The following is a 55,855-nucleotide window of genomic DNA, read 5'->3' as shown; positions in this document are numbered from 1 at the left end:
TACAGATAAGCAAGGGCTCGGTGGTGGCAATGATCGGGCCGTCAGGATCCGGCAAATCGACCTTGCTGCGCTGCATAAATCTGCTGACGATACCGGACGCCGGCGTGGTCGATGTCGGCGGCCAGTCGATCATATTTGACGGCAAAAACACGACGCTGCCGAAAGCGCGGGACCTGGCAAAATTCCGTTCCAGGACCGGCATGGTTTTTCAGCACTTCAACCTGTTCCCGCACATGACCGTCCAGCAGAATGTGATGGAAGGCATGGTCACGGTGTTGAAAACACCGAAGCAAGAGGCGCGCGCCGTCGCCGACGCGCTGCTGCAACGGGTTGGCTTGAGCGACCGTGCAGAGGCTTATCCGAGCATGCTGTCGGGAGGACAAAAGCAACGGGTCGCGATTGCCAGGGCATTGGCCATGAAACCGGCGGTAATGCTGTTCGACGAAGCCACTTCGGCGCTGGATCCGGAACTGGTGGGCGAAGTGCTGAACGTCATACGCTCGCTGGCGGCGGAAGGCATGACCATGATCCTGGTTACGCATGAAATAGCCTTTGCAAGAGAGGTGGCCGACCAGGTGATTTTCATGCGCGACGGTGTGGTGGTCGAATCCGGGCCGCCCGCAATTGTCATCGACAATCCGCAGAAAGAAGCTACCCGCAGCTTCCTGTCGCGCTTCAAAAACAGTGTGCAATAGATTGGGCAATCGACTGGGCAATAGCGCCGCTCCTCTTCCGAATCAGAAGGAAACAGCTTGAATTCAAAAACCAGCCCGCCCGCTGCTTTGCGCGTGGTAGTCATCGGTGCGGGTATTGTCGGCGCCGCCTGCGCCATCGAATTGCTGCGCGACGGCCACGCCGTCACGCTGCTTGACCCGGGCCAGCCAGGCGGCGCACAAGCCGCCAGCTACGGCAACGCGGCATGGCTAAGCCCGGCTTCGGTGGTGCCGGTTTCCATGCCAGGTTTGTGGAAAAAAATACCCAAGTATCTGTTCGATAAAAACAGTCCGCTGACGATCCGCTGGAGCGCACTGCCATCGCTATTTCCCTGGCTGATCAGGTTCATCTGGGCCGGCGCCAGCGTGGCCCGCGTCGAAGCCACCGCGCGTGCGCTATCGGCTCTGCTCCACGATGCACCCGCCCGGCACCGCGGATTGGCGCAAGAAGCCGGTGTCGCGGATCTGATCGTGAGCAGCGGGCTGCTGTACGCCTATCCTGACCGCGCCGCCTTCGAGACGGAGGCGCTGGCCTGGCGTTTACGCCGCGACAATGGGGTGAGCTGGAAGGAGCTGGACGCACCAGCAATCCACGCATTGGTCCCCGAACTTGACCGAAAATATCAATTCGCCATTCTGCTAGAGCAAGGTGCGCACTGTGCCGATCCGGGAGCCTATGTGGCAGCGCTGGTGCGCCATGCGCTTGAGCAGGGAGCCATTCTGCAGCGTGCCAAGGCTAGCGGATTCGATTTGCAAAACGGCCGCCTGCGCGCCGTCCTTACCGACAACGGCGAACTGTCCTGCGACCGCGCCGTCATCGCCGCCGGTATTCATTCCAAGTCCTTGGCGAAATCAGCCGGCGACAAGATCATCATGGAAAGCGAACGCGGCTATCACGTCGTCATAGAAAACCCGCCAGTCAAACTGGCGGTGCCGGTGATGCCAGCCGACGCCAAAACCGGCAATACATCGACCTTAGCCGGTCTGCGCATCGCCGGACAAGTGGAGCTGACCAGAATGCAGACGGCGCCGGACTGGAGCCGGGCCGAGACACTTTTACGGCACGCCGTGGCAACCTATCCGGCGCTCGCGTCGATCATCAAAACAGCAGTCATCCAGCGTTGGATGGGGCACAGGCCGTCAACCACCGACGGCCGCCCGGTGCTTGGGCCTGCGTCCGGCTGCCAGGATGTGATTCATGCTTTTGGACATGGACATATCGGCTTGGCCTCGGGGCCTGTTTCTGGCCGGCTGGTCGCCGATTTCATCTCTGGCCGGCCCACAGTAATCGATCCAGCGCCCTATTCGGCAAAGCGGTTCCGGTGACTTCAGACTAAGCTTGCATCACTCTCGGGAGACAGCATGATCATTCGCGGCGGACGCGCCATATATGGAGAAAGTGTCGGCATTCTTGTGTTGGACACGAAATTTCCGAGAATCCCCGGTGATGTCGGCAACGCCACCACATTTGACTTTCCAGTGCGATATAAGGTCGTGCCTGGAGCCAGGCCAGAACAAATCGTGGCGGCCCCTGACCGGGCGCGCGCGCTGCTGCCGTCGTTCATTGAAGCCGCCAGGGAATTGGAAAACGACGGCGTCCGCGCCATCACCACTACCTGCGGCTTCCTTACCGTAGTCCAGGACGAAATTGCCGAGGCTGTGACGGTTCCCGTCATTACCTCAAGCCTGTTCCTGCTGCCGATGCTGCGCCGCATGCTCGGACCGATGCGCAGCATCGGCATAGTCACCGCCGATGCGCAAAGCTTGTCGGCCGATCATCTGCAAGCTGCTGGCGTCGAACCCGGCTGGCGGCTGCTGGTGCGGGGCATGGAGTCGTTCCCGTCTTTCAGAACCATTCTGGGCACAAGCAACGATCCCGATTACGCCCTTGATGTGGACCAGACCAGACGCGAAGTGGTAGACGTGTGCCAGGCTATGCTGGCTGAAGCGCCCGATTTGGGAGCGTTCCTGTTTGAATGCACCAATTTGCAACCGTACGCAACGGCGGTGCAAGCCGCGACCGGGCTTCCCATCTTCGGCATCTATCACGTCGTCAATCTGCTGCACTCCGCAGTGGTGTCGCCCGACTTCACGCGTGGCTATCTATGACGTATGACCTATGACCCGGCCGGCACCCGATCCCTGGAAAAATCTTCCAGCAAACCGGTATACGGTTTAGGTAAAGGAAACGCCAGGTCGCGCCGCTTGCCGGTCTTAAGGCCAAGCTGCACCAGGCTCTCCGCCAGCTTTACCGCAGCCGTCACGCCGTCGACCACGGCGATGCCAAGCTCGCTTTCAATCTTTTTACAAAGATCCGTCATGCCGGCGCAGCCAAGCACGATACTGTCGACCTTGTCTTGCTGCATCGCCTGGCGGCATTCCGCCAGGATGATGCGGTAGGCGTCCGAACCGGGTTGTTCCAGATCCAGCACATTCAATTCACAGGCGCGTACCTTGCGGCAGAAACGCCGCATGCCATACATCTCGGCCAGATGCCAGGCGATGCCGCAAGTCCGTTCAAGCGTGGTGACCACGCTGAAACTATTGCCGATCAGGCTCGCTGCGTGCATCGCCGCTTCGGCAATACCGATCACCGGCCCACGCGCAGCTTCGCGTGCGGCATACAAGCCGGGATCGCCAAAACAAGCAATCACGTAGGCATCGACGCTGCTGGCTTCGCCTGTCCTGATTTCGTCAAGGATTCCCGGCACGCTGAGCGCTTCGTCGTAATGGCTTTCGATCGACGCCGGCCCCATGCTCGGGCTGACCGCCACGATTTCGGTACCGGCGGCGGCAACCCGGCGCGCGCAATCACCGATTTTCTCGGTCATGCTCCAGGTTGTGTTGGGATTGATGATTTTAATTTTCAAAATTAGACCTCCGCGCCTTCTTTAGTATTCGGATTGATGACTTTATTTTCAAATTGGACGCCCGCCCCTTTTGCCGCCGCCCCCTGCTTGATGCTGATAGCCGAGTAAATCGCCAGGCCGCAAGCCATGCCGATGAACCAGCTGAAATTGGCCAGGTTGCTGAGTGATGGCAGCAATACGCACAGCATCGGAATCAAGGCTGACGGAATCAGCGCCATGATGGCTCTCGGGTTATAACCGTTGCGATACCAATAGGCGCCGTTGCGGTCCATGGTGAACAGATCGTCGACGTTCACTTGCTGCTTTCTTACAAGGTAAAAATCCGCAATCAAGATGCCGAACAATGGGCCGATGAAAGAGCCCAGAATATCCAGCGTATAGTGAATCATCTGCGGACTATGGAACAGATTCCAGGGCGTGATGAAAATCGACCCGACTGCGGCGATCAGGCCGCCCATGCGCCAGCTGATCAATTTCGGCGCCACATTGGAAAAGTCGAAAGCCGGCGAAACGAAATTGGCGACGATATTGATGCCCACCGTAGCAATCATGAAAGTCAGGCCGCCCAGCACCACCGCAAAGGTATTGTCGATATGGCTGACCATTTCAACCGGATCGGTGATCAACTTGCCATACAGCGGCAAGGTGGCGGCGATGCAGACCACGGTCAATAATGAAAAACCGAGGAAATTGACCGGCAAGCCCCAGAAATTCCCCCGCTTCACAGCCTTGTAATCCTTGCAATAACGCGTGAAATCGCCAAAATTGAGCATCGGTCCAGAAAAATAAGAGACCACCAGCGCAATCGCATTGAGCATGATCGGAATCACCGCCGCGCCGCTATATTTGATGCCACCCAGATTCAGATCGATATTGCTCCAGCCGGCTTTGTGGATCAGCCAGGCGGCCAGCAAGAACATCACTACGTATACCGCCGGGCCGGCCCAGTCGATAAATTTACGGATCGCATCCATGCCGGTCCAGAAGACGATTGCCTGCAATACCCACATCACCGCAAAAGCAGCCCAACCAAGGTAAGACAGGCCGGCAAAGCCGTATTGCATGACGTCGGCATAGATTGCCGTCTCAGGGAAAAATTTGAGCACGATCAACAGAAAGGCGCTGGACGCAAGATATGTCTGGATGCCGTACCAGGCCACCGCAATCAGCCCGCGGATAAGCGCGGGAATGTTTGCCCCAAGCACACCAAAAGTGCTGCGGCAAATGACCGGATAGGGAACACTTGTCACCTGGCTGGGCTTGGCTACCAGGTTGGCGAAGAACTGCACGATCAAGATCCCGATCAGCAGCGCCGCCAATACTTGCCAGCTGCTCAAGCCCAGCGCGAACAAGCTCCCGGCAGTGATATAGCCGCCCACGCTATGGACGTCGGACATCCAGAACGCGAAAATATTGTAGCTGTTCCAGCTTTGCTTTCTCAGCGGCGCCAGATCTTCATTGGTCAGCCTGTCGTCATACGAAGGCTTGATAATTGCATTGTGCTTCTCCATCGTGTCTCCTCAAATGACTGCCATGATGTACAGGATCAAGAATTGTGTGTTCAATACAGACAAATAATGTGCACAATATTTATGCACGTGCTTTGCAATGTAGCACTCTTTTGAAATAGTTGGTAAAAAATACATGTTGCGACGCACAGCGAAAATGGCGGCCGTGCAGAATGAGTGGTTAGGATTTATACTGCAGAAATACTTTAAAAATATCCTGCGACCATGCGTAAATTGTGCACAATATTGATTCCAGCTCATTTTGAAATGCCGCCCAAGCAAACGATGGGAGCCCTGGCATGAGGGCCACTCCCAAGATCTGGCAAGATGAATTGAGCAACGATGAAATCGACGCTCGCATCCACCTGTCCATCATCAACGCCATCCTTGATCATCAATTACCGCCAGGAACACGCCTGGTCGAAGCGCCGCTATGCGAAGCTTTCGGCGTCACGCGCGGCACTTTAAGACGGGTTTTCGTGAAACTGGCGCATGAGCGCGTGATTGATTTGCAGCCGAATCGCGGCGCCGTGATCGCCATGTACGATGGCAAGGAAGCACGCGAAGTATTCGAAGCGCGCATCATCCTCGAAGCCGGCTCGATTAAAAGCCTGGCCGGCAAACGCAAGGCTTTGCCGGAACTGCGCGAACTGGTAAGGGAAGAACATGCGCTGCGCGAACAAGGCAACTGGGGGGATTGGATCCGCCTTTCCGGCGAGTTCCACATGAAGCTCAGCGAAGCCAATCAAAACACTATCGTCAGCGCCTATCTGCGCACCTTGATTGCGCGCACTTCCTTGTTGATAGGCTTGTATGAAAAGCCAAAGCGCAATAGCTGCTCGGCCGACGAGCACAGCGCGATACTCGATGCGATCGAACAAGGAGATGCCGAACGCGCTGCCAGATTAATGGAGCACCACCTCGGCGAATATGCCTCCGAGCTGCTGACCGAGACTAGCCAGCGCAAGGAAGTCGATTTCGCCAAACTGTTTTCACCGGTGCGCGTGGCTTGAAATCCTTTCGAGTCTAGCCTGCCGAGACTAAGCTTCCGAATCTGAGCCTCCGAACCTCAGCGTCACTTATCGCTGTTGGCGCCATCGTCGAGACTTCTCAAGAACTGCATTTTCTCGGCAATCTTGGATTCCACGCCACGCGGCACCGGCTGGTACCAGCCGGGATCGCCGATACCATCCGGCAAATAGGTTTCGCCGGCGGCATAGGCATGCGGCTCGTCGTGCGCGTAACGATACTCATGGCCGTAGCCAAGCTCCTTCATCAGCCTGGTCGGCGCATTTCTCAGATGCACCGGCACTTCTCTCGACTTATCTTTTTTGACAAACGCCATGGCTTGATTGAAGGCGTTGTACCCGGCATTGCTCTTGGCCGCCACCGCCAGATAAATCACCGCCTGCCCTAGCGCCAGCTCACCTTCCGGCGAACCCAGCCGTTCGTAAGTGGCGGCGGCGTCGGTCGCGATCTGCATCGCGCGCGGGTCGGCCAGGCCGATGTCTTCCCAAGCCATGCGGACAATCCGCCGCGACAGATATTTGGGATCGGCGCCGCCGTCCAGCATGCGGCACAACCAATACAGCGCACCGTCCGGGCTGGAGCCGCGCACCGATTTGTGCAGGGCTGAAATCTGATCGTAAAAATTGTCGCCGCCTTTATCAAAGCGGCGCGCATTCAAGGTCAGTGCATTTTCCAGGAACTCTGCGGTCACCTGCGTCACGCCGGAAGCCTTGATGGCGCTGCCGCTTTGCTCCAGCAAGTTGAGCAACCTGCGGGCGTCGCCATCGGCATAACCGATCAACGTATCGACAGCGGCATCGTCAAACTGCAGATGCGACAAGACTCGCTCTTGCGCCCGCGCCAGCAACTGCTTCAGCTCATCCTCGCTGAGCGCCTGCAGCACATACACTTGCGCCCGTGACAGCAAAGCCGAGTTGACTTCAAACGAGGGATTTTCGGTGGTGGCGCCAATAAAAGTCACCAGGCCCGATTCTGCATATGGCAGCAAGGCGTCTTGCTGCGATTTGTTGAAGCGGTGGATTTCGTCGACGAACAAGATCGTATGCTTGCCTTGCGCCAGATATTGCTGCGCCTGCTCCATCGCCGCCCGGATATCCTTGACGCCGGAAAACACTGCCGACAGCGGGATGAATTCGCAATCGAAGGCGTTCGCCGTCAGACGCGCCAGCGTGGTCTTGCCGACGCCCGGCGGCCCCCACAGGATCATGGAATGCGGCTTGCCTGATTCAAACGCCAGCCGCAACGGCTTGCCCGCTCCCAGCAAATGGCTCTGCCCAATCACCTCATCCAGGGTGGCCGGACGCAGGGCTTCGGCTAGTGGCGGAGTGGGTTCTACTTTGAAGAGATCGGACATAGGGATGGTTCGGTGAATAGGGTCTTGGTTTGAAAAATGAGAAACGATAAACCGTCTTAACTAAGTAAGAATGCATAAGTTATGGCGGCGGTTTTCTGCGCAAAGACGGCGTTTGTGAGAGAATCCCTGTCGATTTCGACCAGCACACTCACCGCCAGACCATGCCCTTTGTCGTCACCGATTCCTGCATCCGCTGCAAATACACCGACTGCGTCGAGGTTTGCCCTATGGACTGTTTCAGGCAAGGGCCGAATTTCCTGGTGATCGTTCCGGAAAACTGCATCGACTGCTCGATGTGCGTGCCGGAATGCCCGGTCGGCGCGATCTACAACGAAATCGATCTGCCCGACGAGCAGCGCCATTTCATCGAAATCAACGCCCGTCTGGCCGCTCACCCGGACTGGAAACCGATCACCCGCTCACAAGCGCCGTTGCCGGATCATGAAACCTGGCGCGAAGTCGCCAACAAGCTGGAATTTCTGAAGCTGGCCTGAGCGCTCAGTCGTTCAATAATCGCTCAATTGCTGAAAACATCCGCGCCCTTGGGCACGACAAATTTAAACTGCCCGGCCGACAGCGGCGGATTCTTGACGAAGTTCTTGAATGTCAGCAACGATACCTGGCCAAACGAGTCGCGCAATTCCATCGCCTGCGGTAAACCGTCTTTCAATCCGATGCCGATATGGTCGAAGGTAGTGTCCTTGGCTTTTGGCGTCGCTTCCAGCCACTCCATGCCATCTTTGGACTGGCCTTCTTTCAGGATGAAGTTTTTTTCCAGGTCATTGCTGCCGAACAAAATCGCCGCTGGCGACGAACCGAGCGCATTACCCAGGCTCTTGGTGGTGACCTGGTTCAAATCCTTGTCGTAGATATACAACTTGTCGCCGTCGGCTTGCAAGATCTGCTCGTACGGCTTCTGATAGGTCCAGATGAATTTACCGGGCCGCGCAAAAATAAAAATGCCGCTGGAGGTGCTGGACACCTTCGGCGTCTTGCTGGCGGCGTCGATTTTAACCAGCTGCTGGTAGAACTCGCCCTTGGCCGATTGCGTGCTGCTGACAAATGACTTGAACTGTTCCAGCGCACTGGCATGCGCCAGCGACAAGGCCATGCTCAATGACAGACCGACAATCAAACGCCCCGATTTAAATTTTGCAAACATATTGCTCCTGTTGCTGCCGATCACGCTGGCGGTAATTTTCTTTTGCATATTTCTACTCCGTATTACTGTTCCCCGCCGGTACCAGGATTTCCCGGTTGCCGTTGGATTGCATGGTTGAGACCAGTCCACTGGTTTCCATTTGCTCCAGCAAACGCGCCGCACGGTTATAGCCGATGCGCAGATGACGCTGCACCAGCGAAATTGAAGCGCGCCGGTTCTTCAGCACCACCGCCACCGCCTGGTCATACAATTCGTCACCTTCGGTGCCGCCGGTGGCTGCGCCGCCACCAGCTGCGCCATCGGCGCCATCTTCCAGCACGCCGCCTTCGAGTATTCCTTCGATGTAATTCGGTTCGCCTTGCTCCTTCAGGTAATCGACCACACGATGCACTTCTTCATCCGAAACAAAAGCGCCATGCACCCGGATCGGCAAGCCGGTGCCGGGCGGCATGTACAACATATCGCCCATGCCGAGCAGCGCTTCCGCTCCCATCTGATCGAGAATCGTGCGCGAATCGATTTTGCTGCTGACCTGGAACGCAATCCGGGTCGGCACGTTGGCCTTGATCAGGCCGGTAATCACGTCTACAGATGGGCGCTGCGTCGCCAGAATCAAGTGGATGCCGGCCGCGCGCGCCTTTTGCGCGATACGCGCGATCAGTTCTTCCACCTTCTTGCCAACTACCATCATCAGATCGGCCAGTTCGTCGATGATGACGACGATGGTCGGCAGCTTTTCCAACGGTTCCGGCGCATCCGGCGTCAGGCTGAACGGATTCGGGATCTTCTCTTCGCGCTTGTCGGCTTCGGTGATCTTCTGGTTATAGCCGGTCAGGTTGCGCACACCCATCTTCGACATCAGCTTGTAGCGGCGTTCCATCTCGTTGACCGCCCAGTTCAACGCATGGCCGGCCTGGCGCATATCGGTCACCACCGGCGCCAGCAGATGCGGAATACCCTCGTAGATCGACAGCTCCAGCATCTTCGGATCGATCAGGATCAGGCGCACCTGGTTCGGATCGGATTTGTAAAGCAAGGACAGGATGGTGGCGTTAATCCCCACCGATTTACCGGAACCGGTAGTACCGGCCACCAGCAAGTGCGGCATCTTGGCCAGATCGGCTACCACCGGATGGCCGGCGATGTCCTTGCCGAGCGCGATGGTGAGGCTGGAGACGCCGTCGTTATACACCTTGGAGCCGAGAATTTCGGTCAAGCGTACGATTTGACGTTTAGGATTCGGCAACTCCAGGCCCATATACATTTTGCCGGGAATCACTTCAACCACACGGATCGAGGTCAGCGACAGCGAACGCGCCAGGTCGCGCGCCAGGCCGACAATCTGGCTGCCCTTGACGCCGGTCGCCGGTTCGATTTCATAACGGGTAATCACCGGCCCCGGATAAGCCGCTACCACTTTGACCTGCACCCCGAAATCGGAAAGTTTTTTCTCGATCAGGCGGCTGGTGAATTCCAGCGTCTCGACGCTCACGGTTTGCTGCTGCGGCGGCGCTTCGTCCAGCAGCGACAGCGGCGGCAGGTTAGTGTCCGGCAGATCGGTGAACAAGGTGCTTTGCCGCTCTTTCTCTACCCGCTCCGATTTCGGCACCGCAACGATTTGCGGCTCGATCCTGATCGGCGACGCCACCACGATCTTGGCGCGCTCCTGTACCACAACTTCTTCACGCTTGACGGCTGCCACCTGTCCTACTTTGCGGTCTTCGCGGGCGACATAGAAATTCTTCAGCCACAGCGCGGCGTTTTCGATGCCGGCGCCAATGCGCTCCGCCACGGTCAGCCACGACACATGGAAAAACAAGCTGATGCCCAGCGCAAACAACAGCAACAGAAATAGCGTAGAACCAGTGAAGCCAAGCGCGGTTTGCGCGCCGCTGCCGATCAACTGGCCGAGGACGCCGCCGGGCGCGCGCGGCAATTGCATGTGCAGCGAGGACATGCGCGTGTATTCGATGCCCATGCTGCCGATCAGGATCAAGACAAAACCTGCGCCACGGATCAAACCTTCCTGATGATGCTCCGGCTCGGCCGCCTGCGCCACCAGGAAACGCTGCGAAATGCGCCGGTAGCCATGCCACAAGGTGCGCAGCAGCAGCGCACACCACCACCATGCAGAAGCGCCGAACACAAACAGCATCAGATCGGACAGCCAGGCACCGATGCGACCGCCCCAATTATGCAGATGCGGCACCACATTGGCGTGCGACCAGCCCGGATCGGATTTCGAGTAACTGGCGAAAATGATGATCAGATAGGCTGTGATGACCGCATAGATGATCCAGCGCGCTTCATACAAGAGCCGGACCAGGCGGCTCGGCAACGGCTGTGCCTCTTGCGGTTTGGTGTTGCGGGTATAGGCTTGGCTTGTTCTAGTCATAAATCCGGTTAATGTCACTTCGTTATTACTTTACTGGGTGGCCAGAATACATTCACATGTTGAAATTATGCACCCAATACCTATATGTATAACCAGTGTTTGATGTTTCCATTTGAAACATGAGCAAAAACCAGGCGTGGCGGGCACGGATTTTTGATGCGCCGCACACCAGCAATCCCTTGCTCGACTATAATCTTACCGAGTTTTTGAGCGCAATTTGATGATCTTGACAATATTTATCCGCCACAAGCGTCCATAAATCCGCATTCATCAGTATTCCACAAGCAGTTGCTTGATATCTGTTACCTAAGGCAAACAATGACCACTACCAAACCTGCCAAGCACGCCCATGTCTTGATTCTCGGCTCCGGCCCCGCCGGTTACGCCGCCGCTGTCTACGCCGCCCGCGCCAACCTGAAGCCGGTGCTGATTACCGGCGTCGAGCAAGGCGGCCAGCTGATGACCACTACCGATGTCGAAAACTGGCCCGGCGACCCGCACGGCGTGCAAGGCCCGGAACTGATGCAACGCCTGCTCAAACACGCAGAAGAATTCAACACAGAAATCATTTTCGACCATATCCACACCACCAAGTTATCGGAAAAACCATTTCGCCTGATCGGCGATTCCGGCGAATACACTTGCGACGCCCTGATCATCGCCACCGGCGCCTCGGCCCAATACCTCGGCCTGCCGTCGGAAGAAGCCTTCATGGGCAAAGGCGTCTCCGCCTGCGCCACTTGCGACGGTTTCTTCTATCGCGGCCAGGAAGTCGCCGTGGTCGGCGGCGGCAATACCGCGGTCGAAGAAGCGCTGTATTTGTCCAACATCGCCACCAAAGTCACCCTGATCCATCGCCGCGAAAAATTCCGCGCCGAACCGATCCTGGTGGACCGCCTCAACGCCAAGGTGGCTGAGGGCAAGATCGTCATCAAATACAATCACACGCTGGACGAAGTCACCGGTGACGACAGCGGCGTCACCGGCATCAACATCAAGTCGACCGCCGACGGCAGCATCACGCCGATCAAGCTGCACGGCGTTTTCATCGCCATCGGCCACAAACCGAACACCGGCATTTTCGATGGCCAGCTGGAAATGCATAACGGCTACATCAAGACCAAGACCGGCCTCGAAGGCATGGCCACCGCCACCAGCGTGCCAGGCGTATTCGCTGCCGGCGACGTCCAGGATCACATCTATCGCCAGGCCATCACCAGCGCCGGCACCGGCTGCATGGCGGCACTGGATGCGCAACGCTTCCTGGAAGACTAAAGCGTTACACTGTTAATCGGGCTCGGAAGCTTTCTATCTTTCCGATTCCGATTAACAACCCTGCAAAACTCGTAGACGCACACATCATGGCCGGCCCGATCAAGGATTTCAACGCTCTCAAGTCTCTGCGCAAAGAACTCAAAACGCAGGACGAAGCACGCCAGGCCGCCGCAGCCGAACGCCAGCGCCGCGAGCAGGAAACGGAGCGCGACGCCGATATCTTTCGCAGCAGCATCGGTAACGTCAAGCCGCTCAGCGTGCCGCCCAAATTCACTCCCAACGCACCACGTCCGCTGCCGATCGCACGCCAGCATCTGGCGGATGAGCAAGCAGCGCTGCACGAATCGCTGTCGGACGATTTCACCATCGAAACCCTGCTCGATAGCGACGAGGCGCTCAGCTTCGCCCGCAACGGCATCGGCCCCGATGTCATGCGCAAACTGCGGCGCGGCCACTGGACCATTCAGCAGCAACTCGACCTGCATGGCTTGCGGCGCGAAGAAGCACGCGAGGCCCTGGCCGAATTCCTGCGCCTGGCCGCCAAACGCGGCTGGCGCTGCGTGCGCATCATTCACGGCAAGGGACTGGGCTCGGTCAACAAGGAACCGGTGCTGAAATCCAAAGTCCGCAACTGGCTGGTGCAGAAGGAAGAAGTGCTGGCCTTCTGCCAGGCCACCGCTGCCGAAGGCGGTTCCGGCGCCTTGCTGGTGCTGTTGAAGGGCCAGAGCGGTTCATAAAGGCCAGCTAGCTCCTGCTAAAACAAACCCAACTGACCTGACAGCCGATCCTTTTCCGGTTGCACATACGGCCGCCGGAAACGGCTCGCATCCAAAGTCGCGAACGAACCGCGCTGTCCCATGCCAAACCTGACCAAAGCTTTTTCAAAACGCTGCCGCAACAGATCCGCCCACACGCCCTCGCCGCGCATGCGGGTGGCAAAATCGGCGTCGTAATCGGCGCCGCCGCGCATCTCGCGGATGCGGTTCATCACCCGTTTGGCCCGCTCGGGGAAATGCGCGTTGAGCCAGTTCTGAAATAATGGATTCACTTCCCACGGCAAGCGCAATACGATGTAACTGGCGCGCACCGCACCGGCCTCGGCCGCCGCTTCTATCACGTGTTCCAGATCGGGTTCGGTGATAAACGGAATCATGGGCGCGATGCTGACGCTGACCGGGATGCCCGCCTGCGCCAGCGTGCGGATGGTGCGCAAACGCCGCGCCGGCGCTGCCGCGCGCGGCTCCAGGGTACGAGCGATGGCAGCGTCAAGTGTGGTGATGGTGACCGCTACCACCGCCTGCCGTTTGGCCGCCATGCTGGCCAGCAGATCGATATCGCGCTCGATCAGCGACGACTTGGTAATCAAGGCCAGCGGATGTTCGCAATCGTGCAACACCTGCAAGATGCGCCGGGTCAGCTTCAATTCCCGCTCGCAAGGCTGATAGGCGTCGGTGTTGATGCCCAGCGCAATCGGCTCAGGAAGATAGGAAGGTTTGGCCAGTTCCCTCATCAATACTTCAGGTGCATTGACCTTGGCAAAAATCCGGCTCTCGAAATCCAGCCCGGGCGACAAACCCAGATAGCTATGCGATGGCCGGGCGAAGCAATAAATGCAGCCGTGCTCGCAGCCGCGATAGGGGTTCAATGAGACGTTGAATGGGAGATCCGGCGACGCGTTGCGGCTCAAGATGGTTTTTGCCTGCTCCTCGGTGACGATAGTTGGCAGCGCAACTACCTCGTCACCCTCTTCCTGAGCCCAGCCATCGTCAAAATTCTCACGCTGATCGTTCTCATAGCGGCCTTGCATATTGTTGGTCGCGCCCCGGCCTTTACGCGCCATGCCGGCGGGCTGGAAGTTGATCACCTGGGGCGGACGTTTTGTTTGATAATCTGACATGGCTGCACTTAATACTGTATGTTTATACAGTATATTAGCGCAAATAACACCGATTGCAACAGCGATCATTCAGCCACTGCGAGACTTTTTTCCCAGTGGCGCAGCAGTTACTTGCCGGCGACAATAATGGCGGACGTATCCACGCTCTTCACGCCTTTCACTTTTGCAGCGATATCCTTCACGTGATCGACCGCATCCTGGTTTGCCAAAGCGCCGCTCAACACCACTACACCGTGGCTTGTCTTTACGCTTACATCAAGACCTTTGGTGAGACTGCTGGCCATAATCTCGGATTTCACCTTGGTGGTAATCCAGCTATCGGATACGGTTCGCGTGGTCTGCGCAACGGCCTTGTTGGTTTTAGCTTCCGCGGCACTGCTGGTTGCCGTGCTCAGGTTATTGTCGACACTCTTGACGCCGTCGACCGACTTGGCTTGCATCTCCGCCACCGATCTGGCGTGTGAACTGCTCGTGCTACCGTTGAGCGTAACCACACCGTTGGTAGTGGTTACGCTGACGTCGGATTTCCGGAGGCTGTCTTCACCCATCAGCTTGGCTTTCACGCCGGCGGTAATCGCGGTGTCGGTGATTGCGGCGCCGACGCCGTCGCTATGTGCTTGCGGCATGGATGCATCGCTGGAGGCGGCCAGCGCAGCGCCCATGCCCATGCTCAAACTCGCGCCAAATGCAGCAAAAAACGCGGTAGCCATCAGTGCGTTGCGAATCGATGCTTTATTGAAATTGAAGGTATCCATGTGTTTTCTCCGGTTTGTTGTGTGTGCGACTCGCTTTGCAAAATGCAAATCAAATGCAGATCGGCGATCTGAAAAGTTGATATCCGTAGCAGTGATTTTGCTGTCGAGCAGAGCCGATGTCGGTTCGGTGCCGCACTTATGTGCGTTGGCATACAGTCAGGTTCGAGCAATCCGCGCAGACTCGATACGGAATCCATGCCTTAGCAATCCGCCGATACACTTAGCCAGCGTGTTCGGCTGCGTCCATCCATGTCGGCGAAGTAACTAAGGCAGGCAACGATAGTCGCATTGAATGTGCAGGAGGTGTCGCCATCGATCAATCAATCATCTGGTACCTGATCGTTGGCGTCTTGCTGTTGTCGATGGCTTTGATGGCCTCGCTGCTGGATCGCTTGCCGGTCAGCCCGGCGATGTTTTATCTGCCCATAGGTTACATCCTGGGGCCGGCGGTAAGCGGCCTGATCAATGTCGCGCCCGACCAGCACGCCGAACTACTGACAGCGTTGGCCAAGATGGCGTTGCTGCTGTCCTTGTTCACTGTCGGCCTGAAATTACGCATGCCATTCCGCGCCAGGATCTGGCGCCTGCCGCTGCGCCTGGGCGTGCTGGCGATGCTGGTCACGATTCCGCTGCTGACGCTGGCCGGCATGTTCATGCTTGGCCTTCCGCCAGGCGCCGCAATTCTGCTGGGCGGGATCCTGGCGCCCACCGATCCGGTGCTGGCGTCCGATGTACAGCTAAAGGATGTTGGCGATCGCGATCGCATCCGCTATAGCCTCACCGGCGAGGGCGGCTTGAATGACGGTACCGCCTTTCCGTTTGTCATGCTCGGCCTGGCCTTGCTCGGCGTGCCTTCTGCCGCCGCTTACATCGATACTTATGCAGTGCTGCAGGTAGCCTGGGGCGTCAGCGCCGGGCTGGTCGGCGGCTGGCTCATGGGATGGCTGCTAGGACGCACGGTGGTTGGCTTGCGGCGGCGTTTCCGGCTGGCGCTGGGGATGGAAGAATTTCTCGGCATCGGCTTGATCGCGCTCGCCTATGGCGTTACCGAGACCATCCATGGCATTGGCTTTCTGGCGGTGTTCGCCGCCGGCGTGGCGATGCGCCGCATCGAATCGACCAATAGCGGCCAGCAAGAACTGGACGTGGCCCAGTACCAGACAGTGGTGGATAGCGTGCCAGTGAGCGGCAAAGAAGAAATTGCCACCCATCCGGCCAAAGCCTCGGCATACATGACGGAAACCGTACTCGGCTTTAATCAGCAACTGGAACAGTTCGCTGAATTTGTGATGGTGACGCTCGCCGGCATCCTGCTATCGCATGTCGGATTTTCCGCGGCAGGCGTGTTGCTGGCTCTGCTGCTGTTTTTTGTGATCCGGCCGCTCTCGGTTGCGCTGGCGCTGATACGGGCCGACGTCACGCCTCTGCAGCGGCGCTTGATGGCGTGGTTTGGCATCAAGGGGATCGGCTCGCTGTATTACCTGGTGTTTGCGTTGCAATATCCTTGGCTGGCGCCTGCCGGCTTTCACTCGGCGGCGTTGGCGCCGCGCCTCACTTCGCTGGTGCTGACGGTGGTGGCGATGTCGATTGTGCTGCATGGAATTTCCTCGACACCGCTGATGGAAATGTATCAGCGCCGACGGCGCCGCTAAGTTTCTATCGATAGGAACAGGATAAGCCTGGCGCCGCGGTCAGTCATCCATGACATCGAAGGACCGCGGCCAAGATAGAGAATGGCGGAAGGAAGGGAGAAAACAGTAGCGATCAGTGCGCTACAAAAACTGCATCAGACAGTATCAGGCAGTATTAACTCGCGCATTAAACCGCATCAGGCCCGGTTTCGCCGGTGCGGATGCGAATCACCTGTTCGATATTGCGCACGAAAATCTTGCCGTCGCCGATCTTGCCGGTGCGTGCTGCCTTGATGATGGCGTCCACTGCACGCTCGGTCAGGGCATCGTCGATCACCAGTTCGACTTTCACTTTCGGCAGAAAATCGACCACGTATTCAGCGCCGCGATACAGCTCGGTATGACCTTTCTGGCGGCCAAAACCCTTTACTTCAGTCACGGTCAGGCCAGTGACGCCCACTTCGGCGAGGGCTTCGCGTACTTCGTCCAGCTTGAAGGGTTTGATAACGGCGGTAATTTGTTTCATGACAACTCCTTTAGGCATTAAACATAAATCTTTGCGGCGCTGCATCCGGAAAGGCCGTACAGCTTAGTGAAAGCACAATCCAGAGAGTATATGAAAATCTCTATTTGTCTATCACGGTAAAACAATATGTGCCTCTAAACGCATAACATCGCACATTTTTTTCGACGCATTTTCCTATTTCGATCAGGCCAACGCTCAGTCGGGAATATTCGCCAGATCATTCAGCCACACAGTCGCTTCCGAATCGCTAGGCGCGCGCCAATCGCCACGCGGCGACAAGGAACCGCCGCTGCCGACTTTGGGCGCGTTCGGCACACAGGAGCGTTTGAACTGGCTGGTCCTGAAAAAGCGATCGAGGAAGATGGCCAGATTGCGCTTGATCGCCGCCAGATCGTACTGGTTGCGGGCCACCTCGGCGTTGTGCGGCCAGTTGCCTTTAGTCTTGTCTTGCCAGGCCGAGAACGCCAGGAAAGCGACTTTCGACGGCGCGAAGCCATAGCGCAGGATGTAGTACAGATTAAAATCCTGCAATTCATACGGCCCGATGACGTTTTCCGTGATCTGCCCGGGCTGGCTGCCGGCCCCGGCCTTTCCGGGCACCAACTCCGGGCTGATCTCGGTGTTCAGCACGTTCAGCAGCACGTCGGAACCGAGGTAGCCGATGGCGCCGGTCTCGGCCACCCAGCGCACCAGGTGGCTGATCAAGGTTTTCGGCACGCTGGCGTTGACGTTATAGTGCGACATGTGATCGCCCACGCCATAAGTGCACCAGCCCAGGGCCAGCTCGCTCAGATCGCCGGTGCCGATGACAATTGCATGATTGAAATTTGCCAGCCGGAACAGATGGTTGGTGCGTTCGCCGGCCTGGACGTTTTCAAAAGTGATGTCGAACTGTTCCTGGCCGGCGGCGTAAGGATGGCCAAGGTCTTTCAACATCTGCAGGCAACTCGGACGGATGTCGATTTCCGCCGCCTTGCAGCCGACTACCTGCATCAATTGCCTGGCCTGCTGCAGAGTACGATCGCTGGTGGCGAAACCGGGCATGGTGTACGCCAGGATATTTGAACGCGGCAGCTTCAAGCGGTCCATCGCTTTAGCGCACACCAGCAAGGCATGGGTAGAATCGAGGCCACCCGAGACGCCGATCACTACCTTGCTTATCTTGCTGGCGGACAAGCGCTGCACCAGCGCCTGCACCTGGATGTTGTAGACCTCGGTGCAGCGTTCATCGCGGCGTTTGGGATCGGCCGGAACATAAGGGAAGCGTTCGACCGTTCTTGCCAGCGGCAACGCCTTATCCAAGGGCAAGTTCAGTTCGAAACGGACCACCTCGAATCTGGCGACCTCATCGGCATGACGCCGCACCGATTGCCCGAAAGTAGTCTGGCGCATCCGCTCCCGCGACAGCCGCTCCAGGTCGACATCGCCAAAGATCAGATGCGAACTGTCCAGGAAGCGCTCGGACTCCGCCAGCAGCTCACCGTTTTCGTAAATCAAGCCCTGGCCGTCCCAAGCCAGATCGGTGGACGATTCGCCCTTGCCGGCCGAGGTATACAAATACGCCGACAGGCAGCGCGCGGATTGCTGCGCCACCAGTTGATGGCGGTAGCCGGCTTTTCCCACCACCACATTCGAAGCGGAAAGATTGACCAGCACACTGGCGCCGGCCAGTGCGGCAAATGACGACGGCGGAATCGGCACCCATACGTCTTCGCAAATTTCGACATGGAATCTCAGGAGCGGCAGGTTGCTCACCTCGAACAGCAATCCAGTGCCGAATGGGACGCTGGCGCCCAACAACTGGATCTGGCTGATTGCAGTATTTTCAGCGGCGCTGAATTGGCGCATTTCGTAAAACTCGCCGTAGTTTGGCAGATAACTCTTCGGCACCACGCCCTGGATCCGGCCGCCGGCAATCACTACGGCGCAATTGAACAACTGATGCTCGACCCGTAACGGCAAGCCGACGATCAAGGCCGGCGACAGTTGGGCCGAAGCCGCCACCACTGTCGCCAATGCTGCTTCGCAGGCATCCAGCAAAGCGCGCTGATGAAACAGGTCGTCGCAAGTGTAGGCGGACAAACCCAGCTCCGGAAACGCCACCAGCACGGCGCCTTGCTGCTCTGCCTGCCTGGCCAGCGCGATGGTTTCGGCGGCGTTAAAGGCCGGGTCGGCGATCCGGCAATTCGGGATGGCGACGGCGACGCGCGCGAAATCATGGGAATAAAGGTTCAGAAACGTATTAGTTGTCATCGTGGTTGCCATCATTCTTCCTGCGCTCTACGGATGAGTGCAATTATCGCACGCTAATGGCTTGCCCCTAAGAGCGAACGGCAGAGCGCGGACGACGGTGCTAAACTCCTCTCTTTCGCCATCCACATTCACGGCTAGCCAAGTCCTTGATTAATAAGACGACAACCCAGACGACAAGCAAGGCCACCACGCGTATCGTTTCATCCTTGAACGAAATCGGCCAGGCAGCGTGGGACGAACTGCTAGGCTTGCAAGCCGACGCCAATCCGTTCCTCTCATTTGCCTTTCTGCATGCCTTGCATGAAAGCGGCAGCGCTGCCGAAAAAACAGGCTGGCAACCGCAATATCTGACTCTGTGGGACCAGGCTGACGACCAGCCGCGACTGATCGCGGCCCTGCCCTTGTATGTCAAGTTTCATTCCTACGGCGAATACGTGTTCGACTGGGCCTGGGCCGACGCCTACGAGCGCAACGGCCTGGAATATTATCCAAAACTGCTGTCGGCGATTCCCTTTACACCGGTCACCGGCGGCCGTCTGCTGGCGCGCGACGAGCCGGCGCGGGCGGCGCTGATCGATGTATTGAAATCATTGCGTAAAGATACGCAGACATCTTCCACCCACATCCTGTATCCGCCCGCGGCCCAAGCCAGCGCCTTGCAACAAGCCGGCTTCATGCTGCGCAGCGGCGTCCAGTTCCACTGGCTGAATCCGGGTTATCGCGATTTCACGGAATTTCTCGATACGCTGGAACGCAAGAAACGCAAGAATATCCTCGCCGAACGGCGCAAGGTAGCCGACGCCGGCGTGCGCTTGCGCCGGGTGCGCGGACAAGATGCGAGCGAGGCGGACTGGAGATTTTTCAATCGCTGTTATGCGCAAACCTATGCGGCGCACCGCTCCACGCCCTATCTGAACCTGGATTTTTTCCTCAGGATCGGCGCCAGCATGCCGCAGAATATCCTGCTGATCGTGGCCGAACGCGACGGCCGGCCGATTGCCTCATCGCTGTTGATCTATACCGATCAAACCCTGTACGGCCGTTATTGGGGCGCACTGGAATTCGTGCCTTGCCTGCATTTTGAAACAGCTTATTACCAGCCGCTGGAGTTCTGTATCGAACAAAAGATCGCCTGCTTTGAAGGCGGCGCCCAGGGCGAACACAAGATGGCGCGCGGCTTTTTGCCGCAAAAAACCTGGTCGGCGCATTGGCTGGCGCATCCCGCCTTCGCCGATGCGGTAGCCGATTTCCTGGAGCGCGAGGCGGACGGCATCGATAGTTATATGGATGAATTGAATGATCGCAATCCGTTTCGATCGGCGCCGTTTTAGCGCGCCCTTGTCAGACAGCCGGCAGTCACGCAAGCTGCCGGCATCGCCGATGATCAAGATCGGGCTGGAAAGTTTGCCGCCGCCCTTTTTTTGGTCAGGAAGACCAACGCTGCCGCAACTATCGATGCTGCAGCCAGGCCATACAACCCGCCCTGAATCGACCCGGTTTTTTGCTCCAGATAGCCAAAGGTTGCTGGCGCAACGAAGCCGCCTAAATTTCCCAATGAATTGATCAGTGCGATAACGCCGGCCGCGATCCGGGCGTCCAGATAGCCTTGAGGAATGGGCCAAAAAAGCGAGGAAGCGGCCTTGAATCCTATCGCTGCAAAGCAGATCGCCACAAACGCAAATACAGGGCCGCTGGTGGTTGACATGAACATCCCGCAGGCCGCGACAATCAGGGCTACGGCCACCCACATCTGCTGATGCTTGAAGCGCGCCGCCAGAGAGGCGAAAATGTACATTGCAACGATAGAGATCAGCCAAGGTATGGAGTTGAACAAGCCGATCTGAAAATCGCTGAAATGCCCCATTTTCTTGATGATGCTTGGAAGCCAGAACGTCGCGCCATAGATGGTAAGTTGGATCGCAAAATAGATGAAACAGAAAAGCGCGATGCGGCCATCTTTGAGCAATGACAGTGAACTCACATGCTTTGGCCGGCTGGCTTCACGTTCTTTTTGTTCGGCATCGATAACGTCCGCCAACACCTTGCGCTCGGAGTCGGTCAGCCATTTCGCGTCACGTGGATGGGAATCAAGTCTAAACCAGACTACCAGGCACAAGACAATCGATGCCAGGCCTTCGATAATAAACATCCATTGCCAGCCGTGAAATCCGCCGCCTTCGATCTGTAGCAGTGCGCCGGAAAGCGGGCCGGAAATCACCGACGCCAAAGCCGACCCGCTCAGAAAAATCGCCATTGCTTTCCCACGTTCACCGTTCGGCAGCCACTGGGTAAAGTAATACACTACGCCTGGAAAGAAGCCGGCTTCTGCAACTCCCAGCAACAGGCGCATTACATAGAACGATGTTTCACCGCTAATGAACGCCATTCCCGTAGCCACGACGCCCCATGTGAACATGATGCGAGTCAGCCAGGCCTTGGCGCCAAAACGCTGTTGCAAGATATTCGAAGGCACTTCAAATACCGCATAGGCCACAAAAAACAGGCCGGCTCCGAGTCCGAATGCCGCAGCGCCTATGCCAAGGTCGGTTTGTAAATGGGAACGGACGAAGCCGATATTGACGCGATCTATGTAGTTTGCGATGAACATGACGACGAATAAAGGCAATATCCGCCATTTCACTTTGCTGATCGCAACCTCCAATTCGCTTCGGACATTCCTATTAGTTGCGACATCACCTTCAGCGTCAGCTGATAGAAGTGTACTCATGTTGCTGTCTCCTTGGATTCGATTTGCCGGAACTGTTATTTTTTTAGCGGACCATGCAAGGCATTTTGTTATTGAATTTCCAGCCTGGAATGAGATATTGCATCGCTATCGCATCGTCTCGCGCACCTAGTCCCATGTTTCGATAGAGCTGATGCGCTGCTTCTATCTCAACCATATCGATCTCGATTCCCAAGCCAGGTTTTTTGGGAACCTGAACCAGCCCACCTTCTATCTTCAAGGGCTCTTTTGTCAGTCGCTGCCCGTCTTGCCAGATCCAGTGGGTGTCTATCGCGGTGATTTTTCCCGGTGCGGCCGCAGCGACATGGGTAAACATCGCCAGAGAAATATCGAAGTGGTTATTCGAGTGAGAACCCCATGTCAAATCCCATTCGTTGCACATTTGCGCTACGCGCACAGAACCTTGCATAGTCCAGAAATGCGGGTCGGCCAAGGGAATATCGACCGACTGCAATTGAATCGCATGGCGCATCTCGCGCCAGTCGGTGGCGATCATATTTGTCGCCGTCAGCAGACCGGTGGCGCGACGGAATTCCGCCATTACTTCGCGACCGGAATAGCCGTTTTCCGCTCCGCACGGATCTTCCGCATAGGCCAGCACGTCGCGCTTGTCACGGCATAGGCGGATCGCATCCTTAAGCAACCAGCCGCCATTGGGATCCAGCGTAATGCGAGCTTCGGGGAACTGCTCCGAGAGAGCAGTCACGGCTTCCATTTCGTCGTCGCCGCGCAATACGCCGCCTTTGAGCTTGAAGTCGTTGAAACCGTATCGCTCATAGGCGGCGCGTGCTAAGCGGACAATAGCCTCAGGGGTCATGGCCGCCTCATGACGCAGACGTAGCCAGTCATCAGCTTCGTCGCCGGCTGAGGCATACGGCAAGTCCGTGTTTTTACGATCACCGATGTAGAACAGGTAACCCAGCATTTCTACTGCGTCGCGCTGCTGCCCCTCGCCCAGTAGCGCTGCTACAGGCACCTGCAAGAACTTACCCAGCAGATCAAGCAGCGCTGCTTCCAGTGCCGTGACAGCGTGTACTGCAATACGCAAATCGAAGGTTTGCAAACCGCGGCCGCCGGCATCCCTGCCCTGGAAGGCTTGGCGCGCCTGGTTAAGGATATTGTTGTAATCGCCGATAGACTGGCCGACCACCAACTGTCGCGCATCGACCAATGCCTGCCTGATTTTCTCGCCCCCAGGCACTTCGCCAACGCCCGTATTACCAGAACTGTCGGTAAGAATGACGATGTTGCGGGTAAAGTAAGGTCCGTGAGCGCCGCTCAGGTTAAGCAGCATGCTGTCTCGGCCCGCGACGGGTATTACCTGCAAGGAAACGATGCGAGGTGTTTCATTGACAGCTAGAGGATTGCTTATGTTCGACATGCTTGTCTCCAGTTCCAAACGTTGGTGTTAATCCTGGCGCTGAACTTAGCGCCTATTCGAGATATTTAAGTAGGTATGCCGGTAAAATTAGATGTCGGTCATCGTACAACCAAAAATATCGCCTCGCAAGATTTGTTTGAAAATACTCTTCAAAAAAAAAAGATAAAGCAGTGCTTCTTATTTCGAGACCACTATCCGTATCGAATGATCGGCATGGATGCTTGACTTGCAGCGCTATCTGACTGCGTTGAGAGTTATCATCTCATGTTGTCTGTTGTCATATAAGTTGCTTATTTAGCCTGACATCGGTAACGGCGGTACTGGCACTTGCTGTATCAGCCCGATCCAAATACCATTGTCGGCCACGACATCCGAGCCACCCGATGCACAAACATCCGTTTCGATCAGCTTCGTCTTAGCGGCCCGACTCCACATAAAGAACCTCCATGCAACCCACCCATATCTTGCTAGCCTTGTTGACTGTCACGATCTGGGGTTTGAATTTTGTAGTGATCAAGATCGGCCTGGCAGGTTTGCCGCCGCTGCTGTTTTCGGCGCTGCGTTTCGTGTTTGCTGCGCTGCCGCTGGTCTTTTTCATCAAGCGGCCGGCGATTCCCTGGCGCTTGCTGATCGGCTTCGGCCTGTTCCAGTTCGCGCTGCAGTTTTCCTTGCTGTTCTCCGGCATGCAATTAGGGCTAGGGGCCGGCCTGGCGTCGCTGGTGATTCAGTTGCAGGCATTTTTCACGATCGGCTTGGCGGTGCTGCTGCTGGGCGAACGGCCGCTGGTGACGCAATTATTGGGAGCACTGGTGGCGCTGGCCGGCATGCTGCTGGTCGCCACCCATCTGGAAGCGAAGGCCACCGTTGTCGGTTTTCTGCTGGTCATCGGCGCTGGCCTCAGTTGGGCCAGCGCGAATATCGTCACCAAGAAAATGGGCAAGCTGAATCCGTTGGCGCTGATGGCCTGGGGTTCGCTGATGGCGGCGCCGCCTTTGCTGCTGGCTTCGGCCGTGCTCGAAGGACCGGCTGCCTGGCACACTGCCTTCACGCACTTCGGCTGGGTCTCGGCAGCCGCAGTGTTTTATCAGTCCTATCCGAATACCATTATCGGCTACGGCATCTGGACCATCCTGATGCGCAAATATCCGGCCGCCACGGTCGCGCCGTTCTCGCTGCTGGTGCCGCTGGTGGGCATGTTGAGCGCCGCCATCCTGCTGGGTGAATCGCTGCAATGGTGGAAAATCGTCGCCGGCGCGTTGGTGCTGGGCGGCCTCGCCTTGAATCAATTCGGCGTCCGCCTGTTGCGGGCGTTGAAGGCCAGGGCATGAGGCGGCTCAGAGCGGCCGCTTCAAACGCTGCGATTTAATCCCTGCTCCACCGCCTCAAGAAACAGCCTGACCTTGGACGAGAGGTAACGGTTCGGTAAATAGATGCCGTACAGGCGGCGGCGCGGCAAGGGCGCGTATTGCGGCAGCAATTTGATCAGCTTCTTTTGCGCCAGGTCGGCGCCTATCATGTAATCCGGCAGCAAACCTATGCCCATCCCGCGCAGCACGCATTCACGCAGCCAGACGCTGTTATTGCAGTTGACGTGCGGATCGATCCTGATTTCATGGCGTTGCGGCTGCTTGCCGCCGAGTTCCTCGAATTGCCAGACATCCTTGGCCGACATCACATTGTCGGCCAGGCAGTCATAGGCCGGCAATTCGGCCAATGTCTGCGGCTGGCGGCGCGTGGCGAAATACTCGGCGCTGCCAACCACGCTCCAGTCGATCTGATACAGCAAACGTGCGTGGACGTTTTCCGGCGGCGTGGTGGCGATGCGCAACGCCACATCGATGCCGCGCTCGGCCAGATCGAGGAACTGGTCGGACAGCGTCAGCTCCAGTTTGATATCCGGATGCTGCTGCATGAAATTGCAAACGATATCCGGCAGGCAGACGTTGGAAAAATTGGCCGGCCCTGTCACCCGCAATATGCCTTGCGGCGAATCCTGGCGGCGCAACACCTCCTGTTCCGCCTCCGCCACGTCCGACAAGATGGCCTTGCAACGCCGGTAAAACACCTCGCCGGCCTCGGTCAGGCTGAGGCTGCGCGTGGTCCGCTGCAACAAGCGCACCCGCAACTCACGCTCCAGCGCGCTGATCTGTTTGCTGATGTGCGAATTCGACACTTGCAGCCGCGCTGCTGCAATCGAAAAGCTGCCGTGATCCGCCACCGCGGCAAACGCCACCATTCTTTGCAAATCGATCATATTTTTTATAGGGAAACAATGATTTTATAAAAGCTGCTTTAATCATCACATAGAAACAATAAACTTGCTTCATCCTTCTTTATCCTTCCCTTGCGGAGCACTCCGACATGCAACCCACCGACATTTTGCTGGCAATACTGACTGTCTCCCTCTGGGGTTTCAATTTCGTCGTGATCAAGATCGGCTTGCAAGGTTTGCCGCCCATCCTGTTTTGCGCCCTGCGTTTTGTCTTTGCCGCGCTACCCTTGGTATTTTTCATCAAACGGCCGGCGATTCCGTGGCGCTTGCTGATTGCGTATGGCGGTTTGCAGTTCGCCGGCCAGTTTTCTTTGCTGTTCTATGGCATCAAACTCGGATTTGCACCGGGCCTGGCGTCGCTGGTGATGCAGTTGCAGGTCTTCTTCACGGTCGGGCTGGCCGTCCTCATCCTGGGCGAACGTCCGCGCGCCGCACAGATTTTCGGCGCCGTGATTGCGTTTGCCGGCATGGGCCTGGTGGCCGCGCATCTGGACGGCGCAGCAACTGTCGCCGGCTTCGTGCTGGTGGTCGGTGCCGGCCTCAGCTGGGCTGCCGCCAATATCGTCACCAAGAAAATCGGCAAGGTCAATCCGCTGGCGCTGGTGGTGTGGGGTTCGCTGCTAGCGGCTCCTGGTTTGCTGCTGGCTTCGCTGCTGCTCGAAGGCCCCGCCGCCTGGCAGGATGCGGCCAGCCGTTTCAACTGGGTCTCGGGTGGCGCTGTGTTGTTCCAGTCTTACCCGACCACCATCCTCGGTTTCGCCATCTGGTCGACCCTGATGCGTAAATATCCGGCCGCCACCGTCGCCCCGTTCTCGCTGCTGGTGCCGGTAGCCGGCATGCTGAGCGCAGCCTTGGTATTGGGCGAAGCGCTGCAGCCATGGAAAATCATGGCTGGGTTGCTGGTGCTGTGCGGTTTGCTGCTGAATCAGTTCGGCGGCCGTTTGATGCTGTTGGTAAAAGCGCCACGCTAATAAAAAAGCGCACCGAAGTGCGCTTTTTCAAGAAACCAATCCGCTTCGCGGAATTACGCCGCGATAGATTTTTTATAAGCTTCTACGCCCGACAGGATTTCCTGGCGCGCTTCATCCGGACCGAACCAGCCGTCGATCTTGACCCATTTGCCCTTTTCCAGATCCTTGTAGTGCTCGAAGAAATGCTGGATCTGCTTCAGGCGCAGTTCATTCATGTCTTCCGGCTTTTGCCAGTGGGTGTAGATGCTCAGCACCTTGTCGACCGGCACCGCCAGCAACTTGGCGTCCTGGCCGGCTTCGTCCGACATCTTCAACACGCCGATCGGACGGCAACGCACTACCACGCCAGGGAACAGCGGGAACGGGGTAATCACCAGCACGTCGACCGGATCGCCGTCTTCCGACAAGGTTTGCGGGATATAACCGTAGTTGCAAGGGTAATGCATTGCAGTACCCATGAAACGGTCAACAAAAATCGCGCCGGATTCTTTGTCGACTTCATACTTGATCGGATCGGCATTCATCGGGATTTCGATGATGACGTTGAAATCGTTTGGCAAATCGCGCCCGGCCGATACTTGATTCAGACTCATGGTGTGCTCTCGTCAATAATAAAAATTTGCTGCAGAAACCTTCTCAGCTCGAAATTATAACGGCTCAAGGCTCATCGTGCGATGCAACATCGATTTAGTTGCCTGAGCAACACCAATTCATTTAATTGCACTATTATTCAATTGCCCCATAGCAACAGTCTTGCAATATTTCCAGTTTTGTCCTATATTTCTGTTTTGCCTTACATTTCAGTAATTACTGAAAATTCAAAACATGATGCCTTCCACTCCTTCTGGCAATGTCCCTAGCGCGGGCAGTCCGCTTACCCCCCTTACGCCACTCACCCAGCGCTTCATCTCGCACTTCGGTGAAATGGGCAGCCGCTGGGGCATCAATCGCACTGTTGGCCAGATTTATGCATTGCTTTACGTGCTGGGTCAGCCGCTCAACGCCGATCAGATTGCCGATTACCTCACTTTTTCACGCTCGAATGTCAGCATGGGCTTGAAAGAATTGCAATCCTGGCGCCTGGTCAAGCTGCTGCATCAGCCTGGCGACCGCCGCGAATATTTCGAACCGCCCAAGGATATCTGGGACATTTTCAAGACCCTGCTGGAAGAACGCCGCCGGCGCGAGATCGAGCCGACCTTGTCGATGCTGCGCGATGCATTGCTGGAAAATCCCGCGAACGACATCGATAAGCAGGCGCAACAACGCATGCGCGAGATGTACAACCTGATCGAGCTGTCCAGTTCCTGGTTCGACGATGTGCAACGCCTGTCGCCGGAAACCCTGGCGTCGTTGATGAAGATGGGCTCCAAGGTCAAGAAACTGCTGGATGTGCGCGACAAATTCCGCGGCAGCTCCTCCAGCAGCAAAACCCATAACGATCACCCTGATGTGCAACTGGCAGTTCACCCAAAGGATTAGAAGTATGCAGTCTTTCTCCGCAAAAAAAGGCTTCACGCGTTTGCCGCTGGCGATCGAGATCACGCTGATCCTGATCGTCAAGATTGCCCTCTTGATGCTGCTATGGAAAGCCTTCTTCTCTGAGCCGCAAACCAAGAAAATGCGCATGCCGACCGCACTGGTCGAACAGCATTTCCTGAGCCAGCCTCCGGCCGTACTCCCCTCCCATCCCTCTACCTCGGAGACCCAGCAATGATTCCTATTGACGAAGTCGTCGCGTTATCTCGCCTGCAGTTTGCAGCGACCGCGATGTTCCATTTTCTGTTCGTACCGCTGACCCTCGGGTTGGCCTGGATCCTGGTCATCATGGAGTCGGTCTATGTGATGACCGGCAGCCCGATCTATAAAGACATGACCCGTTTCTGGGGAAAATTGTTCGGCATCAACTTCGCCATGGGGATTGCCACCGGCATCACGTTGGAATTCCAGTTCGGCACCAACTGGTCTTACTACTCGCACTACGTCGGCGATATCTTCGGCACGCCGCTGGCGATCGAGGGCATGATGGCGTTCTTCCTCGAATCCACTTTTGTCGGCCTGTTCTTCTTTGGCTGGGATCGCTTGTCGCGGGTCCAGCATCTGCTGGTTACCTTCCTGGTGGCGTTCGGCTCCAGCCTGTCGGCGCTGTGGATCCTGATCGCCAACGGCTGGATGAACAATCCGGTCGGCGCCGAGTTCAACTATGAAACCATGCGCATGGAGCTGACCAGCATCGTCGACGTCATCTTCAATCCGGTGGCCCAGGTCAAGTTTGTCCACACCTTGTCGGCCGGTTACGTAGCCGCTTCCATGTTCGTGCTCGGCATCTCCGCCTACTACCTGTTGAAAGGGCGCGACACCGCATTTGCCTTGCGCTCGTTTGCGATTGCCGCCGGCTTCGGCCTGGCCTCGGTGTTATCGGTGATCGTGCTGGGCGACGAATCCGGTTATACCGCCGGCGAAGTCAACAAGGTCAAACTGGCGGCCATGGAAGCCGAGTGGCATACCGAGCCGGCGCCGGCTGGCATCACCGTGATCGGCTGGCCCAACGAGAAGGAACAGCGCACCGACTACGCAATCAAGATTCCCTACGTGCTGGGCTTGATCGGCACCCGTTCGGCGGACAAGCAAGTTGCCGGCATACACGACCTGAAAAAAGAGCATGAAGTACGCATCCGTAACGGCATGCTGGCGTATGCCGCCCTGACCCGCCTCAAATCCGGCGACAAATCGCCGCAAGCGGTGGCCGAATTCGACCGCCTGAAACACGATCTCGGCTACGGTTTGCTGCTGAAGAAATACACGCCGAACGTGATCGACGCCACGCCCGAGCAAATCGTCATGGCGGTCAACGACACCTTCCCCAAAATCGCACCGATGTTCTGGTCGTTCCGGCTGATGGTCGGCCTGGGATTATTGTTCCTGTTCATCTTCTCTTGCTCGTTCTACTTCCTGATCCGCAAGCAACTGGCCAAGCAACGCTGGCTGCTGCGCCTGGCGGTCTACAGCATTCCATTGCCGTGGGTAGCGATCGAGCTGGGCTGGCTGCTGGCTGAATACGGCCGCCAGCCGTGGACCATCTCGGGCATATTGCCGACCCACCTGTCGGCCTCGACCTTGCAGCCAGGCAGCTTGTATTTCAGCCTGGCCGGCTTCCTCGGCTTCTACACTTTCCTGTTCGTCATTGAAATGATATTGATGGTGAAGTACGCAAGACAGGGACCAAGCAGCCTGCATACCGGCAAATACCACTGGGAAACCTTAGACCAGAAAATCGTCGCTCACGACAACACCGCCAAGGCATAAGGGGAAAACCATGATCTTCGACTATGAAACATTAAAAATAATCTGGTGGGGTTTTGTTGGAGTATTGCTGATCGGCTTCGCGTTGACCGACGGTTTCGATTTCGGCGTCGGCATGCTGCTGCCGTTCATCGGCAAAACGGACGGCGAGCGCCGCGTCATCATCAACTCGATCGGTAGCACATGGGAAGGCAACCAAACCTGGTTCATCACTGCCGGCGGTGCGATTTTCGCTGCCTGGCCGCTGGTCTACGGCGCCGCATTTTCCGGGTTTTATGTGGCGCTGATGCTGCTGCTGTTTTCGCTATTCTTCCGCCCGGTCGGCTTCGACTACCGCAGCAAGGTGGCCGACACCCGCTGGCGTAATGCCTGGGACTGGGGACTGTTCGCCGGCGGCTTCGTACCGCCGCTGATTTTCGGTGTAGCGTTCGGCAACCTGTTCCTCGGCGTGCCTTTCCACTATGACGACACCATGCGGGTTGAATATACCGGCAACTTTTTTCAACTGCTGAATCCGTTCGGGCTGCTGGCCGGTTTGCTGAGCGTTGCCATGCTGCTGATGCATGGTGCGGCTTACCTGCAAGTCAAGACCGATGCGATGATTGCGCAACGGGCCCGCAGCGTAGCCAAGATTGCCGGCCTGGCGACTGTGCTGCTGTTCGTCGCTGGCGGTTTCTGGGTCGCCTTCGGCATCCACGGCTATCGCATCACCGGCATGCCGGATCCGAATAGCGCCTTCATGCCGATCGTCAAAACCGTGGTAACGGCCAACGGCGCCTGGTTCGACAACTATGCGCGCTGGCCTGCCATCTGGGCCTTACCGGCCGTCACCGTCGCCGCTGCGCTGCTGTGCGTAGTGTTCAGCGCTACAAATAAGGCAATGGCGGCGTTCCTGGCCAGCGGCTTCAGCGTGACTGGCGTCATCCTGACGGCCGGCGCCTCCTTGTTCCCGTTCATCATGCCCTCGTCGCTAGATCCCAACAGCAGCCTGACGATCTGGGATGCGGTATCGAGCCACAAGACGCTGGGCATCATGTTCTGGGTGGTGGTCATCATGCTGCCTATCATCATGCTGTATACCACTTGGGTCTATCGGGTGATGCGCGGCAAAGTCACCCTGAAGCATATTGAAAACAACGAGCACACCGCTTACTAACCGGCTAACCGGCTAACCGGAATACAGGAGAAAATTATGTGGTACTTCGCATGGATTCTAGGAGTCGGCCTGGCGCTGGCTTTCGGCATCATCAACGTCATGTGGCTAGAGGCGAATTACGCCTTCGGCAGCCGCGACGAAGAAACCACCCGTGAGCGCTTTGAAAGCGCTGCGGCAGAGCATGAGCGGGCCAGGAGTGGCAAAAAATGAGCGGCGCAGCGACTGTAGCGGCAATCCCGGTAGCGCCGAGCATCGATTGCCGGTCGCTATTGCCCGGCCATGATTTTGTCGACGCTTTCCGGGTCCAGACCGGAATTCCGGAGCTGGACGCGCGCCAGGCGGCCGACGCTATCCTCAGCAATCCAGCCGGCTGGATCAAACAGCTGATGGCGGCGCGCGACCGGCTGGTGCGGCCGTTTCAATTGAAAACGGCGGCAATGGTGCGAGACGATCCGAGCGGATCGCAATACGTTGGCGCTTTTCCTATCGTCTCGCAATCACAGCAGCAAGTGGTGCTGGGATTCGACGACAAGCATTTGGATTTCAGGGTCAGCGTGACGGTGACGCCAGACAGTATCAGCGGCGCCCAGGTGACGCTCACCACGGTGGTCAAAACCCATAATCTTTTGGGACGAACTTACCTGACTGCCATCATGCCATTTCACCGAATCATCGCCCGCCATTTGCTGGAAAACGCCAGCTTCGGCCGAGCTGCTTAGCCGCTTTACGCTTCAGCTTTAACTTCGGTTTCAGTTCCCGCCTCTGCCACAGCCCCATCCACACTGCCATCATCGCCATCACCGGCGCTGATGGCGATGGCCACCTGCTCCAGCTTGGTGACCGCCACATTCAGCGAATCATTGATTTGCGCCTGGGTATGCTCCGGCATGGTTTCCGCTATTTGCGCCACAGCCCCTGCCAAATCGATTACTGCCAGCGTCAGATTGGCAATCAGGTCGCGCACATCGGTCATCTTTCATCGTCCAGTATCATACGGGGCTGGCATTATTACATTACACGGCCAAATGCAAAACTGCCTGGCAATAAAAAGTGTCAATTACTATTGGAATTTGAATCTTGGACCATCCAACAATGCATCCGCGAAACCACCAGACAACGTCGCTGGCATTGTTTTGCAAAGTCGTAGACAACTATGGCGACATCGGGATCTGCTGGCGTCTGGCAAGGCAACTGGAACAGGAACATGGCATTGCCGTCACTTTGTGGGTGGACGATTTGCAGAGTTTTCAGCGGATTTGCCCGGAAGTCGCTATCGACCTTGAAGTACAACAAATTGGCACTGTGACGGTGCGCCATTGGCCTGATCAAAATGGTGTGTTTACTGCCAGCGATGTGGCCGATATCGTGATCGAGTTTTTTGCTTGCAACATACCGCCGGCCTATATTGCAGCGATGGCGGAGCGCGTACCGCATCCTGTGTGGCTGAATCTGGAAGGGCTGAGCGCGGAAGCATGGGTAGAAGGTTGTCACGCACTGCCGTCGCCGCAATCGCGATCTTTGACAAAATATTTCTTCTTTCCTGGCTTCACCAGCAAAACCGGTGGCCTGCTGCTGGAATCGGGCTTGCTGCAACAGCGCCAGGCATTCCAGCATGACCAAGCTGCAATCACGGCTTTTCTCGGCCGGTTTGGCGTCACGCCGTCAGAAATGGCATCCACAAAGATTTCCTTGTTCTGCTACCCGCAGGCGCCGGCGCCGGCCCTGTTCAAGGCATGGCAAAACGGCGGCAAAGCGATTACCTGCCTGGTGCCGGAAGGCGTTGCCGCCGATGCAGTCGAAGCATTTCTTGGACAAACCGCGCAAGCCGGGGCCAGCGCCAGCCGCGGTGCATTGACCGTGCGAGTGCTGCCTTTCATTCCGCAGCCGGACTATGACAAGCTATTGTGGGCGTGCGACCTCAATTTCGTGCGAGGCGAGGATTCCTTCGTCCGCGCGCAGTGGGCCGGCCGGCCCTTTATCTGGCATATCTATCCACAAGACGAAGACTTGCATCACGTTAAATTGAATGCATTTTTGCAGCGCTATGCGGCCACGACGGAGAGCCTGGCCGAATTCTCCTTGAGCTGGAATGAAGCCACAAAAGAAGATGCGCAAGCAGTGGACTGGGCTGCGCTATGGCTGCAATTCGAAGCCGATCTGCCAAAAATTGCCATCATGGCCACGGATTGGCAGCAGCAAATGTTGGCAAATGGTGACCTGGCATCCAATTTACTGAAGTTTGCCAAAACAGTAGCTTAAGAGATTCTCAAAATTAGGTTAAAATATAGGGCTAATTTTTGACGCATTTAAAAATTCAATCATACGTGGGCTTGCGGCGCTTTTTTGCCAGTAGGCTACAGATGATTTTTATGTAACCTACTTTTTACGTATATTCGCTATGAAACCAGCAAAAGAAATTCGTGTCGGCAACATCATTATGGTTGACAGCAAGCCTATGATCGTTTTGCGCTCTGACGTCAACGGTTCGAGCCGCACGGGCTTCACCTACAAGTGGAAGATGAAGAACCTGCTGACCAACAGCCCGCAGGAAAACGTTTTCCGCGGCGACGACAAGTTTGATGTCGTTGTGCTCGACAAGAAACCTGTGACTTATTCGTATTTCGCCGATCCGCTGTTTGTGTTCATGGACGCCGACTACGAACAGTATGAAATCGAAGAAGAAAACCTGGGCGATGCTCTGCACTACCTGAAAGACGGCATGGAATGCGAAGCTGTTTTTTACGACGGCAAGGCAATTTCGGTCGAACTGCCGACCACTATCGTGCGCCAGGTGGTCTACTCGGAACCAGCGGTCAAGGGCAATACTTCGGGCAACGTCTTGAAAGAAGCCAAGATCGAAAACGCGATCGAAGCCAATCAGCACATAGTCATGGTGCCATTGTTCGTCAGCTCGGACGACTTGATTGAAATCGATACACGCACCAACGAGTTCAAGAAACGTGGCTAAAAAGCGCGGTTAAAAAACGGGGCTAACACAGCCCCTCCTGCAAAAAAACGCTGCCGATTATCCGCAGCGTTTTTTTACGCCTGTCACGTGACGATCCGAAGCGGCCGCATCAAAATTTAACCCTTCAAGATTTAACCCGTCAAGATTCAAATTTGACCAGCAGTTGCCGCAACAATCCCGCCAACAACTCTCTGTCCGCAGCCCCCAATTCAGCCAGCAAGCGATGCTCGTTGGCGACATGCGCTGCTACTGCCCTCTCGATCAACTCGAGGCCGCTTGGAGTCAGGCTGATCAATACGCTACGCCTGTCATCCGGGTTATGCCCGCGCTCCACCAAGCCCGCACGCTCCAGGTGATCGATGCGATTGGTCATGGTGCCGGAAGTAATCATCAGCGATTGCAGCAAGGCGTTGGGCGATAGCCGATACGGCTGGCCGGCGCGGCGCAAAGCGGCCAGCACGTCAAATGACCAGTTGCTCAAGCCAAACTGATCCAGCCCCTGATTCACCCCGCGCTCCAGATGATGCGCCAAGCGGCCGATACGGCCGATGACGCCCATGGGGGAGCTATCCAGATCCGGCCGCTCGCGCTGCCACTGCTCAAGAATCTTATCGACTTTATCCATTGCCATTCAAATAATCCGCTTCTGATGAATTGCTGAGATCAAAGTCGATATCTTGACATCAAGATACTCTTCTGTAAAATGCACTTATCTTGATATAAAGATAGTTCACGTAAAGATTAATACCATGAAGAAAATAAACACCACCCTGAATGACACCCTGCTCACCGCCATCGCGCCTGCGATCTGGGGTAGCACTTACCTGGTCACCACCCAACTCCTGCCTGCCGGCCATCCGCTGATGCTGGCGATGCTGCGCGCGCTGCCGGTCGGATTGCTGCTTCTGGCGCTGCTGCGAAAACTTCCTCGCGGCATCTGGTGGTTGCGCGTATTTGTGCTCGGCGCCTTGAACTTCACCGTGTTCTGGAGCTTGCTGTTTGTTTCCGCCTATCGCTTGCCAGGCGGTGTTGCCGCGACAGTCGGCGCGATCCAGCCGTTGCTGGTGCTGCTGTTTTCCTGGTTGCTGTTCAGCCAGATGCCGCGCCGCCTGGCTTTGGTCGCAGGCGCGGCTGGCATCGCCGGCGTCGCCTTGCTGGTGCTCACGCCCTCGGCCAGACTAGACGCCATTGGCATCGCCGCCGGCCTGCTGGGCGCAGTGTCCATGGCCATCGGCACCGCGCTCAGCAAACGCTGGCAGGCGCCGGTAGCGCCGCTCACCTTCACCGCCTGGCAACTGACTACCGGTGGTTTGCTGCTGCTGCCTTTGGCACTCTGGCTTGAACCGCCGCTGCCCGCGCTCAGCGTGCAGAATATCGTCGGTTTCATTTATCTCGGCCTGATCGGCGCCGGCCTGACTTACTGGCTCTGGTTCCGCGGCTTGCAAAAAATACAGCCGGCGGCCGCTGCCTCACTCGGCTTGCTGAGTCCGGTAACAGCCACTTTGCTCGGCTGGCTGATACTCGATCAACAACTGTCGCCACTGCAAATACTGGGCGCAGCGATCATCCTTATCAGCGTCTGGCTTGGCCAACGGTCAGCGCAAGCCACGGCTAACGCCAACCAGCCGGCGCCCGCTGGCAGCCGCCGGCCCAGTCAGGCAGGCCACTAACCAGCGCCGGCCAGCTATTTCGTCATAAACTATCGAGTCAGCGTTACTGACTTAATATCTCGCCCAGTTTCTTGTTATTGATGCCAAAACTGGCGATCACTGCGAGGCCTGCCAGCGCCAGGGCGCCGCCCAGGAACAAGGTGGCGTGGACGCCATGCGCATCGACCACCACCCCGCCGACCGACGAACCCACCGCGATCGCCACCTGAACGATGCTGACGAACAGAGCGGAACCGGCTTCCGGCAAATCGGGTGAAGACAATTGCAGCCAAATGCTGAGGCACAAGGGAATCGCGCCGAATGCAACGCCCCATGCCAATATCATGAACACTACGCCAGCCTGAGAAGCGTGCAGCAGCGGCAATGCCAACAGAGCCGCCATCAATATCGCCACCACCACAAACAAGGAAAGTTGCAAACTGCGGCTGACCGTGGTCGAGACCACGAAATTCGAAATGAAACCGACCAAGCCGAAGCCCAGCAATATCGAGGTAATCGCAGGCAGGCTGAAGCCAGCGCTTTGCACCAGGAACGGCGTGACATAGGTGTAGGACGAAAAGTGCGCACCAAACACCAGCGCTACCATCAGCAAGCTTTTACGGGTATTGGCGCGCCCCAGCAAGGCGCGCAAATCGGCAAGGCGGATCGCCGCTTTCGACGGCAGCGACGGCAACAGCAGCGCTTGCGCAGCCAGCGCCACTGCAGCCAGCACGCCGGTGGCGACAAACGATGCGCGCCAGGAAGCCAGGGTACTGATAAATGTTCCTAGCGGCACCCCTATCACCGTGGCGAAGGTGACGCCGGTCAGTATCATCGCCGTCGCCTTGGCGGCGTGCTGCTCGTGCACCAGCCGCGCCGAAGTCGCCAGCGCCAGCGTCCAGAACCCACCCAGGGCGGCGCCCAGCAAAGCCCGGCCCAGCAGCATCGTGCCAAAACCGGGAGCCATCGCCGATACCAGGTTGGACGCCAGCAGCAACACCGACAAAGTCAACAGGATCAGGCGGCGATTGATGCGCCCCGCCCCGAGCATCAAGGCCGGCGCCGAGATCGCCGCGATAACCCCCGGCGTGGTTACCATCAAGCCCGCCGTGCCAGGCGAGACGCCAAGGTCGTGGGCGATTTGCGGCAGCAGGCCGACCGGCAGGAATTCGGTAGTCACAAAGGCGAAAGCGCCGGTCGCCACCGCCACCACTGACAACCAGGAGCGCAAGGTTGACGGCGCGCTGCTGGCGGGAATGGGTAGATCGAGAAGGCTGTCATTTTGGGCGCTGACTGTGACCGTAGCCAGATTTTTTTCCATGTGAAACTCCTGTTCGTTTATGTCTGATAACGCTCGACTAAACTGTATTATTTTTTAATACAGTTAAGAATATAAAAATAGGATCAAAACGATCCTTTTCACCAAATTAACTGTATTTAATTTTTATACAGTTAATCATAAAAAACCACTACTTTCCCGTCTTGTCAGCAATCTTATTAACCAGATCGGACAATTTTCTTCCCCGCAGAATTTCCAGCAAGGCGCCTTCCACTTCCGACACCACTGGATCAAGCACCATATCCATACCGCAGCTCACCGGACAACAAAGGTCTTTCGAGCGCGTATTGTGCTTCAGCACCGGCCCCTCCTCCACTGCCTGATAGATCTCGGCCAGGTTGATCGCCGAGGCCGGCCGCGCCAGTTGCACGCCGCCGCCCTTGCCCTCCTTGGTCAGCACCAGCCTGGCCTTGCTCAGCTTGCGCAAAAGTTCTCGCACAAAAACCGGGTTGGTATTAACGCTGGCAGCAATCGCGGTGGAAGGAAAATACACTTCCCCGCCCCTGGTAGCGTACTCGACGCTGACTAAAATATGTGCCGCCACGGCAAATCGACTGGACTTCATACTGTCTTTATATTCGATACAGATACTTGCCGTCAACTAATTTTCTTGCATAAGCATATGTGCAGGCTTACGGATAAAACCCCTTGTGCGGGAATATCGCAGAAGGATTCTTGATTAGGCCTTACGCGAGCTGACACCGTTACCCGAACGCCGCGCAGTCTTGGAGGCAGGTCAATGCCGATGCAAAACTTGCCGGAATTTTAAAATTTAACCTGCGTCAGATTGAGAAATTATTCGATCAGTTACTATGGCAAATTCGTCGGCATGCACGTCACCCTGGCCTCTGCCGGTCTTCTTGAGGAGCGTTAGATGTTTACAGGTATCACTCAAGGCGTTGCCGTTATCGACTCGTCAATTGACGAGGCGGCATCAGAACTTTTGAGATTGAATTCTCACCGGATTTTTGCCGCGATCTGGCTATCGGAGGCAGCGTTGCCGTTGATGGAGTATGCCTGACCGCTACCGAGAAACTAAGTCCAACCCGGGTCAGATTTGATGTCATGCATCAGAGTTTATTGGTGACCACGCTCGGTTCGACCAGCTCCGGCTTTCAAGTTAATGTTGAGCGAGCGGCCAGGGATGGCGCTGAAATAGGCGGACACCCACTCTCCGGTCATGTCGATTTCTCCGCAAAAATCGGTCGTATCAATAAATTTGGCAACAACTGCAGCATGCGTATAGAAGTGCCGCCAGTGTGGAAGCGCTATATTTTTCCTAAAGGATATATCGCTCTGAACGGGACCAGCTTGACTGTTTCTGAAGTAAATCGGGAAGAGAGCTGGTTTGAAATCTGGCTTATACCGGAAACGCGCAGAGTCACGAATTTCGAGGGAAAAGCTGTCGGAGATATGATTAATATCGAGATTGAACGCGGCACCCAAGTCGTAGTGGATACTGTGCGCGCCACGCTTGAAGAGAAATTGGGGGTTTTATTGCCTGCATTAGAGGACTTGCTAAAGAAGAATGGCGTGGATATAAATTCTCTTGCAGGCCGGGTTTCCGTGCCCGAAACTGAGAAAAAGAAAATCTCATGAGAAATCCCATGCCCAAATACCTGGACAGAGCGGCTGTGGTCCGCCTGGAAGATTTGCCGAATATCGGCAAGGCCGGCGCCGCCGATCTGCGTTGCATCGGTATTCAGCGCCCTGAACAACTGGTCGGCAAATCGCCGCTGCAGATGTACGACGCACTGTGCGCCAAGACCGGCTCCCGGCACGATCCATGCGTGATCGATGTCTTCATGTCGGTGGTGCGATATATGGAAGGCGCCGAGCCGCTGCCGTGGTGGTCATACACGGCAGAGCGCAAGCGCCTGCTGAAGTCAGGCTGACTAAGCCGATTCGGCTTTGGCCAGCAGATTGAAAATACTGGAAAAATCCAGGCCGCCGGCGCCGCTCTTGCTGTGGATATCGTACAGATTGCGCGCCAGCGCTCCCAGCGGCACGCTGCTGCCGGTGGATAAAGAGTTTTCCACCGCCAGCCCCAGATCCTTGAGCATCAGATCGACACCGAAACCGCCGCTGTAACCTTTCGACGCCGGCGCATTTTCCATCACGCCGGGACAAGGGTTATACACTTCCAGCGCCCAGTTGCGGCCCGAACTTTTCGCCATGATTTCCGATAGCACTTTGGGATCCATGCCGTTCGCCATGCCCAGCCTGATCGCTTCGGAAGTGCCGATCATCAAAATCCCCAGCAGCATGTTGTTGCACACCTTGACGGTCTGGCCGCTGCCGTTATCGCCGGCGTGAAAAATCGCCTTGCCCATCTTTTCGAAATACGGCTTGGCAAGCGCAAAACCCTCGTCCGAACCGCCGACCATGAAGGTCAGCGTACCGGCAGCAGCGCCGCCGGTGCCGCCCGAGACCGGCGCATCGAGCATGGTGAAACCTTTATCGCGTGCCGCGGCTGCTACCTTGCGGGCAGCGTCAGGCGCGATGGTCGAGCAATCGATCAGCAAGGCGCCTGGCGCAGCTTGCGCCAAAATCCCATTGGGGCCCAGATAGGCTCCTTCGACATGGCGACTGGCCGGCAGCATGGTGATGATGACCTTGGCGGCGCCAAGTGCGGCCGCCAGATCCTCATTGGTACTGCCGCCGCCGGCGACGAACTGCTCGACGCTGGCCGCTACCAGATCATGGCCGCTGACTTGGCAGCCGGCCTTCACCAGGTTCAGCGCCATCGGCAAACCCATGTGGCCGAGGCCGATAAAAACGATTTCGCTGCTCATGAAAATCTCCTCTTGTTTTCCTCTTATTTATCGGCAAACCGGCGTCACTTCATCGAAATCGTGGTGTTGATTTCGCCGCCATCCGCATCCGGCGCAAACCAGCGCGCAGTCACGGTCTTGGTCTGGGTCCAGAACTGCACCGCCTGCTTGCCGTTAGGGCCGAGATCGCCCAGCTTGGAAGCACGCGAACCGGTAAAGCTGAAATAAGCCACCGGCACAGGGATCGGCACATTGATGCCGACCTGGCCGACGTCGATCTCGTTCTGGAACTTGCGCGCAGCCCAGCCGGAGGAGGTAAAGATCGAGGTGCCGTTGCCGTTCGGATTGGCGTTGATGAAGGCAATCGCCTCATCCAGCGTCTCCAGCTCGACCACACACATGGCGGGGCCGAAAATCTCTTGCGTATAGATATCCATCTCGGCGGTGACGCCGGAAAAAATCGTCGGCCCGACGAAATTGCCGTCCGGGTAACCAGCCACCTCGCAGTTGCGGCCATCCAGCAGCAATTGCGCGCCCTGCTCCACACCAGTTCCGATCAGCCGTTCGGTGCGCGCCTTGGCGGCTTTCGACACCATCGGTCCAAGGTCGGCCTTGCGATCGCTGCCGGGGCCGATTTTCAAGCCGCGTGAACGTTCAACAATTTCCGGCAGCCAGGAGCGCGCCTTGCCCACCAGCAGCACCATCGAATTCGCCATGCAACGCTGGCCGGCGGCGCCGAAAGCCGCGCCCAGCAGATTGTTGATGGCTTGATCCTTGTTGGCGTCTGGCAGCACGATGCAATGGTTTTTCGCTCCCATCATGCATTGCGCCCGCTTGCCGGCTTCGCTGGCGCGGCGATAGATATGGGTGCCGACGTGGGTCGAGCCGATGAAGGAAATCGCCTTGATGTCAGGGTGATCGCACAACATGTTGGCCACCTCCGGGCCGCCATGCACCACGTTCAACACGCCCGGCGGCAAACCGGCCTGCTGCGCCAGTTCCACCAGGAACAACGAGGATGACGGATCCTGCTCGGACGGCTTCAGGATAAAGGTATTGCCGCAAGCTACCGCCACCGGGAACATGAAACAAGGCAGCATCACCGGAAAATTGAATGCGGTAATACCGGCGCCGACGCCCAGCGGTTGATTGATGGTGTAGACATCGACCCCGGTAGCAGCATTTTCAGCCAGCTCACCCAATTGCAGCGAAGTGATGGAACAGGCATGCTCGACCACTTCCAGCCCGCGCATCACTTCGCCCTCGGCGTCGGGCAAGGTCTTGCCGTGCTCGCGTGTAATCAGTTCGGCCAGCGGCGCGATATTTTCACGCAGCAGCTGCTGGAACTTGAGCATGATGCGCATGCGCTGCGCCAGCGAAGTGTTGCGCCAGCCAGCAAACGCCTGCTTGGCGTTGGCTACCGCGTGATCGACTTCGGCCTTGGTGGCGAACGGCACCCGCGCCACCACTTCCTGGGTTGCCGGATTGTGGATGTCGCGCCATTCGGTGCTGGTGGATTGGACGGTTTTGCCGCCGATGTACAGGGGAACATTAGGGATGTTGGTGGTAGCGGACATGATGATTTCCTCGAACAATAAAAAATAAATGGTGTTCCCGCCGCGGCGCAGAACAACCGGCTGTATGCGTTACTTTGCCAATGAACAGGAAGCGTCCATCGGCTTGAAAGCCTGCTGCGCCGGAATCGTCGACTGCAGTTTCAGATAATCCCAAGGGCCTTTCGATTCGGTCGGCGTTTTAACTTGATACAGATACATGTCATGGATCACCCGGCCGTCCGGACGAATCGAAGCATTGCGCATGACGGCGTCCTGGATCGGGATATCACGCATTTTTTGCGTCACGATTTTCCAATCGTGTGACTTGGTAGCGGCCGCCGCTTTCAGATAGTGATACACGCTGGAATAGACACCGGCGTGCACCATGGTCGGCTTGTTGCCCTTATAAAGCGTTTCGAAACGCTTGGAAAAAGCCCGCGTATCGTTATCGAAATCCCAGTAGAAGCCGTCGGTATAGACCAGCCCTTGCGCATCGTTCAAGCCCAGCGCATGTACATCCGATAAGAACACCAGTAAGGCCGCCAGGCGCTGATTCTTGCTGCCGATGCCGAAGGAGCGCGCCTGCTTGATCGCATTCACGGTGTCCTGGCCGCCGTTGGCCAAGCCGATCACCTGCGCCTTCGAACTCTGCGCCTGCAACAGGAACGAAGACAGATCGCTGGCGTTCAGTGGATGGCGGATCGATCCCACCACAGTGCCGCCGAGGCGCTTGACGACATCGCCGGCATCTTTTTCCAGCGACTGGCCGAAGGCGTAATCGACGGTGACGAAGTACCAGGATTTCTGCCCCATCCTGGTCAATGCGGCGGCCGCTCCGGCGGCTTGTGAATAGGTATCGAACATCCAGTGGAAACCGTTGCTCGCGCATTCCGCGTTGGTCAGCACGGTGGTTGCCGGGCCGCTGTACATGGCGACGCCGCCCTTGTCGCGGATCAAACGCTGCACCGCCAGCGCCACCGAGGAATTGGTCAGGTCGGCGATGGCGTCGACCTTGTCGCGGTCTATCCATTCACGCGCCTTGGAGGCGCCGATGTCGGCCTTGTTCTGGTGATCGGCGGTCAGCAATTCGATTTTCATGCCCCTGCATTCGGCCTTCATACAATCTTCGATTGCCATCTTGGCCGCCACCACCGAGCCCGGTCCACCCATCGCCGAATACGGCCCCGACATATCGGTCAGGATGCCGACCTTGTAGACATCGCTGTCCTGGGCCAAGGCCTGGCTAACGGATAGCAAACCCGCCAGCAAACCCATGCAAGAGAAGATCACGGCAGAACTACGTGCAAGCAACTGGTGGTGCTTTGTCAACATCGTTGTCTCCTGTTTTTCAGTTCTTGCAGCCGCTGCGGGCCGAGAACCGTTTTTATAAAAATTTTTCTACAGGGACATTCTGCATGTGCATTATTATTGAAACAATAGACAATAATCCACAATGACTTTGCATTTATGCACAGCAAGGAGACACCATGAAATCAACGAACGCGATGCTGGATTGGGATAATCTGCGGGTGTTTCTGGAGCTGACGCGCAGTCAGGGCCTGGTTGAAGCGGCAAAAAAACTCGGCATCGACCACTCGACCGTTTCACGCCGCATGCGCCGCTTTGAGGAACAGGTCGGCAGCCAGCTGTTCGAGCGCAACAACCAGGGTTACACCCTGACCGCAGAAGGTCATCGGCTGATCGAATATGCGGAGCGGGTCGAAAGCACGGTGTATGCCGCCGCCGAGGAATTGAGCGGCCACAACCGCCTGCTGTCAGGACAAGTCCGGCTCGGCGCCACCGAAGGTTTCGGCACTTTTGTACTGGCGCCGCACCTGGCGCATTTCTGTGCACGGCATCCGCACATCACGGTCGACCTGCTGCCGGTGCCGCGCTTCGTCAACCTGTCCAAGCGCGAAGCCGATATCGGCGTCACCATCGAACGCCCGCAAAGCGGCAATTACGTTGTCACCAAGTTGACCGATTATTTGCTCAAGCTGTACGCCACTCCGTCTTACCTGGCGAATCACGCGCCGATCAATACGGTGCAAGACTTGAGCAGCCATGCTTTCATCGGCTATGTCGACGACCTGGTGTTCAGCGAAGAGTTGCGCTACAAGGACAATGTCGCGCCGGCCGCATTCCGCGCCTTTCGCAGCACCAGCGTGATCGCCCAGTACACGGCGGCGCGCAGCGGCCAGGGGCTGGCAATTCTGCCTTGTTTCCTGGCGCAGCAAAGCGAGGATCTGGTGCCGGTGCTGGATGGCCAGGTCGACATCCAGCGCGCGTTCTGGCTGGTGGCCGCCACCGAAACCCGTAATGTGGCGCGGGTTGCGGCACTCTGGAGTTACCTGCGGCAAGTGATCGAGCCGAACCGGGCGTTTTTGATGGGGGAGTCGCGGCAAATGATCTACTCGGATACAATCATCCCGGCTTGATTTGAGCGCCCAAACAGACGGCAGCCTCCTCCCGAAACCTTGCACCGACTTGCCATGATTTTGACCGGACCCGAACTCGCCCATACGCTTGAAGCCGCCGAAGCAACGCATTTGAGCCGGCAAGTTGCCGCGTACAGGCAGTTGAGCGGACGCGAAGAATGTCGCTCCATCGCCATTTGCGGCGGCGTCGCAGCGCTCACAAATCCCGGTTTCGGACGCAAACTCAATCACGTCACAGGGCTCGGCATGGGAGCGCCGGTGAACTCCAACCAACTGGCGCAACTGGAAGCAATCTATGACGCCCAGGGCTTGGAGACGCAATGCGATATCTGCCCGCATGCCGACAGCAGTACGCTAACGGTGTTGGCCGAGCGCGGATATGTCGTCAACGCTTTCAGCAACACCTACGTGCGGCATTTGACGCCGGCCGACACCTACGCCGCCGCACATGGCGGCAATGGGATCGAGATAATCGCCGATAGAGCTCTAGTCGCACGCACATTTATCAGCAACTCGGTTACCGGATTTTCCTTACAGGCGGTAAACCGCCCGCTCATCTTGCTGGAAACGCTCGCGCAGATAGCGCTGCAACGAAGCGACACCTTGCTTTTTGCCGCAACCGTAGACGGCAAGGTAGCCGCCACTGCCGGCATGAGCCTGATCGAGACACCTTTAGGATTGCTGGCGCATTTGTATATCGCCAGCACACTGCCGGCGTATAGAGGACGCGGGGCTCAACTTGCGCTGCTGCACGCCAGACTGACGGCGGCCCAGGATGCCGGTTGCACACTCGCCAGCGTCACCGCGCGGCCGGCCAACAGCAGCGCCCGCAACACCGAACGCGCCGGCTTTAGCCTGGCTTATACCAAGTCGACATTTATCAAGCGCCGGGCTTAGAGCCTGTTATCAGGACTCGTTGATTTCTACCGCAATACCGTCAGGCTGCACGGTGATGGCGCCGGGCTCGAAGGTTTTCCCGCTCAAACGCAGCTCGTCGCTGGTAAAGGTGTGAATCGGATAATCCTTCAATACCTGCTCCGCCACGATCGTGCCTATCTGGCTCAGCTGCTGCTTGTATTGCGCCGGCACGGCGCTGAAATCGATGCTGTCGACGGTCGGCTTGTCAAGCAGGATGGCGCGGCTCGCCTTGTCATATCTCAAACCGCTGCTCAGCGTAATCGCGCCATTCAATGGCGCCGCCAGCAACAGCGGGCTAAGCACACTGACGTTCACCTGCGTCAGCACACGGTTTTGCGCCGGATTCAGGGTCAGGCGAGGATTTTTCAGATTAACGTTGAACACTTCCGCATACCGCAGCTGCTGCGGGAACTTGCTTTCGATCGCGCTCTGCAGTTGCTTTTGCGAAAACGTATATTCATTGGACCAGATGTTGTAACCAGCCCAGGCTGTGGCGGCGACAGCCATCGTGCTCAAGGCCAATAGAGATTTCATCAGTTTGCGTCGTGTTGTATGCATTGTTTCCTGTCGCTTGCGGTGTGCGGCGCTTGCAATCGCCCATAGACCATCAGCAGTGGTGTGACTCAAGCTTGCAGTATAGATGGATATGGGCGATTGCAGATATTGACGGATTGATGGTGGCGCTTTGATAGTTCTAGCAGAGTACAACGAACTTGCCCAGCGCCTCGTTGCGTTCCATTAACTGGTGCGCAAGGGACACCTCGGAAAACGCGAAGCTGCGCGCTGGCCGCCCCCGAAGCTGTCCGTCTGCGATCAGGTTGACGATCTGCTGCATCGGCACGTCCGACAAGGGGAAGTCGCCGGAACCAAAATTGAAGCTACCGAAAAAGCTCAGATGGACCCCGCTTGGCATCTGGCTGAGCGGATTGAAATCGACCAAGGGAGCGAGACCGCCGAGGAAGCCCGCCAGGCATACTCGGCCGCCGCGCCGCGTGGCGCGCAATGAATCGAGAATGCTGCTGTTGCCCAGTAAATCCAGTACTGCATCGACTTTGCCGCCAATGGGCGCCAATGCCGCAGTCAACTCGCCGTCTGCTGTCACCACATGGTGCGCACCTAGCTTGCGCAATAGCGGTTCGCGCTCGGCGCTGCGCGTGGTGGCGATCACCTCGGCCCCCAGTTGTACCGCCATGTCGATGGCGGCCTGTCCCAGGCTGGAGCTGCCGCCCCGCACTACGAGCCGCTGCCCGGCCTTGAGCGCAAGATTGCGCTGCAAACAGGTCCATGCAGTTGCATAGGTTTCGGGCAAAGCCGCCAGCAGATCCCACGGCAGGCTGCTGTCAATCGGAATGACATTGCCTGCCGGAACCACCGTATAGTCGGCGTAGCTGCCATCAATAGTTCGGCCCATTCCGCCCATTAACGCCATGACAGTTTGTCCCTGCCGCAGCCGATTGGTGGCGTCGGCTACGACGCGGCCGACACATTCGATACCGCTGATCGCTGCCACCTCTGCCCACTCGCCGCGCCGCATGTACAACTCGGCCCGGTTCAGGCCAAATGCCCGCACTTCGATCATGACGCTGCCCGGCTGCATGGTCGGCGCCGCAACGTCGCGCACTTCCAGCACCTCCGGCCCGCCAAACTGCTTACGTGTGATTGCCCTCATTTCGATCTCCAAAGTAGGTTGAAACACCATGTTAAGATCGATCAATGTCTAAAAAAATTACTTTGTTTTTACAAAGATAGAAGGATTTGACGACAATGTCAGAACCAACGTTATTACAACTACAATGCTTCGCAGCGCTGGTTGCGCATGGCAGTTTCTCGGCCGCGGCAAGCCATCTCAATCGTACCCACCCAACCGTGCATGCCGCGCTCAAGTCGCTGGAAGAGCAACTCGGCATTGTCCTGCTCGATCGCGGCGGCTACCGGGTCGCGCTGACCGCTGAAGGTGCGGCGTTTCACGCGCGCGTGGTCTTGTTTCTGCGGCAATTCGACGAATTGAGGCGCGAAGCTGCGCAACTGGCAGCCGGCGAAGAACCCGAATTACGCGTGGTTGTCGGCGATCTATGCCCGCTGCCGGAAACGCTGGGCATGCTGCGACGATTTTTTGGGGAAAATAACGGGCTAAATACAGGTACCCGCCTGAATCTCATGGTCGAGGCCATCAGCGGCCCCTGGGAACGCCTGGCTGACGGTGATTGCGACCTGATCTTTCACCACCTCGACAAGCCAGACCCGCAAATCGAAGCAATCGCACTGTTCGAGGTAAAGTTGGTGCCGGTTGCCGCTCCGGGATTTTTTGCTGGCCAGATCAGCGATGCGCTCACGCCCGACGACATGCGCCCCTACCTGCAGTGCGTGATCAAAGATTCGAGCCAGCGTCCCTCGCAGGCCAACTATTACCTGATTGAAGGTGCACGCACATGCAGCGTCGCCGACCAGTTGATGAAACGCGAGCTCATCGTGCAAGGTCTGGCCTGGGGTCATCTGCCCATCCACCTGGTGCACGCCGACCTGAAGGCAAAGCGCTTGCTCTCGCTTGAAGGGCGGCATTTGCGAGGCGCCACGCTGCAGCACTACGCGGCACGCCGGCGCGATGTCGTCCACGGGCCGGTGGCCGAACGGCTTTGGTCTCAGTTACGTAAGCCAAGTTCCTGAGCTAGCGGGGTCGATTCAGAATTCAGAAATGTGCCATCCGGAAAGGCACGCCCGCAATCATTACCAATTGCAGGATTGCCTTTCCGGACTAGCTGCAGCAGCGGTCAGCTGTTCGCACCAGGCCTCGAATTGCGACTGTTCCAGCGGCAATTCCTGTCCCGTATGCGGATTCCACATATGGCGCCTGGCCGCAGTAAGATCGCCGCCATATACATGCAGCCCCAGCGACTTCGTCCCCAGTGGATTGCGAATCTTATGGATCGCATCCGGCGCCAGGATGATCGCTTCACCAGCGTTCACTTGAACCCGTTTCACCTTATCAATCAAACCCTTTTCGCTGCGCTCAAAGAATGCGTTTTCCTCGCAGCCGTCGGCAATTCCTATGACAGCCCAAAAACCGTGATCGTGAATCGGGGTGTTGCCGTAGGGCGGCTGGGCCAGGCTGACAATAAAAAGATCTGCGGAACGATAGACGATACGATCGATTTCCGTTTGGACAAAATCAGCGGCGTGTGCCGCCAGGACTTGTTTGACCAGAGTACGGATCTCAACCGCTCCCCCGCCATCATCGATGCACTGACGGCATCGCAATGCAAACTCATTTAACCAAGACATATGACACTCTTTCTATGAATTACAAATAAGCTACGCAAGCCGAAAAACACAGGCGAGCGTAACATTAGCGACGACCGAATGTATCGACAGTAATCCCCGCGAGTTTGAACAGAGCGACATTATTCAAACGGCAATCCGACATCGCAATCATTGCCCGCATGTCGATTTCGGCTATTCCGGTTCGACTAGGTTTCGAGGCTCGCTGCATTACGCAGCTCGACAGCCTCTTTTTGTCTCCTTGCAGAGTTGCAAAGCCACTCATCTTTGGAAAAAAATGCGATATGACTAAAAACTCTATCTCCAGCGCAACCGAACATCGCGACCGGCGCGGGCTGGCGCTGATCGTGCTCTGCCTCGGCGTGCTGATGATCGTGCTCGACACCACCATCGTGAACGTGGCGCTGCCGTCGATCAAGACCGATCTGCGTTTCTCCGACACCTCTCTGGCCTGGGTGGTGAACGCCTATATGCTGACCTTCGGCGGTTTCCTGCTGCTCGGTGGCCGGCTCGGCGATTTGTACGGGCACCGGCGGCTGTTCCTGCTCGGCATCGGGCTATTTACACTGGCCTCTCTGGCCTGCGGCTTGTCCACCACGCAAGGTTTCCTGTTGGCGGCACCCGCTGTACAAGGGCTGGCCGGCGCGGTGGTGACTGCGGTAGCGCTATCGCTGATCATGGATCTGTTCAGCGAAGCGGCCGAGCGCGCCAAGGCGATGGGAATCTACGGTTTTGTCTGTGCCGGCGGCGGCAGCCTCGGGGCGATGCTGGGCGGCCTGCTGACCGACAGCCTGAGCTGGCACTGGATTTTCCTGGTGAATCTGCCGATCGGCATCGCCGTGATCGCGCTCTCGTTGCGCTTGCTGCCGGCAATCCACAACCAGGCGCAGTCGCGGCATCTGGATGTAGCCGGCGCCGTCACTGTCACCGCCGCGCTGATGCTTGCCGTGTATGCCATCGTGAATGGCAATCAGGCTGGCTGGGCTTCGCCTCGCACGCTGAGCCAGCTCGCCATTGCGGCGGCCTTGCTGCTGACGTTCCTGGTGATCGAGACACGGGTGCGGGCGCCGCTGATGCCGCTGAGGCTGTTCCAGTTACGCAATGTCGCGGTCGCCAATGTGGTCGGCGTGCTGTGGGCGGCGGCGATGTTTGCCTGGTTCTTCCTGTCGGCACTTTATCTGCAGCTGGTGCTGGGTTACAAACCGCTGCAAGTCGGGCTAGCTTTCCTGCCGGCCAATCTGATCATGGCCGTCTTTTCCGTGGGAATTTCGGCGAAACTGGTGATGCGTTTCGGCATCCGGCGGCCGCTGGCGGCGGGTTTGTTGCTGGCGGCCTGCGGCCTGCTGCTGTTTGCGCGCGCCCCGCTCGACGGCCATTTCGTTGCCGATGTATTGCCCGGCATGATCCTGCTCGGCCTCGGTGCGGGAGTTGCTTTCAATCCGGTGTTGCTGGCCGCGATGAGTGATGTCGCGCCAGCCGAATCCGGGCTGGCTTCGGGAGTGGTCAACACCTCTTTCATGATGGGCGGTGCGCTTGGCCTGGCGGTGCTGGCCAGCCTGGCCGCCTTGCACACCGAAAATCTGCTGGCGGCTGGGAATCCACCGCTAGCCGCACTCAACAGCGGCTATCAGACAGCCTTCCTGGTGGGCGCATGTTTCGCCGCTTTGGGCGCTGCGCTTGGCGCTCTGCTCTTGCGTACCAGAACGGTGGAGAGCGCGGTGCCCGCCTGAGTGGCAATCTGTTTGTGTTTTCCCACCTTGAGGGGATATGTATATGTTTGAGAAAGAAACCAAGGAAACATCTATTGGCGAAGCTGAGTACCACATGATCGTGGCTGAATTCGATCTCCTGTGGAATCGCGCAACGACGCCGCAGGAACAGTCGCGCATGGAAAGCATGATCAAATTGATCGATGCCTTTGAGGATAGTGAAAATCGGGAAAATCAGGACGCTCCGGAGAACCCTGGCCGCTGCCAAAAATAATTTGCAATCAGGATTAGAATGCATGGCTAATCCTGCATTTACCACGATCGATAGGCTCATGCAAAACATCATTTCCGTCACAAATATTTCGAAGACCTACGCCTCTGGCTATCAGGCTCTCAAGAACGTCAACCTGGAGATTCGCCGCGGCGAAATCCTGGCGTTGCTAGGCCCTAACGGCGCTGGAAAAACCACCCTGATCAGTTGCATTTGCGGCATCCTCAATATCTCAACCGGAACGGTGCGGGTGGACGGCCACGACATCGTCAGCGGCTTCCGCGCGGCCCGTTCGCTGATCGGCCTGGTGCCGCAAGAGCTGACTACCGACGCCTTTGAAACGGTATGGGCTACCGTCTCCTTCAGCCGTGGCCTGTTTGGCAAGCCGGCTAATCCCGCTTACATCGAAAAGGTGCTCAAGGATTTATCCCTTTGGGACAAGAAGGACAACAAGATCATGACCCTGTCCGGCGGCATGAAGCGGCGGGTGCTGATTGCCAAGGCCCTGTCGCACGAACCGCAGATTTTGTTCCTCGACGAACCGACCGCCGGCGTCGACGTCAACCTGCGGCACGACATGTGGCAGCTGGTGCGCTCCCTGAGAGAGAGCGGCGTGACCATCATCCTCACCACCCACTACATCGATGAAGCCGAGGATATGGCCGACAGGATCGGCGTGATCAACAAGGGCGAGATCATCCTGATCGAGGACAAGAAAGAACTGATGCGCAAGCTTGGCAAAAAACTGCTGACCTTGCAGCTAGAGCAACCGCTGGAGCAGATTCCGCCTGCGCTTGCCGCCTACCAGCTGGAGCTGTCCAGCGACGGCAGCCATCTGGTCTATACCTACGAAAATAACGGCGAACGGGTGACCATCATTTCGCTGCTCAACGCCCTCAGCGAAGAAGGTATCCAGTTCAAGGATATTCAAACCACCCAGAGTTCGCTTGAGAATATTTTCGTCAACCTGATCAAGGACGAGCAATGAATTTCCATGCAATCCGCGCAATCTACATGTTTGAAATGGCGCGCACCGGGCGCACCCTGCTGCAGAGCATCGTCGCCCCGGTGATCTCGACCTCGCTGTATTTCGTCGTTTTCGGCGCGGCCATCGGCTCGCGCATTGCCCAGGTCGACGGCGTCAGCTACGGCGCATTTATCGTGCCGGGGCTGGTCATGCTGTCGCTGCTCACGCAAAGCATCTCGAATGCCTCGTTCGGCATCTACTTCCCGAAGTTCACCGGCACTATCTATGAACTGCTGTCGGCGCCAGTGTCGTATCGGGAAATCGTGCTGAGTTATGTCGGCGCCGCCGCCAGCAAATCGATGCTGCTCGGCCTGATCATTCTGGCCACAGCCGGACTATTCGTGCCGCTGCATGTCGAGCATCCGTTCTGGATGGTGCTGTTCCTGGTGCTGACGGCGGTGACTTTCAGCCTGTTCGGCTTCATCATCGGCATCTGGGCGGACAATTTCGAAAAACTGCAGCTGGTGCCGCTGCTGATCATCACGCCGCTGACATTTCTCGGCGGCAGTTTCTACTCCATCAAGATGCTGCCGCCGGTCTGGCACACAATAAGCTTGTTCAATCCGGTGGTGTACCTGATCAGCGGTTTCCGCTGGAGCTTCTACGGCACTGCCGATGTCAGCATCAGCATCAGCCTGACCATGACCGTTGCGTTTCTGGCCGTGTTCCTGGCGATTGTGGCCTGGATCTTCAAGACCGGGTATAGGCTCAAGTACTAAGGCGACATGAATGGATACAGTATGCACGGCAAGCTTTCGAATCTCCAACTATCCCTTTATCTGATAGGCGCGGCGGTCCTGCTGGTCGGGCTGTTGTCGGCCGGCTTGATCTATCGTGCGGCTGCGGAACAGATGAGCGCCGCCAGCAATTACCAGGTGGTGGATGGCAATGCCTATGAAGTCGCACCTGGCGCTTCGAAGGCCTATCGGCGCGATGCAGAACTGTATGGCGGCACCTCGCTGATATTGATCGCCGATTTCAATCGATGGCTGGGCAGCCTGTGGCATGGCAAACGGCTGGCGTATGTGCTGGCTATCTTTTCAATCGGCGTTGCTCTTATCTGTTTCGCCGTGGCGCGCGATCAAGTCCCGGATCACCCCGCCGATCAGCCAGAAAGATAGAAAACGCGGGCTGTGCCGGGCCGGGTTATGCTGAGCGCTTATGCTGGGTTATCATGCGCTGTTATTTTCAACAGGGTCAATTCTCCATGTACAGTCTATCCCCCCCATCCCGCGCGCAAGGCTGGTCGTTCTGGTGGAAGCCGGCGCTGTTCGTACTGGTAGCCGTGGCTGGCCTCTATTACGTCAAATGGTCACCCTACTACCTCAAATCCTTCCTGGCTGCGGACAAGCACAGTATCGGCGCTTCCATCCTCGACGATAACCATGACGCCCCCATTACTGCAGCGCTGAGCTACGCCAAAGTGTATTTCCTGGCAATCTGGAAAGCCGCGCTACTGGCGGTGATCCTGGGTTCGCTGCTGCAGGTGCTGATCCCGCGCGACTGGCTGCTGCGCCTGTTCGGCCGCGCCGGCTTTGGCTCGATATTGCGCGGCGGCTTGTTCGCCCTGCCTGGCATGATGTGCTCCTGTTGCGCGGCGCCGCTGGTGGCCGGCATGCGCCGCCAGCAGGTTTCGGTAGGCGCGGCGCTAGCCTTCTGGATCGCCAATCCGGTGCTTAACCCGGCAACCCTGGTGTTCATGGGTTTCGTGCTGGGCTGGGGCTTTACCGCCCTGCGCCTGGTAGCGGGCCTGGTGCTGGTGCTGGGCGTGTCGCTGATTGCGCAACGCATTTCCGGTCCTGAAGAAATCCCTGAGCCAGCGCAAGAAGCGGTCGCAGAAGCCAGCTCGCCCGATCCGCAAAATTTCCTGGGACGCTGGACGCGCAGCTTGTGGCAACTGTTCTGGAGCACTATTCCGGTGTATGTGCTGGCGGTATTGGCGCTGGGAGCGGCACGGGTCTGGCTGTTTCCCCATGTCGACGGCGCCATGGGCAACAGCTTGCTTTGGCTGGTACCGCTGGCCATCGCCGGCACCCTGTTCGTGATCCCGACCGCGGCCGAAATCCCCATCGTGCAGACCATGTTGGCGCTAGGCCTGGGCATGGCGCCAGCAGTGGCGTTATTGATGACTTTGCCGAGCATCAGCCTGCCGTCGCTGCTGATGCTGCGCAAGGATTTCGACGCCAAGGTGTTGGTGGCGGTAGCCTTGCTGACCATGCTGATTGGGGTGATTAGTGGCTTGGCGGGTGCTTTGTTGCTTTAAGAGCAGCAGTAGCCAAACGCTGCATTCGTTGATGCCTGCTGGTGCTATCTCTGGTGAGTGAGCCTTTCCAGATTTGGCAGGCTCGCCTGATAGGCTGCTTAAGGTTGAATCCACAGGCAACAATCGCCTGTGGATTCAACCGGTAGATGGTCAACTTACCCCGAGAAGGAGTCTTGCTTGAAGAACATATTCAAATCAGTCATCTACGCCCCATTGATTTTTCGCGCTTTAGCGATGCCTGAGTCCGCGTCAGCTGTCGAGACGAGTTCTGCCGAGGAAGTCGTCCAGAAACAGCTCGATGCCTACAATGCGCGCGACATGGATGCGTACCTTGCCGTGTTTGCGGACGAGGCTGAGCTGTTTGGATTTCCGAACACACCATCGGCGAAGGGAAAGGAGGAAATGCGCAAGCGCTATACGGCACGGTTCAGCGATACGATTTTGCATTGCATCATCGTAAAGCGCATTGTCATGGGAAACACCGTCATCGACCATGAGCGCATTCGCGTCACACTGCCCGAAGGACCGGGTGTCATGGAGGCGATCGCAATTTATGAAGTTCACGATGGAAAAATCGCCAAAGTAACATTTATTTCCGGGGAAAAAACACCCGGCGAAAAGTTATAAGCTGATGAACGGCCGATGCATCGCGGCCAGAAGCTGGCAGTCGAATATTTCCCTTATGGCAGTCGCTTGATCACGTTTTTGGTCCGCTGAGGCCGGTCTGAACCAGTAGCAGATCAAAAAATACTCGTGGCCGCATCCTAAAAATGGGGGGATTGCCGCTGCCTGCCAACGTAGTGCCCTTGCCGGCAAGCTTAATGACTATTAATGAATAGTTAGAAATGATTCGAAATAATTAGAGCCCTATTACACATATGGAAGCACTCTTAGGTCAAAGAATCAGACTGCGTCCGCTTCTCGCGTCGGATGCTGACGCCCTGGTTGAGGCTGCCGCCGACGGTGAACTTTGGAATTTGCCTTTCACGGTAGTACCTTCCGCCGCAACAGTTCAGCACTACATCCGCGTAGCGTTAGAGGGGCAGGCTGCTGGAACCGTCATGCCTTTTGTCACAGAGATCAGGGAAACCAATCAAGTGATAGGCTCCACCCGGTTCTGGAAAATCGACCGTCAAAACAGGAAACTTGAAATTGGCAGCACTTGGTTAGCGGCTTCTTGGCAAGGCACTTATGTCAATACCGAGGCCAAATTCCTTATGCTGTGCTACGCGTTTGAGGTACTCGCATGTGTACGGGTGCAATTCACGACAGACGAAATCAATGAAAAATCCCGACGCGCCATATTGCGGCTTGGGGCAAAACAGGAAGGTATCGTCCGGCATGAAAGAATCATGCCGGATGGCCGCAAAAGAAACTCTGTGCGTTTCAGCATCATTGATGATGAATGGCCAGACGTTCGTAGAAATCTGGAAGAGAAACTCTTGAATACGAAAGAATCTATCTCTTCCATTCCCCGCCTAGGGTCTTAAGCTGCCTTTCCCCAATGCCTGCTGTCAGCCCGAATCCGCCGGTGGATTGTCGCGGGGACTCTCATTGAGACACGCTTATATCTCTATGTCCCAACCCTCCACTTGCGGCCAACAGACGCAACCGGGCCGAACGCCACTCGGCCAGACAGCGTATGCGCTGCTGATGCGCATCAGCCAGCGCCGCCTGTGTACTGAGTATCTCCAGAATATCCGAAGCCCCTCGGTCAAACTTGCGCTGCACGGAGGCTAGTGCGTTTTGCGCAGATTGAAGCAGGAGCTGAGACGACTCCAGGTTGCCCAGGGCCGACTGCGCATCGGCATGCGCTTTGACCACGTCCATCTGCACCTGATGTGTGGTGTCTAGCAGATTGGCTTGCTGCTGCTCGACTTGCGCCTGTGCGCCGCTCACTTTATATTTGTTCGCAAAACCGTCGAAGATCGGAATATTCAAGGTCAACGCTGCCACTTTTTCTGTGGTGTTCACCGATGGCAAGCCCTGATTTGGCCTACCGTTTTTATACATATTTCCAGTTGCATCAATCGATGGCAGACCCTCCGATCTGATGACTTTCACTTTTTCCCTAGCCGCCTCTACCTGCGCCCTGCCAGCCACAATTGCCGGATGCTGGTCTTTGGCTTGCGCCAGCCAGGTATCGAGATCCTTGCCCATGTCGTGACTGTCATCGGCCAAATCGGGCGCCAGTTGCAGCTGTGTCTCGGCGGGTATTCCCAACACATAAATCAACATCGACATCGCTTTCCTATAATCACCTTGTGCCCGGCTTCTGTCTAAAGAAGCCCTGGCAAAGGCGGTTGTGGCTTGCAGCGTGTCGGACTGCGCACCGGCGCCACGGCTTTCCTTGCGCTGTGCGGTCTCCACCGTGCTGCGCGCGAGTTCTTCGCTCGTCAGCTTTGCCTGCCATGCCGCCAAGGTGGTTTGCGCATCAAAGTAGGCGCCGATCAAGGTTTCCAAGGTTTTT

The 55,855-nt window shown here is 57.0% G+C and carries 57 protein-coding genes and 1 pseudogene (2 of these 58 only partly in view); 33 read left to right on the top strand and 25 right to left on the bottom strand.

All coding sequences use genetic code 11. The features are described 5' to 3' along the window. The 3 genes in view from VNZ60_RS03265 to VNZ60_RS03255 are tightly spaced (at most 57 nt apart) and all read left to right on the top strand, a layout consistent with a single transcriptional unit that may run on beyond the window. Positions 1–695, top strand: partial view of an amino acid ABC transporter ATP-binding protein gene (locus VNZ60_RS03265; protein WP_325656981.1) — the 3' portion only. The gene continues 76 nt to the left of window position 1, outside the view; 695 of the gene's 771 nt are visible here — the last part of the coding sequence; its start codon lies beyond the left edge, outside the window; it ends in the stop codon at positions 693–695. 57 nt (positions 696–752) lie between these two features. Continuing rightward, positions 753–2,039 (top strand): NAD(P)/FAD-dependent oxidoreductase, encoded by a 1,287-nt coding sequence (locus tag VNZ60_RS03260; protein WP_325656980.1) that lies wholly within the window; start codon positions 753–755, stop codon positions 2,037–2,039. A gap of 36 nt (positions 2,040–2,075) precedes the next feature. Continuing rightward, positions 2,076–2,822, top strand: coding sequence for an aspartate/glutamate racemase family protein (locus VNZ60_RS03255; protein ID WP_325656979.1), 747 nt, complete (start codon positions 2,076–2,078; stop codon positions 2,820–2,822). Positions 2,823–2,830: 8 nt separating this feature from the next. On the opposite strand, the gene VNZ60_RS03250 is transcribed toward VNZ60_RS03255, so the two are convergent. Both VNZ60_RS03250 and VNZ60_RS03245 read right to left on the bottom strand, forming a co-directional pair. Beyond that, a complete protein-coding gene (locus VNZ60_RS03250) occupies positions 2,831–3,583 on the bottom strand; it encodes an aspartate/glutamate racemase family protein (protein WP_325656978.1) in 753 nt (250 codons plus the stop codon). A gap of 2 nt (positions 3,584–3,585) precedes the next feature. Continuing rightward, the gene (locus VNZ60_RS03245; RefSeq protein WP_325656977.1) at positions 3,586–5,094 is read right to left on the bottom strand and encodes an NCS1 family nucleobase:cation symporter-1; all 1,509 of its coding nucleotides are present in this window, start codon (positions 5,092–5,094) and stop codon (positions 3,586–3,588) included. Positions 5,095–5,390: 296 nt separating this feature from the next. Here VNZ60_RS03245 and VNZ60_RS03240 point away from each other — a divergent pair, with 296 nt between their 5' ends. Further along, positions 5,391–6,104 (top strand): GntR family transcriptional regulator, encoded by a 714-nt coding sequence (locus VNZ60_RS03240; RefSeq protein ID WP_325656976.1) that lies wholly within the window; start codon positions 5,391–5,393, stop codon positions 6,102–6,104. Positions 6,105–6,166: 62 nt separating this feature from the next. Here VNZ60_RS03240 and VNZ60_RS03235 read toward each other — a convergent pair whose 3' ends face one another. Together VNZ60_RS03235 and VNZ60_RS03230 are read right to left on the bottom strand one after the other, a co-directional pair. Beyond that, positions 6,167–7,474, bottom strand: coding sequence for a replication-associated recombination protein A (locus VNZ60_RS03235; RefSeq protein WP_325656975.1), 1,308 nt, complete (start codon positions 7,472–7,474; stop codon positions 6,167–6,169). A 56-nt stretch (positions 7,475–7,530) separates the two neighbouring features. Then, on the bottom strand, positions 7,531–7,719 hold the full coding sequence (locus VNZ60_RS03230; protein ID WP_325657038.1) for a hypothetical protein: 189 nt from the start codon (positions 7,717–7,719) through the stop codon (positions 7,531–7,533). Between VNZ60_RS03230 and fdxA the strand changes: the two genes are divergently transcribed. Beyond that, entirely contained in the window at positions 7,636–7,968 is a 333-nt protein-coding gene (gene fdxA / locus VNZ60_RS03225) for a ferredoxin FdxA (RefSeq protein ID WP_211467731.1), read from the top strand. The two genes, VNZ60_RS03230 and fdxA, sit on opposite strands and share 84 nt — an antisense overlap. A 23-nt stretch (positions 7,969–7,991) precedes the next feature. Here the strand turns inward: fdxA and lolA are convergent, their stop codons facing one another. Together lolA and VNZ60_RS03215 are read right to left on the bottom strand one after the other, a co-directional pair. Further along, positions 7,992–8,684, bottom strand: a complete 693-nt coding sequence (gene lolA, locus VNZ60_RS03220; protein WP_414648765.1) for an outer membrane lipoprotein chaperone LolA — start codon at positions 8,682–8,684, stop codon at positions 7,992–7,994. Positions 8,685–8,688: 4 nt separating this feature from the next. Beyond that, positions 8,689–11,031, bottom strand: a complete 2,343-nt coding sequence (locus VNZ60_RS03215; RefSeq protein ID WP_325656974.1) for a DNA translocase FtsK — start codon at positions 11,029–11,031, stop codon at positions 8,689–8,691. A gap of 318 nt (positions 11,032–11,349) precedes the next feature. On the opposite strand from VNZ60_RS03215, the gene trxB reads away from it, so the two are divergent. After that, positions 11,350–12,306 carry a thioredoxin-disulfide reductase gene (gene trxB / locus VNZ60_RS03210; protein ID WP_325656973.1) on the top strand — a complete coding sequence of 319 codons (957 nt, stop codon included), beginning with the start codon at positions 11,350–11,352 and terminating at the stop codon, positions 12,304–12,306. 86 nt (positions 12,307–12,392) lie between these two features. Then, a complete protein-coding gene (locus VNZ60_RS03205; protein WP_325656972.1) occupies positions 12,393–13,043 on the top strand; it encodes a Smr/MutS family protein in 651 nt (216 codons plus the stop codon). Positions 13,044–13,060: 17 nt separating this feature from the next. Here the strand turns inward: VNZ60_RS03205 and VNZ60_RS03200 are convergent, their stop codons facing one another. Then, a complete protein-coding gene (locus tag VNZ60_RS03200; RefSeq protein WP_414648764.1) occupies positions 13,061–14,203 on the bottom strand; it encodes a PA0069 family radical SAM protein in 1,143 nt (380 codons plus the stop codon). Between the two features lie 107 nt (positions 14,204–14,310). After that, positions 14,311–14,958 (bottom strand): BON domain-containing protein, encoded by a 648-nt coding sequence (locus VNZ60_RS03195; protein WP_325656971.1) that lies wholly within the window; start codon positions 14,956–14,958, stop codon positions 14,311–14,313. A 362-nt stretch (positions 14,959–15,320) separates the two neighbouring features. Between VNZ60_RS03195 and VNZ60_RS03190 the strand changes: the two genes are divergently transcribed. Next, on the top strand, positions 15,321–16,610 hold the full coding sequence (locus tag VNZ60_RS03190; protein WP_414648763.1) for a cation:proton antiporter: 1,290 nt from the start codon (positions 15,321–15,323) through the stop codon (positions 16,608–16,610). Positions 16,611–16,776: 166 nt separating this feature from the next. Here VNZ60_RS03190 and VNZ60_RS03185 read toward each other — a convergent pair whose 3' ends face one another. Together VNZ60_RS03185 and VNZ60_RS03180 are read right to left on the bottom strand one after the other, a co-directional pair. Then, positions 16,777–17,115, bottom strand: a complete 339-nt coding sequence (locus VNZ60_RS03185) for a P-II family nitrogen regulator (RefSeq protein ID WP_038487829.1) — start codon at positions 17,113–17,115, stop codon at positions 16,777–16,779. Between the two features lie 195 nt (positions 17,116–17,310). After that, positions 17,311–19,368, bottom strand: a complete 2,058-nt coding sequence (locus VNZ60_RS03180) for an NAD(+) synthase (protein ID WP_325656969.1) — start codon at positions 19,366–19,368, stop codon at positions 17,311–17,313. Between the two features lie 146 nt (positions 19,369–19,514). On the opposite strand from VNZ60_RS03180, the gene VNZ60_RS03175 reads away from it, so the two are divergent. Next, positions 19,515–20,699, top strand: a complete 1,185-nt coding sequence (locus VNZ60_RS03175; protein WP_325656968.1) for a GNAT family N-acetyltransferase — start codon at positions 19,515–19,517, stop codon at positions 20,697–20,699. Between the two features lie 53 nt (positions 20,700–20,752). On the opposite strand, the gene VNZ60_RS03170 is transcribed toward VNZ60_RS03175, so the two are convergent. Continuing rightward, positions 20,753–22,096 (bottom strand): MFS transporter, encoded by a 1,344-nt coding sequence (locus tag VNZ60_RS03170; protein WP_325656967.1) that lies wholly within the window; start codon positions 22,094–22,096, stop codon positions 20,753–20,755. A 43-nt stretch (positions 22,097–22,139) separates the two neighbouring features. Next, positions 22,140–23,495, bottom strand: a complete 1,356-nt coding sequence (gudD, locus tag VNZ60_RS03165; protein WP_325656966.1) for a glucarate dehydratase — start codon at positions 23,493–23,495, stop codon at positions 22,140–22,142. A gap of 446 nt (positions 23,496–23,941) precedes the next feature. Between gudD and VNZ60_RS03160 the strand changes: the two genes are divergently transcribed. Continuing rightward, complete coding sequence (locus VNZ60_RS03160) at positions 23,942–24,823, top strand: EamA family transporter (protein WP_325656965.1); 882 nt, start codon at positions 23,942–23,944, stop codon at positions 24,821–24,823. A 20-nt stretch (positions 24,824–24,843) separates the two neighbouring features. Here the strand turns inward: VNZ60_RS03160 and VNZ60_RS03155 are convergent, their stop codons facing one another. Continuing rightward, a complete protein-coding gene (locus tag VNZ60_RS03155) occupies positions 24,844–25,749 on the bottom strand; it encodes a LysR family transcriptional regulator (RefSeq protein ID WP_325656964.1) in 906 nt (301 codons plus the stop codon). A gap of 107 nt (positions 25,750–25,856) precedes the next feature. Between VNZ60_RS03155 and VNZ60_RS03150 the strand changes: the two genes are divergently transcribed. Further along, positions 25,857–26,738, top strand: a complete 882-nt coding sequence (locus VNZ60_RS03150; protein ID WP_325656963.1) for an EamA family transporter — start codon at positions 25,857–25,859, stop codon at positions 26,736–26,738. Between the two features lie 53 nt (positions 26,739–26,791). Here VNZ60_RS03150 and ppa read toward each other — a convergent pair whose 3' ends face one another. After that, positions 26,792–27,331, bottom strand: coding sequence for an inorganic diphosphatase (gene ppa / locus VNZ60_RS03145; protein ID WP_325656962.1), 540 nt, complete (start codon positions 27,329–27,331; stop codon positions 26,792–26,794). Between the two features lie 235 nt (positions 27,332–27,566). Between ppa and VNZ60_RS03140 the strand changes: the two genes are divergently transcribed. From VNZ60_RS03140 to VNZ60_RS03115, 6 genes are read left to right on the top strand one after another with little or no spacing between them, the layout of a single operon-like run. After that, a complete protein-coding gene (locus tag VNZ60_RS03140) occupies positions 27,567–28,220 on the top strand; it encodes a GbsR/MarR family transcriptional regulator (protein ID WP_325657032.1) in 654 nt (217 codons plus the stop codon). Between the two features lie 4 nt (positions 28,221–28,224). Continuing rightward, positions 28,225–28,455, top strand: a complete 231-nt coding sequence (gene cydP, locus VNZ60_RS03135) for a cytochrome oxidase putative small subunit CydP (protein ID WP_325656961.1) — start codon at positions 28,225–28,227, stop codon at positions 28,453–28,455. Next, a complete protein-coding gene (locus VNZ60_RS03130; RefSeq protein WP_325656960.1) occupies positions 28,452–30,044 on the top strand; it encodes a cytochrome ubiquinol oxidase subunit I in 1,593 nt (530 codons plus the stop codon). Before cydP ends, VNZ60_RS03130 begins: the two co-directional genes overlap by 4 nt. Before the next feature lie 10 nt (positions 30,045–30,054). Further along, complete coding sequence (gene cydB / locus VNZ60_RS03125; RefSeq protein ID WP_325656959.1) at positions 30,055–31,197, top strand: cytochrome d ubiquinol oxidase subunit II; 1,143 nt, start codon at positions 30,055–30,057, stop codon at positions 31,195–31,197. Positions 31,198–31,233: 36 nt separating this feature from the next. Further along, positions 31,234–31,407, top strand: coding sequence for a cytochrome bd-I oxidase subunit CydX (gene cydX / locus VNZ60_RS03120; protein ID WP_325656958.1), 174 nt, complete (start codon positions 31,234–31,236; stop codon positions 31,405–31,407). Continuing rightward, a complete protein-coding gene (locus VNZ60_RS03115) occupies positions 31,404–31,916 on the top strand; it encodes a DUF2867 domain-containing protein (protein ID WP_325656957.1) in 513 nt (170 codons plus the stop codon). Before cydX ends, VNZ60_RS03115 begins: the two co-directional genes overlap by 4 nt. A 5-nt stretch (positions 31,917–31,921) precedes the next feature. Here the strand turns inward: VNZ60_RS03115 and VNZ60_RS03110 are convergent, their stop codons facing one another. After that, complete coding sequence (locus VNZ60_RS03110) at positions 31,922–32,170, bottom strand: hypothetical protein (protein ID WP_325656956.1); 249 nt, start codon at positions 32,168–32,170, stop codon at positions 31,922–31,924. 119 nt (positions 32,171–32,289) lie between these two features. Here VNZ60_RS03110 and earP point away from each other — a divergent pair, with 119 nt between their 5' ends. Then, entirely contained in the window at positions 32,290–33,456 is a 1,167-nt protein-coding gene (gene earP, locus VNZ60_RS03105) for an elongation factor P maturation arginine rhamnosyltransferase EarP (protein ID WP_325656955.1), read from the top strand. Positions 33,457–33,595: 139 nt separating this feature from the next. Beyond that, complete coding sequence (locus VNZ60_RS03100; RefSeq protein ID WP_092356481.1) at positions 33,596–34,165, top strand: elongation factor P; 570 nt, start codon at positions 33,596–33,598, stop codon at positions 34,163–34,165. A gap of 139 nt (positions 34,166–34,304) precedes the next feature. Here VNZ60_RS03100 and VNZ60_RS03095 read toward each other — a convergent pair whose 3' ends face one another. Beyond that, positions 34,305–34,790 carry a MarR family winged helix-turn-helix transcriptional regulator gene (locus VNZ60_RS03095; protein ID WP_325657031.1) on the bottom strand — a complete coding sequence of 162 codons (486 nt, stop codon included), beginning with the start codon at positions 34,788–34,790 and terminating at the stop codon, positions 34,305–34,307. 124 nt (positions 34,791–34,914) lie between these two features. Here VNZ60_RS03095 and VNZ60_RS03090 point away from each other — a divergent pair, with 124 nt between their 5' ends. Further along, entirely contained in the window at positions 34,915–35,835 is a 921-nt protein-coding gene (locus VNZ60_RS03090; RefSeq protein ID WP_325656954.1) for an EamA family transporter, read from the top strand. Between the two features lie 43 nt (positions 35,836–35,878). Here VNZ60_RS03090 and VNZ60_RS03085 read toward each other — a convergent pair whose 3' ends face one another. Together VNZ60_RS03085 and VNZ60_RS03080 are read right to left on the bottom strand one after the other, a co-directional pair. Then, complete coding sequence (locus VNZ60_RS03085) at positions 35,879–37,135, bottom strand: MFS transporter (protein WP_325656953.1); 1,257 nt, start codon at positions 37,133–37,135, stop codon at positions 35,879–35,881. 148 nt (positions 37,136–37,283) lie between these two features. Beyond that, positions 37,284–37,718, bottom strand: coding sequence for an Rrf2 family transcriptional regulator (locus VNZ60_RS03080; RefSeq protein WP_325656952.1), 435 nt, complete (start codon positions 37,716–37,718; stop codon positions 37,284–37,286). Between the two features lie 309 nt (positions 37,719–38,027). On the opposite strand from VNZ60_RS03080, the pseudogene VNZ60_RS03070 reads away from it, so the two are divergent. Together VNZ60_RS03070 and VNZ60_RS03065 are read left to right on the top strand one after the other, a co-directional pair. Then, positions 38,028–38,752, top strand: a pseudogene (locus tag VNZ60_RS03070) (riboflavin synthase subunit alpha). Next, on the top strand, positions 38,749–39,048 hold the full coding sequence (locus VNZ60_RS03065) for a helix-hairpin-helix domain-containing protein (protein WP_325656950.1): 300 nt from the start codon (positions 38,749–38,751) through the stop codon (positions 39,046–39,048). Before VNZ60_RS03070 ends, VNZ60_RS03065 begins: the two are co-directional and overlap by 4 nt. Here VNZ60_RS03065 and mmsB read toward each other — a convergent pair whose 3' ends face one another. The 3 genes from mmsB to VNZ60_RS03050 all read right to left on the bottom strand — a co-directional run bounded on the left by mmsB (position 39,049) and on the right by VNZ60_RS03050 (position 42,758). Continuing rightward, a complete protein-coding gene (gene mmsB / locus VNZ60_RS03060; protein ID WP_325656949.1) occupies positions 39,049–39,948 on the bottom strand; it encodes a 3-hydroxyisobutyrate dehydrogenase in 900 nt (299 codons plus the stop codon). Positions 39,949–39,992: 44 nt separating this feature from the next. After that, positions 39,993–41,504, bottom strand: coding sequence for a CoA-acylating methylmalonate-semialdehyde dehydrogenase (locus VNZ60_RS03055; protein WP_325656948.1), 1,512 nt, complete (start codon positions 41,502–41,504; stop codon positions 39,993–39,995). A 69-nt stretch (positions 41,505–41,573) separates the two neighbouring features. After that, positions 41,574–42,758 (bottom strand): ABC transporter substrate-binding protein, encoded by a 1,185-nt coding sequence (locus tag VNZ60_RS03050; protein WP_325657029.1) that lies wholly within the window; start codon positions 42,756–42,758, stop codon positions 41,574–41,576. Positions 42,759–42,988: 230 nt separating this feature from the next. Between VNZ60_RS03050 and VNZ60_RS03045 the strand changes: the two genes are divergently transcribed. Further along, on the top strand, positions 42,989–43,921 hold the full coding sequence (locus VNZ60_RS03045; protein WP_325657028.1) for a LysR family transcriptional regulator: 933 nt from the start codon (positions 42,989–42,991) through the stop codon (positions 43,919–43,921). Positions 43,922–43,975: 54 nt separating this feature from the next. Beyond that, a complete protein-coding gene (locus VNZ60_RS03040; RefSeq protein WP_325656947.1) occupies positions 43,976–44,818 on the top strand; it encodes a GNAT family N-acetyltransferase in 843 nt (280 codons plus the stop codon). A gap of 9 nt (positions 44,819–44,827) precedes the next feature. Here the strand turns inward: VNZ60_RS03040 and VNZ60_RS03035 are convergent, their stop codons facing one another. Next, a complete protein-coding gene (locus tag VNZ60_RS03035; protein WP_325656946.1) occupies positions 44,828–45,373 on the bottom strand; it encodes a DUF1439 domain-containing protein in 546 nt (181 codons plus the stop codon). Between the two features lie 160 nt (positions 45,374–45,533). Further along, on the bottom strand, positions 45,534–46,508 hold the full coding sequence (locus tag VNZ60_RS03030; protein ID WP_325656945.1) for a zinc-binding dehydrogenase: 975 nt from the start codon (positions 46,506–46,508) through the stop codon (positions 45,534–45,536). Between the two features lie 95 nt (positions 46,509–46,603). Between VNZ60_RS03030 and VNZ60_RS03025 the strand changes: the two genes are divergently transcribed. After that, positions 46,604–47,503 carry a LysR family transcriptional regulator gene (locus VNZ60_RS03025; RefSeq protein ID WP_325656944.1) on the top strand — a complete coding sequence of 300 codons (900 nt, stop codon included), beginning with the start codon at positions 46,604–46,606 and terminating at the stop codon, positions 47,501–47,503. Positions 47,504–47,563: 60 nt separating this feature from the next. Here VNZ60_RS03025 and VNZ60_RS03020 read toward each other — a convergent pair whose 3' ends face one another. Next, positions 47,564–48,118, bottom strand: coding sequence for a cysteine dioxygenase family protein (locus tag VNZ60_RS03020; RefSeq protein WP_325656943.1), 555 nt, complete (start codon positions 48,116–48,118; stop codon positions 47,564–47,566). 281 nt (positions 48,119–48,399) lie between these two features. Between VNZ60_RS03020 and VNZ60_RS03015 the strand changes: the two genes are divergently transcribed. From VNZ60_RS03015 to VNZ60_RS02980, 8 genes are all read left to right on the top strand, one after another. Then, positions 48,400–49,845 carry a DHA2 family efflux MFS transporter permease subunit gene (locus VNZ60_RS03015; protein WP_325656942.1) on the top strand — a complete coding sequence of 482 codons (1,446 nt, stop codon included), beginning with the start codon at positions 48,400–48,402 and terminating at the stop codon, positions 49,843–49,845. Between the two features lie 43 nt (positions 49,846–49,888). Continuing rightward, entirely contained in the window at positions 49,889–50,098 is a 210-nt protein-coding gene (locus VNZ60_RS03010) for a hypothetical protein (protein WP_325656941.1), read from the top strand. 58 nt (positions 50,099–50,156) lie between these two features. Then, positions 50,157–51,083, top strand: coding sequence for an ABC transporter ATP-binding protein (locus tag VNZ60_RS03005; protein ID WP_325657027.1), 927 nt, complete (start codon positions 50,157–50,159; stop codon positions 51,081–51,083). Then, positions 51,080–51,841, top strand: coding sequence for an ABC transporter permease (locus VNZ60_RS03000; protein WP_325656940.1), 762 nt, complete (start codon positions 51,080–51,082; stop codon positions 51,839–51,841). Before VNZ60_RS03005 ends, VNZ60_RS03000 begins: the two co-directional genes overlap by 4 nt. Positions 51,842–51,862: 21 nt before the next feature. Next, positions 51,863–52,243 carry a hypothetical protein gene (locus VNZ60_RS02995; protein ID WP_325656939.1) on the top strand — a complete coding sequence of 127 codons (381 nt, stop codon included), beginning with the start codon at positions 51,863–51,865 and terminating at the stop codon, positions 52,241–52,243. Between the two features lie 86 nt (positions 52,244–52,329). Next, positions 52,330–53,385 carry a permease gene (locus VNZ60_RS02990; RefSeq protein WP_325656938.1) on the top strand — a complete coding sequence of 352 codons (1,056 nt, stop codon included), beginning with the start codon at positions 52,330–52,332 and terminating at the stop codon, positions 53,383–53,385. 177 nt (positions 53,386–53,562) lie between these two features. Further along, positions 53,563–54,012, top strand: coding sequence for a nuclear transport factor 2 family protein (locus VNZ60_RS02985; protein WP_325656937.1), 450 nt, complete (start codon positions 53,563–53,565; stop codon positions 54,010–54,012). Positions 54,013–54,263: 251 nt separating this feature from the next. Then, positions 54,264–54,875: a GNAT family N-acetyltransferase gene (locus VNZ60_RS02980; RefSeq protein ID WP_325656936.1), complete on the top strand. Its 612-nt coding sequence runs from the start codon at positions 54,264–54,266 to the stop codon at positions 54,873–54,875. A 61-nt stretch (positions 54,876–54,936) separates the two neighbouring features. Here VNZ60_RS02980 and VNZ60_RS02975 read toward each other — a convergent pair whose 3' ends face one another. Then, positions 54,937–55,855: the 3' portion of a TolC family protein gene (locus tag VNZ60_RS02975; protein ID WP_325656935.1), read on the bottom strand. 320 nt of this gene lie beyond the right edge of the window; 919 of the gene's 1,239 nt are visible here — the last part of the coding sequence; its start codon lies off the right edge, out of view; its stop codon occupies positions 54,937–54,939.

This window comes from Collimonas sp. (genome assembly GCF_035566375.1).
Taxonomy (GTDB): Bacteria; Pseudomonadota; Gammaproteobacteria; order Burkholderiales; family Burkholderiaceae_D; genus Collimonas.
The sequence above is the reverse complement of the archived record's forward strand: the minus strand, read 5'-3'. Positions and strand labels throughout refer to the sequence as shown.

Bases quoted from the DNA above. Each gene is read 5' to 3' on its own strand.
- VNZ60_RS03085 (WP_325656953.1), bottom strand. From the start codon at position 37,135: ATGGAAAAAAATCTGGCTACGGTCACAGTCAGCGCCCAAAATGACAGC.
- VNZ60_RS03050 (WP_325657029.1), bottom strand. From the start codon at position 42,758: ATGGGTTTGCTGGCGGGTTTGCTATCCGTTAGCCAGGCCTTGGCCCAG.
- gudD (WP_325656966.1), bottom strand. From the start codon at position 23,495: ATGTCGAACATAAGCAATCCTCTAGCTGTCAATGAAACACCTCGCATC.
- VNZ60_RS03240 (WP_325656976.1), top strand. From the start codon at position 5,391: ATGAGGGCCACTCCCAAGATCTGGCAAGATGAATTGAGCAACGATGAA.
- VNZ60_RS03200 (WP_414648764.1), bottom strand. From the start codon at position 14,203: ATGTCAGATTATCAAACAAAACGTCCGCCCCAGGTGATCAACTTCCAG.
- VNZ60_RS03090 (WP_325656954.1), top strand. From the start codon at position 34,915: ATGAAGAAAATAAACACCACCCTGAATGACACCCTGCTCACCGCCATC.
- VNZ60_RS03170 (WP_325656967.1), bottom strand. From the start codon at position 22,096: ATGAGTACACTTCTATCAGCTGACGCTGAAGGTGATGTCGCAACTAAT.
- cydP (WP_325656961.1), top strand. From the start codon at position 28,225: ATGCAGTCTTTCTCCGCAAAAAAAGGCTTCACGCGTTTGCCGCTGGCG.
- VNZ60_RS03205 (WP_325656972.1), top strand. From the start codon at position 12,393: ATGGCCGGCCCGATCAAGGATTTCAACGCTCTCAAGTCTCTGCGCAAA.
- VNZ60_RS03235 (WP_325656975.1), bottom strand. From the start codon at position 7,474: ATGTCCGATCTCTTCAAAGTAGAACCCACTCCGCCACTAGCCGAAGCC.
- VNZ60_RS03080 (WP_325656952.1), bottom strand. From the start codon at position 37,718: ATGAAGTCCAGTCGATTTGCCGTGGCGGCACATATTTTAGTCAGCGTC.
- VNZ60_RS03190 (WP_414648763.1), top strand. From the start codon at position 15,321: ATGGCTTTGATGGCCTCGCTGCTGGATCGCTTGCCGGTCAGCCCGGCG.
- VNZ60_RS03185 (WP_038487829.1), bottom strand. From the start codon at position 17,115: ATGAAACAAATTACCGCCGTTATCAAACCCTTCAAGCTGGACGAAGTA.
- VNZ60_RS03005 (WP_325657027.1), top strand. From the start codon at position 50,157: ATGCAAAACATCATTTCCGTCACAAATATTTCGAAGACCTACGCCTCT.
- VNZ60_RS03255 (WP_325656979.1), top strand. From the start codon at position 2,076: ATGATCATTCGCGGCGGACGCGCCATATATGGAGAAAGTGTCGGCATT.
- VNZ60_RS03110 (WP_325656956.1), bottom strand. From the start codon at position 32,170: ATGACCGATGTGCGCGACCTGATTGCCAATCTGACGCTGGCAGTAATC.
- cydB (WP_325656959.1), top strand. From the start codon at position 30,055: ATGATCTTCGACTATGAAACATTAAAAATAATCTGGTGGGGTTTTGTT.
- VNZ60_RS03010 (WP_325656941.1), top strand. From the start codon at position 49,889: ATGTTTGAGAAAGAAACCAAGGAAACATCTATTGGCGAAGCTGAGTAC.
- trxB (WP_325656973.1), top strand. From the start codon at position 11,350: ATGACCACTACCAAACCTGCCAAGCACGCCCATGTCTTGATTCTCGGC.
- VNZ60_RS03040 (WP_325656947.1), top strand. From the start codon at position 43,976: ATGATTTTGACCGGACCCGAACTCGCCCATACGCTTGAAGCCGCCGAA.
- VNZ60_RS03155 (WP_325656964.1), bottom strand. From the start codon at position 25,749: ATGATCGATTTGCAAAGAATGGTGGCGTTTGCCGCGGTGGCGGATCAC.
- VNZ60_RS03020 (WP_325656943.1), bottom strand. From the start codon at position 48,118: ATGTCTTGGTTAAATGAGTTTGCATTGCGATGCCGTCAGTGCATCGAT.
- VNZ60_RS03150 (WP_325656963.1), top strand. From the start codon at position 25,857: ATGCAACCCACCGACATTTTGCTGGCAATACTGACTGTCTCCCTCTGG.
- VNZ60_RS03180 (WP_325656969.1), bottom strand. From the start codon at position 19,368: ATGACAACTAATACGTTTCTGAACCTTTATTCCCATGATTTCGCGCGC.
- VNZ60_RS03245 (WP_325656977.1), bottom strand. From the start codon at position 5,094: ATGGAGAAGCACAATGCAATTATCAAGCCTTCGTATGACGACAGGCTG.
- VNZ60_RS03130 (WP_325656960.1), top strand. From the start codon at position 28,452: ATGATTCCTATTGACGAAGTCGTCGCGTTATCTCGCCTGCAGTTTGCA.
- VNZ60_RS03215 (WP_325656974.1), bottom strand. From the start codon at position 11,031: ATGACTAGAACAAGCCAAGCCTATACCCGCAACACCAAACCGCAAGAG.
- VNZ60_RS03195 (WP_325656971.1), bottom strand. From the start codon at position 14,958: ATGGATACCTTCAATTTCAATAAAGCATCGATTCGCAACGCACTGATG.
- VNZ60_RS02990 (WP_325656938.1), top strand. From the start codon at position 52,330: ATGTACAGTCTATCCCCCCCATCCCGCGCGCAAGGCTGGTCGTTCTGG.
- lolA (WP_414648765.1), bottom strand. From the start codon at position 8,684: ATGCAAAAGAAAATTACCGCCAGCGTGATCGGCAGCAACAGGAGCAAT.
- VNZ60_RS02980 (WP_325656936.1), top strand. From the start codon at position 54,264: ATGGAAGCACTCTTAGGTCAAAGAATCAGACTGCGTCCGCTTCTCGCG.
- VNZ60_RS03045 (WP_325657028.1), top strand. From the start codon at position 42,989: ATGCTGGATTGGGATAATCTGCGGGTGTTTCTGGAGCTGACGCGCAGT.
- VNZ60_RS03015 (WP_325656942.1), top strand. From the start codon at position 48,400: ATGACTAAAAACTCTATCTCCAGCGCAACCGAACATCGCGACCGGCGC.
- cydX (WP_325656958.1), top strand. From the start codon at position 31,234: ATGTGGTACTTCGCATGGATTCTAGGAGTCGGCCTGGCGCTGGCTTTC.
- VNZ60_RS03000 (WP_325656940.1), top strand. From the start codon at position 51,080: ATGAATTTCCATGCAATCCGCGCAATCTACATGTTTGAAATGGCGCGC.
- VNZ60_RS03140 (WP_325657032.1), top strand. From the start codon at position 27,567: ATGCCTTCCACTCCTTCTGGCAATGTCCCTAGCGCGGGCAGTCCGCTT.
- VNZ60_RS03065 (WP_325656950.1), top strand. From the start codon at position 38,749: ATGAGAAATCCCATGCCCAAATACCTGGACAGAGCGGCTGTGGTCCGC.
- mmsB (WP_325656949.1), bottom strand. From the start codon at position 39,948: ATGAGCAGCGAAATCGTTTTTATCGGCCTCGGCCACATGGGTTTGCCG.
- VNZ60_RS03160 (WP_325656965.1), top strand. From the start codon at position 23,942: ATGCAACCCACCCATATCTTGCTAGCCTTGTTGACTGTCACGATCTGG.
- VNZ60_RS03100 (WP_092356481.1), top strand. From the start codon at position 33,596: ATGAAACCAGCAAAAGAAATTCGTGTCGGCAACATCATTATGGTTGAC.
- VNZ60_RS03030 (WP_325656945.1), bottom strand. From the start codon at position 46,508: ATGAGGGCAATCACACGTAAGCAGTTTGGCGGGCCGGAGGTGCTGGAA.
- fdxA (WP_211467731.1), top strand. From the start codon at position 7,636: ATGCCCTTTGTCGTCACCGATTCCTGCATCCGCTGCAAATACACCGAC.
- ppa (WP_325656962.1), bottom strand. From the start codon at position 27,331: ATGAGTCTGAATCAAGTATCGGCCGGGCGCGATTTGCCAAACGATTTC.
- VNZ60_RS03035 (WP_325656946.1), bottom strand. From the start codon at position 45,373: ATGAAATCTCTATTGGCCTTGAGCACGATGGCTGTCGCCGCCACAGCC.
- VNZ60_RS03025 (WP_325656944.1), top strand. From the start codon at position 46,604: ATGTCAGAACCAACGTTATTACAACTACAATGCTTCGCAGCGCTGGTT.
- earP (WP_325656955.1), top strand. From the start codon at position 32,290: ATGCATCCGCGAAACCACCAGACAACGTCGCTGGCATTGTTTTGCAAA.
- VNZ60_RS02995 (WP_325656939.1), top strand. From the start codon at position 51,863: ATGCACGGCAAGCTTTCGAATCTCCAACTATCCCTTTATCTGATAGGC.
- VNZ60_RS03095 (WP_325657031.1), bottom strand. From the start codon at position 34,790: ATGGATAAAGTCGATAAGATTCTTGAGCAGTGGCAGCGCGAGCGGCCG.
- VNZ60_RS03115 (WP_325656957.1), top strand. From the start codon at position 31,404: ATGAGCGGCGCAGCGACTGTAGCGGCAATCCCGGTAGCGCCGAGCATC.
- VNZ60_RS03055 (WP_325656948.1), bottom strand. From the start codon at position 41,504: ATGTCCGCTACCACCAACATCCCTAATGTTCCCCTGTACATCGGCGGC.